At 72.3% G+C, this 57,671-nt stretch carries 44 protein-coding genes (1 of these 44 only partly in view); 16 read left to right on the top strand and 28 right to left on the bottom strand.

What is annotated here, in order from left to right; translation table 11 throughout:
* Positions 1-344, top strand: the 3' portion of a protein-coding gene (locus tag ACQEVU_RS13520; protein WP_433323224.1) for a sugar phosphate nucleotidyltransferase. 790 nt of this gene lie to the left of the window's left edge; only the last 344 of its 1,134 coding nucleotides appear in the window; the start codon falls outside the window, past its left edge; its stop codon occupies positions 342-344.
* Positions 341-1,501 carry an HAD-IIIA family hydrolase gene (locus tag ACQEVU_RS13515; protein ID WP_433323222.1) on the top strand — a complete coding sequence of 387 codons (1,161 nt, stop codon included), beginning with the start codon at positions 341-343 and terminating at the stop codon, positions 1,499-1,501. The genes ACQEVU_RS13520 and ACQEVU_RS13515 overlap by 4 nt, the downstream gene beginning before the upstream one ends.
* On the opposite strand, the gene ACQEVU_RS13510 is transcribed toward ACQEVU_RS13515, so the two are convergent.
* Positions 1,493-2,437, bottom strand: a complete 945-nt coding sequence (locus ACQEVU_RS13510) for an LLM class flavin-dependent oxidoreductase (RefSeq protein WP_433323220.1) — start codon at positions 2,435-2,437, stop codon at positions 1,493-1,495. The two genes, ACQEVU_RS13515 and ACQEVU_RS13510, sit on opposite strands and share 9 nt — an antisense overlap.
* A gap of 91 nt (positions 2,438-2,528) precedes the next feature.
* Positions 2,529-3,971 (bottom strand): hypothetical protein, encoded by a 1,443-nt coding sequence (locus ACQEVU_RS13505; RefSeq protein ID WP_433323218.1) that lies wholly within the window; start codon positions 3,969-3,971, stop codon positions 2,529-2,531.
* A gap of 77 nt (positions 3,972-4,048) precedes the next feature.
* Here ACQEVU_RS13505 and ACQEVU_RS13500 point away from each other — a divergent pair, with 77 nt between their 5' ends.
* The gene (locus ACQEVU_RS13500) at positions 4,049-4,972 is read left to right on the top strand and encodes a hypothetical protein (RefSeq protein ID WP_433323216.1); all 924 of its coding nucleotides are present in this window, start codon (positions 4,049-4,051) and stop codon (positions 4,970-4,972) included.
* A gap of 26 nt (positions 4,973-4,998) precedes the next feature.
* Here the strand turns inward: ACQEVU_RS13500 and ACQEVU_RS13495 are convergent, their stop codons facing one another.
* Positions 4,999-6,288, bottom strand: coding sequence for a type III PLP-dependent enzyme (locus tag ACQEVU_RS13495; protein WP_433323214.1), 1,290 nt, complete (start codon positions 6,286-6,288; stop codon positions 4,999-5,001).
* Positions 6,289-6,339: 51 nt separating this feature from the next.
* Here ACQEVU_RS13495 and ACQEVU_RS13490 point away from each other — a divergent pair, with 51 nt between their 5' ends.
* From ACQEVU_RS13490 to ACQEVU_RS13480, 3 genes are all read left to right on the top strand, one after another.
* Positions 6,340-6,507, top strand: coding sequence for a hypothetical protein (locus tag ACQEVU_RS13490; protein WP_433323212.1), 168 nt, complete (start codon positions 6,340-6,342; stop codon positions 6,505-6,507).
* Between the two features lies 1 nt (position 6,508).
* Positions 6,509-6,814 (top strand): acyl carrier protein, encoded by a 306-nt coding sequence (locus tag ACQEVU_RS13485; RefSeq protein WP_433323210.1) that lies wholly within the window; start codon positions 6,509-6,511, stop codon positions 6,812-6,814.
* 278 nt (positions 6,815-7,092) lie between these two features.
* Positions 7,093-7,683 carry a response regulator transcription factor gene (locus tag ACQEVU_RS13480; protein WP_433323208.1) on the top strand — a complete coding sequence of 197 codons (591 nt, stop codon included), beginning with the start codon at positions 7,093-7,095 and terminating at the stop codon, positions 7,681-7,683.
* Between the two features lie 71 nt (positions 7,684-7,754).
* On the opposite strand, the gene ACQEVU_RS13475 is transcribed toward ACQEVU_RS13480, so the two are convergent.
* The 5 genes from ACQEVU_RS13475 to ACQEVU_RS13455 are packed head-to-tail and all read right to left on the bottom strand — an operon-like array spanning position 7,755 to position 20,614.
* Positions 7,755-13,223, bottom strand: coding sequence for an SDR family NAD(P)-dependent oxidoreductase (locus ACQEVU_RS13475; protein ID WP_433323206.1), 5,469 nt, complete (start codon positions 13,221-13,223; stop codon positions 7,755-7,757).
* A complete protein-coding gene (locus tag ACQEVU_RS13470; protein WP_433323204.1) occupies positions 13,220-13,615 on the bottom strand; it encodes an acyl carrier protein in 396 nt (131 codons plus the stop codon). The genes ACQEVU_RS13475 and ACQEVU_RS13470 overlap by 4 nt, the downstream gene beginning before the upstream one ends.
* Complete coding sequence (locus ACQEVU_RS13465; protein ID WP_433323202.1) at positions 13,612-16,752, bottom strand: non-ribosomal peptide synthetase; 3,141 nt, start codon at positions 16,750-16,752, stop codon at positions 13,612-13,614. Before ACQEVU_RS13465 ends, ACQEVU_RS13470 begins: the two co-directional genes overlap by 4 nt.
* Entirely contained in the window at positions 16,749-17,495 is a 747-nt protein-coding gene (locus ACQEVU_RS13460; RefSeq protein ID WP_433323200.1) for a thioesterase II family protein, read from the bottom strand. Before ACQEVU_RS13460 ends, ACQEVU_RS13465 begins: the two co-directional genes overlap by 4 nt.
* The gene (locus tag ACQEVU_RS13455; RefSeq protein WP_433323198.1) at positions 17,492-20,614 is read right to left on the bottom strand and encodes a non-ribosomal peptide synthetase; all 3,123 of its coding nucleotides are present in this window, start codon (positions 20,612-20,614) and stop codon (positions 17,492-17,494) included. Before ACQEVU_RS13455 ends, ACQEVU_RS13460 begins: the two co-directional genes overlap by 4 nt.
* A 184-nt stretch (positions 20,615-20,798) precedes the next feature.
* On the opposite strand from ACQEVU_RS13455, the gene ACQEVU_RS13450 reads away from it, so the two are divergent.
* The 3 genes from ACQEVU_RS13450 to ACQEVU_RS13440 are packed head-to-tail and all read left to right on the top strand — an operon-like array spanning position 20,799 to position 32,791.
* Positions 20,799-26,375 (top strand): SDR family NAD(P)-dependent oxidoreductase, encoded by a 5,577-nt coding sequence (locus tag ACQEVU_RS13450; RefSeq protein WP_433323196.1) that lies wholly within the window; start codon positions 20,799-20,801, stop codon positions 26,373-26,375.
* A 13-nt stretch (positions 26,376-26,388) separates the two neighbouring features.
* On the top strand, positions 26,389-31,941 hold the full coding sequence (locus ACQEVU_RS13445; RefSeq protein WP_433323194.1) for an SDR family NAD(P)-dependent oxidoreductase: 5,553 nt from the start codon (positions 26,389-26,391) through the stop codon (positions 31,939-31,941).
* Positions 31,942-31,990: 49 nt separating this feature from the next.
* Positions 31,991-32,791, top strand: a complete 801-nt coding sequence (locus tag ACQEVU_RS13440; RefSeq protein WP_433323192.1) for an SDR family oxidoreductase — start codon at positions 31,991-31,993, stop codon at positions 32,789-32,791.
* Between the two features lie 27 nt (positions 32,792-32,818).
* Here the strand turns inward: ACQEVU_RS13440 and ACQEVU_RS13435 are convergent, their stop codons facing one another.
* The 15 genes from ACQEVU_RS13435 to ACQEVU_RS13365 form a co-directional block, all read right to left on the bottom strand.
* On the bottom strand, positions 32,819-33,973 hold the full coding sequence (locus tag ACQEVU_RS13435; RefSeq protein ID WP_433323190.1) for a 2-oxo acid dehydrogenase subunit E2: 1,155 nt from the start codon (positions 33,971-33,973) through the stop codon (positions 32,819-32,821).
* Complete coding sequence (locus ACQEVU_RS13430) at positions 33,966-34,976, bottom strand: alpha-ketoacid dehydrogenase subunit beta (protein WP_433334918.1); 1,011 nt, start codon at positions 34,974-34,976, stop codon at positions 33,966-33,968. The genes ACQEVU_RS13435 and ACQEVU_RS13430 overlap by 8 nt, the downstream gene beginning before the upstream one ends.
* The gene (locus tag ACQEVU_RS13425) at positions 34,976-35,923 is read right to left on the bottom strand and encodes a thiamine pyrophosphate-dependent dehydrogenase E1 component subunit alpha (RefSeq protein ID WP_433323188.1); all 948 of its coding nucleotides are present in this window, start codon (positions 35,921-35,923) and stop codon (positions 34,976-34,978) included. The genes ACQEVU_RS13430 and ACQEVU_RS13425 overlap by 1 nt, the downstream gene beginning before the upstream one ends.
* Positions 35,920-37,086 (bottom strand): glycosyltransferase, encoded by a 1,167-nt coding sequence (locus tag ACQEVU_RS13420; RefSeq protein ID WP_433323186.1) that lies wholly within the window; start codon positions 37,084-37,086, stop codon positions 35,920-35,922. Before ACQEVU_RS13420 ends, ACQEVU_RS13425 begins: the two co-directional genes overlap by 4 nt.
* On the bottom strand, positions 37,083-38,378 hold the full coding sequence (locus ACQEVU_RS13415; protein WP_433323184.1) for a glycosyltransferase: 1,296 nt from the start codon (positions 38,376-38,378) through the stop codon (positions 37,083-37,085). Before ACQEVU_RS13415 ends, ACQEVU_RS13420 begins: the two co-directional genes overlap by 4 nt.
* A complete protein-coding gene (locus ACQEVU_RS13410; RefSeq protein WP_433323182.1) occupies positions 38,375-38,719 on the bottom strand; it encodes a phosphopantetheine-binding protein in 345 nt (114 codons plus the stop codon). The genes ACQEVU_RS13415 and ACQEVU_RS13410 overlap by 4 nt, the downstream gene beginning before the upstream one ends.
* An 18-nt stretch (positions 38,720-38,737) precedes the next feature.
* On the bottom strand, positions 38,738-39,583 hold the full coding sequence (locus ACQEVU_RS13405) for an alpha/beta fold hydrolase (RefSeq protein WP_433323180.1): 846 nt from the start codon (positions 39,581-39,583) through the stop codon (positions 38,738-38,740).
* Positions 39,584-39,593: 10 nt separating this feature from the next.
* The gene (locus ACQEVU_RS13400; RefSeq protein WP_433323178.1) at positions 39,594-40,664 is read right to left on the bottom strand and encodes an LLM class flavin-dependent oxidoreductase; all 1,071 of its coding nucleotides are present in this window, start codon (positions 40,662-40,664) and stop codon (positions 39,594-39,596) included.
* Between the two features lie 167 nt (positions 40,665-40,831).
* On the bottom strand, positions 40,832-41,440 hold the full coding sequence (locus ACQEVU_RS13395; RefSeq protein ID WP_433334916.1) for a histidine phosphatase family protein: 609 nt from the start codon (positions 41,438-41,440) through the stop codon (positions 40,832-40,834).
* A 120-nt stretch (positions 41,441-41,560) separates the two neighbouring features.
* On the bottom strand, positions 41,561-42,391 hold the full coding sequence (locus tag ACQEVU_RS13390; RefSeq protein WP_433323176.1) for an SAM-dependent methyltransferase: 831 nt from the start codon (positions 42,389-42,391) through the stop codon (positions 41,561-41,563).
* A 27-nt stretch (positions 42,392-42,418) separates the two neighbouring features.
* Positions 42,419-43,240, bottom strand: coding sequence for an ABC transporter permease (locus ACQEVU_RS13385; protein WP_433323174.1), 822 nt, complete (start codon positions 43,238-43,240; stop codon positions 42,419-42,421).
* The gene (locus tag ACQEVU_RS13380; protein WP_433323172.1) at positions 43,200-43,994 is read right to left on the bottom strand and encodes an ABC transporter ATP-binding protein; all 795 of its coding nucleotides are present in this window, start codon (positions 43,992-43,994) and stop codon (positions 43,200-43,202) included. The genes ACQEVU_RS13385 and ACQEVU_RS13380 overlap by 41 nt, the downstream gene beginning before the upstream one ends.
* Entirely contained in the window at positions 43,975-44,658 is a 684-nt protein-coding gene (locus tag ACQEVU_RS13375) for a MarR family winged helix-turn-helix transcriptional regulator (protein ID WP_433323170.1), read from the bottom strand. The genes ACQEVU_RS13380 and ACQEVU_RS13375 overlap by 20 nt, the downstream gene beginning before the upstream one ends.
* 26 nt (positions 44,659-44,684) lie before the next feature.
* Complete coding sequence (locus tag ACQEVU_RS13370; RefSeq protein ID WP_433323168.1) at positions 44,685-45,305, bottom strand: hypothetical protein; 621 nt, start codon at positions 45,303-45,305, stop codon at positions 44,685-44,687.
* A complete protein-coding gene (locus tag ACQEVU_RS13365; protein ID WP_433323166.1) occupies positions 45,302-45,640 on the bottom strand; it encodes a MazG nucleotide pyrophosphohydrolase domain-containing protein in 339 nt (112 codons plus the stop codon). Before ACQEVU_RS13365 ends, ACQEVU_RS13370 begins: the two co-directional genes overlap by 4 nt.
* Here ACQEVU_RS13365 and ACQEVU_RS13360 point away from each other — a divergent pair.
* From ACQEVU_RS13360 to ACQEVU_RS13350, 3 genes are all read left to right on the top strand, one after another.
* Positions 45,639-46,454 (top strand): nucleotidyltransferase domain-containing protein, encoded by an 816-nt coding sequence (locus ACQEVU_RS13360; protein WP_433323164.1) that lies wholly within the window; start codon positions 45,639-45,641, stop codon positions 46,452-46,454. The two genes, ACQEVU_RS13365 and ACQEVU_RS13360, sit on opposite strands and share 2 nt — an antisense overlap.
* Positions 46,451-47,005: a DUF4291 domain-containing protein gene (locus tag ACQEVU_RS13355; protein WP_433323162.1), complete on the top strand. Its 555-nt coding sequence runs from the start codon at positions 46,451-46,453 to the stop codon at positions 47,003-47,005. Before ACQEVU_RS13360 ends, ACQEVU_RS13355 begins: the two co-directional genes overlap by 4 nt.
* Positions 47,006-47,481: 476 nt before the next feature.
* Entirely contained in the window at positions 47,482-48,591 is a 1,110-nt protein-coding gene (locus ACQEVU_RS13350; protein ID WP_433323160.1) for a ricin-type beta-trefoil lectin domain protein, read from the top strand.
* Between the two features lie 30 nt (positions 48,592-48,621).
* Here ACQEVU_RS13350 and ACQEVU_RS13345 read toward each other — a convergent pair whose 3' ends face one another.
* Complete coding sequence (locus ACQEVU_RS13345) at positions 48,622-49,281, bottom strand: copper homeostasis protein CutC (RefSeq protein ID WP_433323158.1); 660 nt, start codon at positions 49,279-49,281, stop codon at positions 48,622-48,624.
* A 114-nt stretch (positions 49,282-49,395) separates the two neighbouring features.
* Here ACQEVU_RS13345 and ACQEVU_RS13340 point away from each other — a divergent pair, with 114 nt between their 5' ends.
* Entirely contained in the window at positions 49,396-50,373 is a 978-nt protein-coding gene (locus tag ACQEVU_RS13340; RefSeq protein ID WP_433323156.1) for a fatty acid desaturase family protein, read from the top strand.
* 54 nt (positions 50,374-50,427) lie between these two features.
* Here the strand turns inward: ACQEVU_RS13340 and ACQEVU_RS13335 are convergent, their stop codons facing one another.
* From ACQEVU_RS13335 to ACQEVU_RS13325, 3 genes are all read right to left on the bottom strand, one after another.
* A complete protein-coding gene (locus ACQEVU_RS13335) occupies positions 50,428-51,039 on the bottom strand; it encodes a DUF2306 domain-containing protein (protein ID WP_433323154.1) in 612 nt (203 codons plus the stop codon).
* Between the two features lie 146 nt (positions 51,040-51,185).
* A complete protein-coding gene (locus ACQEVU_RS13330; protein ID WP_433323152.1) occupies positions 51,186-51,761 on the bottom strand; it encodes a class I SAM-dependent methyltransferase in 576 nt (191 codons plus the stop codon).
* A 29-nt stretch (positions 51,762-51,790) separates the two neighbouring features.
* On the bottom strand, positions 51,791-52,996 hold the full coding sequence (locus tag ACQEVU_RS13325) for a PucR family transcriptional regulator (RefSeq protein ID WP_433323150.1): 1,206 nt from the start codon (positions 52,994-52,996) through the stop codon (positions 51,791-51,793).
* Between the two features lie 113 nt (positions 52,997-53,109).
* Between ACQEVU_RS13325 and ACQEVU_RS13320 the strand changes: the two genes are divergently transcribed.
* Genes ACQEVU_RS13320 through ACQEVU_RS13310 form a run of 3 tightly spaced genes read left to right on the top strand, consistent with a single transcriptional unit; the run spans position 53,110 to position 55,532 of the window.
* Positions 53,110-54,588, top strand: a complete 1,479-nt coding sequence (locus tag ACQEVU_RS13320) for a flavin-containing monooxygenase (RefSeq protein WP_433323148.1) — start codon at positions 53,110-53,112, stop codon at positions 54,586-54,588.
* A complete protein-coding gene (locus ACQEVU_RS13315; RefSeq protein ID WP_433323146.1) occupies positions 54,569-54,829 on the top strand; it encodes an alpha/beta fold hydrolase in 261 nt (86 codons plus the stop codon). The genes ACQEVU_RS13320 and ACQEVU_RS13315 overlap by 20 nt, the downstream gene beginning before the upstream one ends.
* A gap of 46 nt (positions 54,830-54,875) precedes the next feature.
* Positions 54,876-55,532 carry a hypothetical protein gene (locus tag ACQEVU_RS13310; protein WP_433323144.1) on the top strand — a complete coding sequence of 219 codons (657 nt, stop codon included), beginning with the start codon at positions 54,876-54,878 and terminating at the stop codon, positions 55,530-55,532.
* Positions 55,533-55,618: 86 nt separating this feature from the next.
* Here ACQEVU_RS13310 and ACQEVU_RS13305 read toward each other — a convergent pair whose 3' ends face one another.
* Complete coding sequence (locus ACQEVU_RS13305) at positions 55,619-57,595, bottom strand: protein kinase domain-containing protein (protein WP_433323142.1); 1,977 nt, start codon at positions 57,593-57,595, stop codon at positions 55,619-55,621.
* Positions 57,596-57,671 lie beyond the last annotated feature (76 nt).

The following is a 57,671-nucleotide window of genomic DNA, read 5'->3' as shown; positions in this document are numbered from 1 at the left end:
CGCACGACGGCCGTGACGGCGTGCTACGGCTCGGCACGAGCATCGTCGAGGCCGGCGCGTCGATGGGCAACGGCACGACGGTCGGCCCGGGATGCCACATCGGGCCCGATGTCCGGCTCGACGCCTCGGTGCTGATGAGTGGCGTGCACGTGGGCGCGGGTACCACCGTCGTGCGGTCGGTGCTCGGCGCCGGATCGGTGATCGAGTGGGGCGCCGAAATCGTTGACTCCGTCGTGGCCGACGGGGCACATGTGGGCGCCGGTGCGCGGCTCGCCGCGGGCGCCCGGATCTGGCCGGGCGCGGCCGTCGCGCGCGCGGGCGTGGTCACCGGCAGGGTGACATGAACAGCTCCGACGGCGCGAACCTGGTCCGCCGGCGGCTGACCGAAAGCCTGGACACCATCGGTCGCGTCCTGGCGTCCCCATGCGTCGAGCAGGCCGTGCTGGTCGCGGACTCCATCGTCGCCGCGCTGAGTCGGGGCGGAAAGGTGCTGTTCTTCGGCAACGGCGGCTCGGCGGTCGACGCCGGCCACCTCGCCGCCGAACTGCTCGGCCGGATGGCCCACGACCGGCCGGCGCTCGCGGCGGTGAACCTGGCCGACCACACCGCTGCGGTCACGGCGATCGCCAACGACTTCGGCTATGACGAGGTCTTCGCCCGCCAGGTCGAAGCGCTCGGCCGACCGGGCGACGTCGCGGTGGGGCTCAGCACCAGTGGCGAATCGGCGAACGTCGTGCGCGCCCTTCGGCGAGCTCGCGAGCTTGGCCTCGTCACCGTGGCGATGACCGGCGCCACCGGCGGCCGCGTCGATGACGTCGCGGACATCTGCATTCGCGTGCCCTCCCGGCAGACGCCCTACGTCCAGGAGGCGTACATGCATCTCGGGCACTCGATCTGCGAGCTGGTGGAGGCGGGTATGCAGATCCCCGCGCCGCGCGGGAACCGATGGTCGCCGCGCCTCGGGCGGCCGCCGGCGACCATATTTCTGGACCGCGACGGCACGCTCAACCATAAGGCGCCCGACGGCGGATACGTGACGTCCCCGGAGGCCCTTCGGCTGTTGCCCGGCGTCGGTGCGGCCGTCGCCCGGCTCAACCGGGCCGGTGTCCGGGTGATCGTGGTCACCAACCAGCGCGGAGTCGCACGCGGCCTGATGAGCGAGGAGACGTTGGCGAGCACGCACCGGCGGCTCCAGACGATGCTGGCGGAGCACGGCGGATCGCTCGACCGCATCTACTCCTGCCCGCACGAGCTCGGCGTCTGCGGGTGCCGGAAGCCGAAGGCCGGGTTGCTGCTGCGGGCGGCCGGCGACGACCCGTCGATCGACCTGGCCGATGCCGTGATGGTCGGCGACGCCGAGTCCGACGTCATCGCCGGTATCCGGGCCGGCACGGCGACCGTCCGGCTGGCCGGGACGCCCGGCTCCAGCATCGCGGACGTGGTCCTGCCGGACCTGCCCGCCGCCGTTGCGTGGCTGCTGCCGGCCGGGTCGTCACGATGATCGGCTCGCTGCATCTGCCGACCGTTGCTCGGCGGCGATCAGCTGCGTCGCCCGATCCAATGCGACCATGGCGTGGTGAAGGTCGTCCTCCTCGCGAGGCTCGTCGAAGATGACGGTGCTCACGCCCAGGCGCAGGTATGACGACAGATGCTCGGCGACCTCGGCTTGGCTACCTACCAGGTAGGGACAATAGGTCTGGTACGCGCGAGCCGGGAAGTCCCAGTACGCGCGGCGCGTCGCGTCGTCCGGGCTTGGGCCGGACGGGAAGCGTCCCAGTGCGACGCGCCAGGCCGCGGCATCGCTGTCACGGGCGATAACCCCGAGGCGGATGCCGGCGCCGCGCAGCGAGCCGGTCCGGGCATCGTAGTCGGCCGCCGGCCGGGGAGATGTGAGCCGTGTCGCGCCGAGCGCGCGCCCGACCATGATGCACGCCGGCGAGGCGCCGGAGACGAACAGCCTGGGTGCCCGCGGCCGCGGAACGTGCAACGCAGCACGGGTCAGCCGGTAGTACCGACCGAGGTGCGTCACCGGCTCGGGCTCGGCCAGGAGCCTCGTGACGACGCTTGCGTACTCCAGCATTCGGGCGTAGCGCCGGTCGTGCCCGCGCAGCGCGTCGGCCGGACCGCGGTCGGTCCCGGCCACGAAGTTCAGGTCGACCGGCCGGCCGTACATGAACCCTATTGAGGCGACCCTTCGAGCAACGGCGCAGGGATGCAGATAGGCGGGGTCCGTTCCGACCAACGGTACGACGCCGGCAGTCACGCCGATCAGCAGCTGCGCGAGCGCCCACGGGTCGACCATGCCATTGTCGGAATAGACCAGCAGCCCGCGACACGGCGACGCGTCGGTCCATCGAGCCACCCGCGTGACACGTCGCCGAAACTCGGCGGGCGTGTTGCCGAACGATGCCGGGCATGTCGCGTACGCGTTCGTCACAGTGTCGCCTCCACGTCCTGTCGACGATGGCGCAGGCCGGGTCGGCCTGCGCAGTCCCGCAAAGAGGCGACCGACGCGACGGCCGGGCGCGTCACGCCCGAGCGCGACGTCCGGTGCGCGCAAGGGTCGTGGCCAGCGCAGCGTCGACGCGATCGGCGATCGGCGCGCCGGCCGCGACAACGATCGGGGTGATGCCGCTCGGACACCAGCGGCGCACGAACGTCGGCGACGGCGGGTCCACGAAGATCGCCGCACCGGTCACGCCGACCGCCGACGCGACGTGTTGAAAGGCGGAGTCGTAGCCCGCGTAGCCGTCGGCCGCCGCGATCACCCCGGCCACGCCGGCCACGGCGGCCCTGCGCAACAGCACAGCACAGCCCGGCGGATCTCGCCGGAACGGGGCGCTCGGCGCTTCCGCGTGATCGAGGATCCACGGTGCGCGTCCCTCGCGCGCCGCGGCGGTCCGAACCGCCTCCTCGGCGCGGCGTGCCTCCGCGTCGGTCGCTCCGGCGTCCACAACCAGCGACGCGCGGCGCCCCAGCCGTAGCAGCATGTCCACCTCATGCTCGACGGAGGTCGCCTTGGCGTCGTTGCCGCCGGTGCCGAGCGACACGACCACCACCGGGGCCGGTTGCCGGGCGCGTATCTCGCGCATGAGAGCGGCGCCCCACGCCCGGTCGGCCGCGGGCACCAGGATGCGTGGTTCGGACGGCGCGGGCCGTTGGACGCCGCACACGGTACGGGCCCAGTCGGCCGCGAGCGCGCCCAGATCGCGCAGATCAGAGTCAGCAGCGCTGCGGCCGCGAAAGACCCGCTCGGACACACGCTCGCCGGCGACGGACAACAGCCCGAGCTGGGTCATGCGGCTGTCGGGGTCCAGCACGAGAACCGTGCGCAACGGATGCTGGCGGCACCAGTCACGGATCGCCGATCGGGTGCAATGCCACACCCTGAGCCGATCCCGCACCTCGCCGTGCCGCGGATACGGCTGGTGCCAGACCTCTACGCCGGCAAGGCCACCGAACAGGGGGGCGATGTGGCGATCGTCGCCGATCAGCGCAACCGGCACGTCCGGCCAGGCTTGACGCACGGCGCCGAGTACGGCGCCCGTCACGGTGACGTCCGCACCGATCGTCACGCGCGATGGAACAATGCACATGTCGGGGCGGCGGTCGTACGGGGCGGCCGCCGAGGTCAGGCTCGCGGCCCGTTCGAGGATGCTCGCCTCGTTCGGCATCGCACCGGCTGGTTCCCCCACCACCGGATCGCGGCGCAGGGCCTCGCCGATCAGGCGGGCCATGACGCGATCGTGCCACCCTTGCAGGGCGGCGTCGAAACTGTCGCAGAGCGGCTCGACCACCTGCCGGAAGAACCAGCGGGCCCCGCCGGGATCCGCGAGCGCCCGTTCGACATAGCCGGCGAGCACTGCGTCCACGCCTGACCGGTCACCGGCGCGCGCGACAAGTCCCGAGATTGCGGTATGCCGGGGCCGAATCGACGGCGGCTCCGGCGCATCGATCGATGTTACGCTCATCCGGCCGATCCCCGCGCAGCGGCCACCTGTCGACGCCCGGCGTGCGACGGTCTGCCATCCCGAAGGGACATCTGCGAATGAGCGGCCTCCTCGAAGCGGTCATCGTCAACCACAACACGTCGGTCTTCGCCGAGATCGCGCTGCGATCGCTGCGCTGGAGCATCGACCGTTCGGACCTCGGGGACCGGGTCCGCATCACCATGGTGGACAACCACTCCACCGACGACACGGCCGCGCTGCACACCGCAATCGCCGAGTGCGGCGCCTCGTGGGAGCTGTCCCGCTGGCCGATCGGTCAGCAGAGCCTGACCACGCATGGCGACGTGCTGCGCGACTTCGTGCTCGCCCGGCCGGACGCGGCCGCATTTGCCTTCGTCGAGTCCGACATGTGCTTCTTCGAGCCGGACACGATGGCCGTCATGTCGGGCGAACTGCTGGAGGCGGCCGATGTCTGGGCGGTGCAGGCCCGGATGCTCAGTCCTGGCATCCCGCCGGACGAGTCGCTGTTCGCCACGACCGTCCGCCGCCGGCGCCGGGCACTGTCGCTGACGGCCCAGATCGCCATCCCCACCGATGACGGCGGCAGCAGCACGATGGAGCTCACCCACCAGGCGCGGAAGCTCCCGCGGTGCCATCCGGGTTGCACGCTCGTGCGCAACAGCCCCGCCTTCGAGCTCGCCGCCCGGCACCTGGGCTTCTCGGCATCCTGGAGTTGGTCCAACGACACCGCGACAGGCGGCCTGCACGACACGCTCGGCCTGGTGTCCAACGTCATGCGGACACATCACCGGCGCAGTCGCGTATCGGGCGCGTCGGTCATCCACTTCTGGCACGGATCGCGGCTCGGGGTCACAGCGCACCATCGCAGGCTGTTGGCGCTGCTGCGTGCCAATGCATTCGACGAATTCAAGTCGGCGGCGCTCACCGGCCTGAACCCGCCGGTAAGCGGCGCCGGTACGGCTGACATGAGCCAGGCGGCGCCGGAGCGGACCGTATCCTGAGTCGCGGCCACCGCCACGGGCGGGCCTCATGACGGGTCTGCCGCGGGCGCCGGGCCTGCCGCGGAGCCAACGGCACAGACGGCGCCGTGGACGGGCTCCCGGCGATACTGCACACGGCTTGCCGAGACCACCGCGCCGTCGTTCACCACGAGCTCGACGGGCGCCGGCCGGCTGAGAAAGCCGGTCAGACTGGCGGTAACGCCGTAGGCGCCCACATTCGGAAACACCAGGAGCTCGCCGACTGCCGGCCCGACCAGCTCGACCGACCGGCCGAGGACGTCGGCGGGCGTGCACAGCGGCCCGGCGACGGTGACCAGATGCCGTTCGCCCTCCGGAACCTTCGCCGACGGCGCACCCGCTCGAAGCGGCATCGCCGCCGGCAGCATCCGGCCGATGCCGGACAGGCCGCCGACGTGGTTGATACCGCTGTCGAGCAGGACGTAGGTGCGGCCGCCGTTGCGCTTCACGTCCACGACAGTGCAGATCAACCGCCCGCACTGTCCGACAACGCGCCGACCGGCCTCGAACGCGACCGCCGGGCTCCCCGACCGCCAGCCGGGCAGGTGCGCGTCGAGCGCGGCCTCCAGGCCGTCACGCAGCCGCGGATAGCGGGGCGGGGATCCGGGCTGCGCATAGGGCGCCGCGAATCCGCCGCCAAGGTCCAGGTGCGACAAACGCAGCCCCGACTCGCGCCGGAGCCGAGCAGCGGCGGCGATGCTGGCGGTGAACTCGGCGAGGAGCCCGGCTTCGTCCCGAGCGTTGCTGACCGGAAAGAAGTGCAGGCCTGTGACCCGAGCGCCTTCGACGACCTGAAAACGGTGCAGCTGGGCCGGCAGCTGCGACGGCTCGACCCCGAACTGCGACACCCCGGCCATCCGCAGGCCGGTTGCGCCGGCGGCAGCGGCGCCCACGCGGATCAAGCAGTCGACGACGCGTCCGGCAGCGGAAGCGGTTGCGGCGACCCGGCGGAAGTCGGCCGGCGACTCGACGGAGAACAGCGACACTCCCTCGCCCACGGCCGCGGCGATCTCCGCCTGCGATTTCGCCGGGCCGGTAAAAATGCAGGACGCTCCCGGATGTCCGGCGCGGCGCGCCGCGTCCAACTCACCGACGGAGCTGATTTCCGCGAGGCATCCGGCGGCCCGGACCTGGCGCACCAGATCGGGGTGCGGATTGGCCTTGAGTGAGTAGTAGAGCACGGCCGACTCGGGCAGTTCGGCGCGAAGTTGCCGTACCGCATCAGTAATACTGGAAAGATCATACACGTACAGCGGGCTACCGTATTGCCGCACGAGCGCGGCATCATCCTCCGTCAAATCATCACCGATGCCTTTGCCGCTCGACCCGCAGATTCAAGATCGACATCCATGTCGATCCCGCATCTGAATTGGTACCTGAAATGGTGCACCGAGCACTCAGAAAACGGCGTCATACATTTTTGGGACGTGCGTTACATCGCCGTCGCGCCGATGATTGGCGCCATGCGCCTCGCCGACCAGACCGGCCGCGGCCCGAGCTACCGCCGACGGCCCTAGGATGACGCGTCCCGATGACCTCGGCGCCGACCAGGACATGTGGCAGCGCATTTACGCGACCTTCGCCTCTCGCCGGCCACTGGACGTCGACACGAACTTTTTCGAGGCCGGGTTCTCTTCGCTCTCACTGGCCGAGGTGCTGACCGAGCTGCAGGCGCTCGGCCTGCCCCTGGCACTGGTCGACTTGTACCGATATCCGACGATACGAGCATTGGGTGCGGCGAAGGCCGGACCGCCCCGACCCGAGACGACCCCGCCGTGGCTGGTCGCAACGACCGAGCGCGGCGACCGCCGAACGGACGAATGAGCGGCGAGTGACGATCGATCGGATCAACCGGCCGACATTTTACAAATCGCCGGTCGCGAAGCGTCCGGTGTCCCCAGTTCACGGGTCACGGGCAACGGCGACAGGCTGTCCTCGAATCTAGGGACAAACGAAGGTCATCGCGGCCCCTTGCCTATCAGGACCTTGTCGACAATTATGGATGGACGATCGCAGCCGCTCGGCAGGCGAGGCACCAGCCGGATCCGGGCGGCGGCGGCGGGCCATTTTGGCTCACTCAGGTCCATTGCCACGGGGGTAACGTGATCCGGGTCGACATTCTGGATAGTTCGCCAGTATTTCTCGACGGTCTTGTGCACGTATTCACTCAGGCTGGAATACGCGTCCTCAACGCCAAGACTTCGCCTGAAGAATTATCCAACTGGCTGGCTGACGTCATCATTATAGATCCCGATACATTAAATCCGTCCGGCAAACTCGAATACATTGCGACGGCGGCGCGCTCAACATCGGTGGTCGTGCTGTTACCAGTTCCGTGCCGCGACGTCACGCCGTATCTGGGCGTCGGAGCCTCGGCGGTGGTCAGTAAACGTGAGCGGACGGAGACCCTGCTCAACGCCGTCCGGCTGGCGACCAGCCGGACGGGCGAACCGGAGCCGGCGACCGATTCCGACGCGGCGGGCAACCAGGTGCTGTCGACCCGGGAGTCGCAGGTCTTGCGTGGTATCTCGCGCGGGCTGACCCACGGCCAGGTCGCCACCCGGCTCGGCATCAGCCGGCACACCGTCGACACCTACGTCAAACGGATCAGGGCGAAGCTCGGCGTGGGCAACAAGGCCGAACTGACCCGGGCCGCGTTGCTGGGCGGCTCGCCGTTGGACCGCAGTTCCTGACGCGCGTGGTGTATCTGCAGCCGGCGGCCGGACCGGGCCGTCGGCTGCCAGCGATCGCACCATGGCACCGCCTACCGCCCCTCGCCGCGGCGGGCCTCAAGTTCCCGCAGCAGGTCCGTGAACGTCCGCGCCTCCAGCAGCAGCCCGATCCGAAGCTCGAAGCCGAGCGACTCCCGGAGGCGGGCCGCCAGCTCGACGGCCGTCAACGAGTTGCCCCCGGCGTCGAAGAAGTCCTGGTCGGGATCGACCTCGTCGAGTCCGAGCACCTGCAGCCACACGGCGCGCAGACGCGCTTCCAACGAGGCGTCATCCGGTGCCGGCACCGCCGCGCGGATTCCCTCGGGTGCGACCGGCCGATCGACCACCGGGCCGTCATGCCCATCGCCGACCGGCGGGGCCATCGGGTCCGGCGCCGGGCGGGCTACCGGCGGCACGACCATCGCGCCCGGCACCGCCGAGGACGGCGACGGCGTCGTGAACGGCACCGGCCGCCGCGGGAACTCGTCCAGCGCGCCGGCGTGCGCCACCAGCACCGGACCGGTGGCGCCCGCGTCGAGCAGGCGGAACAGCAGTTCCACGGCGAGACGCGGGGCCAGCGCGCCGACGGTGTCGCCCACTGGCGAATCCCCCTGCGGCGCCGAACGTGCGGTGCCGTCCCGCCGGTCCGGCGGCCTTACCCGTGCGGACCGGCGCACCCGCTCCTCGTCGGCCATCACCATGGTGAACCCCTTGACGGCAACGACGATCGTCCCGTCCTCGCCGATCACGTCGAGATCACCAGATGCCTCGCCTGCGCCGGCATCGGGCGAGCGGCGCACATGGGCGTGGAATCGCGCCGGCAGGTCCGCGTGCACGACCACACTGCGATAGTGAAACGGCACGGATGAGGCCTGTCCGGGGCCGCGCACGGCGGCGGTGACGGTGTCGAGCAACGCGGGATGCAGCGCGTGATCCGCGACCTCTGCGGTGTACGCAGCGGGGATCGCCACCTGCAGGAGCTTTTCGGCGCCCCACGTGCGGGCGTCGACGATGTTGTCCCAGTGCGGGCCCAGCGTGAAGAAGCCGCGCTCGAGGCTGGGCCGACCGGGCTCGCCGGCGGTGTTGAACCGCAGCCGCAGCGCCTGCAGGTCGACCGCGTCGGCCGGGCCTGGCGCCGCCGCGACACGGCCTTGTACATGGACGGTCCATGGCTCGTCGCCGTCACGCGGCCGGGACTCCACGACCACGTCGTGCCGCGGCCCGGCCGGGTTCATCGTGATCCGCACCAGCCGCGTGGCCTGATCGAAGTAGGGCGCCAGGAAGACGACGTCGCTGAGCTCCACCGGTCCGCCGCTGTCGGCCACCCGCTCCCGGTACATCCGCACGATCAGGTCGAGGAACGCGGTGCCGGGCAGCAGCGGGATCCGACCGACCCGGTGCTCGTCCAGCACCCAGTCGGTCGCCGGCCCCATCTCCCGCTCGAGGACGACCTTACGATCGGCCGGCTCGGGTACAGCAGCAAGATCGCGAACCGCCCGGTTGAGGGCATTGACATCGACACCGGCGCGGCCGGCCATGCCGGGCCCGCCCCACACGGGCCACGCGATGCTCAGCACCCGCCCACGCGCCAACGGCGATGACACGGCCGCGGCATCCAGGTAGGCGTTCGCAGCGGCGTAGTCCGCCCCGCCGACGAGGCCGTCGGTCGCCGCCCGGCTGGAGAAGTAGACGGCGAAGTCCAACGCGGCCCGGCCGGCGAAAACCGCCTCGAGGTTGGCGGTGCCCACGGTCTTCGGCGCCAGCACCGCGGCGGCGTCGGCCACCTCCCGGAAGGCCGCCATGCGGTCACCGGCCAGTCCAGCGAGGTGGAACAGGCCGTGCACCGGCCCGTAGGCATCGTTCACGGCGTCGACCGCCCGAGCCAGCGCCGCGCGATCCGTGACGTCGCACGCCAGCACCATCGTCTCGGCGCCCAGTGCCCGCAATGCGGCGAGGTCCGCGCCCGCCACCCGTGCCGGATCGCGGCGGGCGAGCAGAGCGATACGCGGTCGCAGACCCGTGCCGGCCAGTCCCTTCGCCACCGCCAGGCCGAGGGCGCCGCAGCCGCCGGTGATCACGTACGTGCCGTCCTCCCGGATCGCGCGCGCGGCCGGCTCGGGCGGCGCGTAGGCCTGATGGCGTGGTGCCCAGCGATGACGGCCCCGCAGCGCCACCACAGGCTCGTCGTGATCCCGGACGATCTCGCCGGCAAGCGCGGTCGCATCGACCCGGTCGCCGACATCGACGCCGACGCACCGCAGCCCAGGCGCCTCCCGCCGGACTGCGCGGATCAGGCCGAGCAGGCAGGCGCGGGCCGGGTCCACCGGTTCGGCTCCCGACACGTCCAGCGATCGGCTGGTGATCACCACCGTTCGCGGCGACACCCGCCAGTGGCCGGAGGCGACAACCAACCGGCACAGTGCCAACAGGCTCAGGACGCCGCCGCTGAGATGTTCGTCGAGCGGACCGGCCGCCGGCTGTCCGTACGTCGCGGCATGAACCACCACGTCCGGCACCTCGCCGGCCTCGGCGAGCCGATCGAGCACCCGTTCCAGGTCCTCGTGCCGGCCAGGCCGGACCTGAAACCCGCCGTCGTGTTGGAGAAATGCCTCGCCGTGCTCGACCCGGACCGGCCGCAGTCCGGCTCGCTGGACCGCGAGCACGACGGCCATGGCGTCATCGGCTCCGACGGGCAGGAGGACCAGCGCGAGCCGCCCGCCGGCGGGCATCCCCGGTGCGGCCGGCCCGGCGTCCGGCTCGACCCAACGCACGACGCCGAATGGAAGTGCCGCCCCGTCATCGGTGCCGGCTCCCACGCTTTCGGGCGCCGGCTCGCCGCCGACCGTCCGGTCGGGGGCGGCCGGGCCGGGCGTTGTACTGTGCCGCCGGTCATCCTCGGTGGCCGGTTGTACCCAGTACCGGCTGCGGTCGTAGGGGTAGCCGGGCAACGCCACACGGGTCATCGGCGCCGGCTGCCCCGCCGCCGACCAGTCCACCGCGCACCCGGCCACCCACAGCTGCGCCAGTGCCTGCAGCACGGCCCGACGATCGTCGCCCTCACCGGCGAGGCTGCGCACGGCGATCGCCGACCGGCGCAGCGGATGACGCCGGGCCAGGGAGGTGAGGACGCCATCCGGCCCCACCTCGAGCAGCACATCGGGTTCGGCCTGCACGAGCAGGTCCGTGAGCGCGGCGTTGAACCGCACCGGCCGGGTGAGCTGACCGGTCCAGAACTGGTGGTCCGTCAGCGCCTCGGCCCCGGCCAGGCCGCCCGTGCTCGCAGAGTAGAACGGCACCACCGGCGCACCGAATGCAACGCCGTCGAACGCCTCGGCCCATTGCGTGGCCGCGGCTCCCCATCCGGGATGATGGAACGCGGCGGAGACCGGAAGCCGGCGGCACGCGAGCCCACGGCGGGTCAGCCGCGCGGTGAGCGTGTCCAGGGCCGCCTCCGGGCCGGAGAGGACCGTCTGCCGATCGTCGTTGACGGCCGCCAGCGCGACGCCGTCGCCGAGGTCGCCGGCGAGCTCGTCCGCGGCGGCCGCCACGGCGAGCATGCCGCCGGTCATCGGATGGGCGGCCATCGACGCCCCGCGGGCGGCAACGAGGCGCGCGGCGTCCGGCAATGCGAACACGCCCGCCACCGTCGCGGCCGTGATCTCCCCAAGGCTGTGGCCGACGACGGCGGCGGGCGCGCCCGTCCAGGCGCGCCACGTCGCGGCGAGCGAGAAGCCGACGGAGAAGAGCAGCGGCTGAGCCGCCGCGGGATCGTCGACGGCGGTGCCGTCCCGCCAGCGCCGGTACAACGGAACGCCGACCTGCTCGAACGCCTCGAGGCATTCGTCGAATGCGATGGTGTACTCGCGTTCGAAGCCATAGAGGCCGCCGGCCGCCCGCGGTGACCGGACGCCCTGACCGGGGAACAGCAAGGCGATCGACGGTTCGTCACGGACGGTCCCGGTTGCGACGACCGCACCGGCCGGATCAGACAGATCGGCAGCGGCGGCCGCGGCGGAGTCGCAGACTACCGCGGCGCGAACCCGGTGCGCGGTGCGGCCGTGCTGCAGCGTGGCCACGGCGTCCGCGAAACGTTCCTCCCCCTGACCGGCGAGGAAGGTCGCCAGCTCGCCCCGCAGCCGCCGCTCGCCCTCGGGCTCCCGGGCGGACCACACCACCACGCGCGGGCGGTGGTCGGCGGCCCGGTGCCGCGCCGGCGGCCCTTCCGCCAGCAGGGCGTGCGCGTTGGTGCCTCCGATACCCAACGACGTCACGCCGGCGATCCGGCGCCGATCTTCGCGCCGCGGCCACGGCGTCGGCAAGCCGGTCACCCGGAACGGCGTCTCCTCGAGCTTCAGCATCGGATTGGCCTGCCGGTAATGCGCCGTGCCCGGGATCGCCTCACGCTCGAGCGCGAGCACCGCCTTGATGAAGCCGGCGATGCCCGCCACGGCGCCGAGGTGACCGATGTTCGACTTGACCGAGCCGAGGACGCAATCACCTGGTGGCACGTCGCCGGCCAGCGCACGGTATGCCTGGGCCAGGGCCGCGACCTCGATCGGATCGCCCAGCGCTGTGCCGGTCGCGTGCGCCTCGACGTACTCGACCTCGTGGGGCGCGACGCCGGCGAGCTGCATCGCCTCCATGACGACGGCGGCCTGACCGGACACGCTCGGCGCGCTGAAACTGACCTTGTCTGCGCCGTCGTTGTTGACGGCGCTGCCGAGCAGCACGGCGTGCACGCGGTCACCGTCGGCGACGGCATCGTCGAACAGCTTCAGTACGATCGCCGCCGCTCCGCTGCCCCACAGGGTTCCGTCGGCGCGGGCGTCGAAGGGGCGGCAATGCCCCTCCGCGCTCAGAACGTTGCCGGGCGTCCACAGGTACCCGCCGGTCAGCGGGACCCGGATGGCCGCACCGCCCGCGATCGCGGTCTCGCACTCGCCTGCACGCAGCGCCTGAGCGGCCATATGAATCGCGACCAGCGTGCTCGAACACGCGGTCAGCACCGTCATGGCCGGTCCACGCAGGTTCAGCCGGTACGCGGCGGTCGTGGACAGATAGTCGGTCTGGTTCAGCGTGTGCGCCAACATGCCGGCCGGTCCGACCAGGTCGGGCCGGCGGCGCAGTTCGTGGTCCTGGTAGCTGTTCGGCCCCGCGGCGCCGAACACGCCCACGCTGCCGGGCACGGCGAACGGGTCGTACCCGGCGTGTTCGAATGCCGCGTGACAGATTTCGAGGAAGACCCGGATCTGCGGATCGCACAGCTCCGCCTCGCGCGCCGTCATCCCGAACAGGCCCGCATCGAAGCGGTCGGCGTCCGGCAGGACCGGTGCGGCGGGGACGTAGTCGGTGTTGCGCAGGTCCGCCTCATCGACGCCGTGCGCACGAAGCTCGTCGGCGGTCCACCTCGTGATGGACTCCGTGCCGGACATCAGGTTACGCCAGAACTCGTCCAGGTCCGACGCGCCGGGGAAACGGCCCGCCAGGCCGACAACGGCGATCCGCGGCAGACTTTCCATCATCGTGCGGCCCCAATCGTCGACCGTATCCAGGCGCGCGTGCGCCGGCGTTCCCGGACCCCAGCGGCGCCGGGCCCACTGTCCTCCCGAGGATGCGCCGATTCCTCGGGTGACGGTCCGGTCTCGGGGTGCGGGCGGCCGATGTCCTGGCCGGCCAGGTGGCGGGCCAGCGCGCGGAGGCTCGGGTACGTGAACAGCGCCGTGATCGACAACCCGTCGTAGCCGAGGCGGGCCGTCACGGCCGCATGGACTCGCATCAGCTCGGCGGAGCCGAGGCCGGCTTCAAAGAAGTTCGTGTCCGGGTCGATGTCGGCCCCGATCTCGTCCGCGACGAGCCGCGCGAGCCGTGCCCGCAGTGCGCGTTGGGTGCCCAAGCCCCGCCCGTCGGCGCTCATGCCGCCGGTCCCGGTGCGGCGCCGTGGACCAGCGCGGCAAGCGCGGCCGGGGTCGGCGCCCGGAACACCATGCCCATCGAGACCGGCACGGCGCACCGCTCGGACACCAGCTCGGCGAGCTGGAGCGCCATGAGGGAGGTACCGCCGAGCAGAAAGAAGTTGGCGTCCCGGTTCGCCACCGGGCGGTCGAGCACGTCGTGGAAGGCGCGGATCACGTCCCGCTGCACCTGCCCGGCCCGGGCGTCTCGGGGACCAGCCGGAGGCTCAGCGCCGGGCTCGTCCGCCGCCGGGTCGGGCGCGGCGCGGCCGTCGGGGGGTTCCGCCTCGGCGGCAAGGCGCAGCGCGGCAACATCCACCTTGCCGTTCGGTGTGCGGGGCAGCTCGCCGACGACGGCGATCCGGCCGGGCAGGCTGTAGGACGGCAATCGATCACGCACGGTCAGCCAGACGTCGTCGGCCAGACCGGGCCGGTCACTGGCGACGATGTACGCGACGAGCCGGCCGTCGGGGCCGCTCGGGTCGCCGCACAGCACAACGCCGGCGGCACGCACCTCGTCGTGCTCGGTCAGGGCGTTCTCGACCTCGCCGAGCTCGATTCGATGCGCCCGCAGCTTCACCTGGCGGTCTCGCCGGCCAAGCAGCTCCAGGCGGCCGTCCGGCAGCATCCGGGCGAGGTCGCCTGTGCGGTAGTACCGGCCCGCACCGGGGAGTTGCCCGAAGCGTTCGGCGGTGAGCTCCGGCTGCCCGTGGTAGCCGTCCGCGACCCCCAGGCCGCTGATGCACAGCTCGCCGACGACGCCCGGCGCGACCGGTCGCTGTCGTTCGTCCATCACGTGTACGCCGGTGTTGGCTATCGGTCGGCCGATCGTGATGGGATCGAGCGCATCGGCGAGCAGTTCCGACGCGGTCGACCAGATCGTCGTCTCGGTCGGCCCGTAGACGTTCAACGTTCTGCACCCGGCCGTGCGGAACCGGCGGGCCAGCGCCGGTGTCATCGGCTCGCCACCGCACAGAGCGACCAGCCCGTCCAGGCGCCGCCCGGCCGCCGGCAGCACCAGCGACCAGGTGGTCGGCGTGGCCTGCACGATCGAAGCCCGGCTGTGCTCGATGAGATCGAGCAGCCGTTGGGGCGCGGCTCGTACGTCGTCCGACGCGACCACCACTCGTCCCCCGGCGATGAGCGGCAGGAACAGCTCCAATGCCGAAATGTCGAAGGCGAACGTGGTCAGCCACAGCACGCCCGTCGACCGGTCGGCGTCGAGCGTCCGGGCGAAGTGATCCACCACGTTGGCGAGGTTGCCGTGGGTGAGGCGCACCCCCTTCGGCCGCCCGGTCGACCCGGAGGTGTAGATCACGTACGCCAGCGCCTCGGGATCCGGCAGGCGGACGTCCTGGTCCGGGATCGATGCGCCGTGGTCGGCCGGCTCGGGCACGTGCAGCTCGATCCGGCCGACCAGACACTCCGTGGGCAGCCGACGTCCGTCCAGGATCACCGAACAGCCGGCGTCGTCGAGTTGCTGAAGCAACCGCCGCGGCGGGTGCTCGGCATCCAGTGGCAGATATGCCGCGCCGGCCAGCCACGTTCCCAGCACCGCGGCCGCGAGCTCGGCGCCGCGCCGGCCGGCCACGCCGACGATGTCACCGACGGACACGCCGTGTGCCCGGAGCATCTCGGCCACAGCCCGGGCAAGCCCGATCAACTCGCGATAGGTGACCGTGCGTTCCCCGTCGACGACCGCAACCGTGTCGGGATGCGAGCGGGCGGCCCGCAGGACCGAGGCGGCGACGGTGACCACCGGTCCACCCGGCACCGATGTGGCGTTCACCGATTCGGCAAGCGCCCGCTCGTGCCCGGTGCGCAGGTCCAGGTCGCCGACCGCGAGCCGCGCCTCGCGATGGGCCTGCTCGATCGCCAGCGCCATCCGGTCCAGCAGCGCCTCGGCGAATGCGCGGTCGTGGATCTCGGTGCTGTACCCGAGGCGGGCGAACAGCAGTCCGAACGCCCGCTCCATGGTGAGCTCGATCTCGAACCGGCACAGTCCGGTGTGGACGTCGCGGACCGGGGTCGCGACGTCGCCCGGCACGCCCGGCCCCGGCAGCCGGTAGTTGAACAGGTGCCGGACCAGGCCGGTGCGCCACCACAACGGATCGTCGCCGGCGTGGACCATCTCGGGGGCCAGCATCTCGAACGAGACGTCCGCGTGCTCGACGCCGTCGAGCAGCCCGGCACCGATGGCCGCAACCAGATCGGCGAAGGTCGCGGCCGGATCGATGCGCACGCGCAAGGGCAGCGTCGTCACGTGGTACCCCACGCTCCTTGCCGACACGGCGGACCGGGCGTTGACCATGACGCCGACGAGACAGTCGTCGGCGGCGCCCTGCGCACGCAGTGCCAGCAGGTAGGCGGCCAGCAGCACCGCCGCCTCGGTGCCGCGGCAACGCCGGCGCAGCTCCCTCACCGCATCGGCAAGAGGTTCTGGAAACTGGCGGACGATGTCCTCGCCCGCGAAGGTCGGCGCCGGCGGGCCGGGCGCCGCCACGGCCAGCCGCATCCCGGCCGGGTCGTAGCCGGCCAACTGCTCGCGCCAATACCGTATGGACGCCTCGGAAGGCACCGGCGGCGACAACGCCGGGGGCAACGGCATGTCGGGAGGTTCACCGACGTCGGCGAGGCGGGCATAGGCGACGCGCAGCTCGGCCAGCAGCTGCTCGAGGCTGGGGGCGTCCACGACCAAATGGTGAGCGACCAGGCAAATGCGCTGCGGAGCGCTGCCGACCTGGAAGACGCCCAGCCGGACCAGCGGCGCGGTGTCCACCGCGAAGGGCGTGGCCGCGTATTCCCGCAGCGCGGCATCGGCGTCCCCGGCCGGCACGGTGATGAGGTCGACGCCGGCATCGATGGCCTCGGCGCGCTCGACGTACTTGACCGGCGTGCCGTCCACCATCCCGAACCGGCACCGCAGGGCCGCATGCCGAGAGATCAGCCAGCGCAGCGCCTCGCGCATCGGCCACCAGCGCACCGGCGCCGGCGCCTCCACGTAGACGCCGACATTGGCCAGGCCGGTCGCCGGCGCCAACTGTTGCAGCAGCCACAGCGACCGCTCGCCCTCGCTCAGCGTCCCGCGTTCCACGCTCATCGCTCACCGGCCAGCGTGTCGCGCACGACGGTGGCGACCTCGTCGCGGGCCTGCTCCAACACCCAATGACCGCCAGGGACGCTATGCAGCTCCACGGGCATGGTCGTCTGGCGGCGCCAGCCCAGCAGGGCACCCCGCCGAACCTGGTCGTCCCGGCCCGCGCACACCACCAGACGGTGCGGCAGGGGCGGCGCGGCGGCATGCTGATACGCGGCCAGGAGCGCGAAGTCCGCCCGTACCGCCGGCTCGGCGACCCGGCGCAGGCGGTGATCGGCGGCCATTTCCGGCTGAATGCCACCGGCGGCGACGAGAGCGTCCCACAGCCGATCGCTGGGCAGCTCGGCCAGCCCATAGGGTCGCCGCGCGATGTCGGGCGCCTCGTGCGACGCCACAACCAATGCCACCGGGGGTGTATGAACGCGCGCACGCAGCGCTCGCGCTACGAGGTACGCGATGACGGCACCGGCGCAGTACCCGAACAACGCGTAGGGACGCCGATCGACCCGCTCGGCCAGCTCGTCGGCGAGCCGGTCGGTCAGGACCTGCAGGTCGTCGGGCGGGGACTCGTCCAGCCTCGCCTGCCGGCCGGGGAGGTTCGCCGCGAGCAGCCCGACGTGCGGTGCAACGGCCCGGGCCAGGTCGGCGAACTGGGCGCAGCCGGCCCCGGCATGCGGAAACGCGAAGAGCAGCGCGGGCGCCGCCGCGTCGTCGTTGAGCGATACATACCAGCCGCTCTGGCTCATCGGCCCGCCTCCCCCAGTGCGCCGGCCGGGACGCTGATCTCGGTTTCCTCGACGAGCCGCGGGTCCTGCCGCGAGAGCCAGGCGAGGAACCGCCGCGGCGACGGCGCGTCGAAGATGACGTCGAATCCCACGTCGCGGCCGAACGCGGCACCGATCCGGTCCGCGAGGGCGACGGCCAGCAGCGAATGCCCGCCGCTGAGGAAGAAGTTGGCATCGGCGTCGAGCCGGTTGTCGCCGAGGACCTCCCGCCACAGCAGCACCAGCCGGCGCAGCACGGGGTCCGGCGGCAGCTGCGCCGGCTGGTCGGCGCGGGCGACGAGTGCGGTCACCATCCGGGTGTCAACCTTGCCGTTGCCGGTCAACGGCAGCCGGTCCAGGAGCACGTACCTGCTCGGCACGGCGAACGCGGGCAGAATGTCCATCAGATAGGCGCGCAGCCCCTCGTCGTGCAGCGGCGGGCCGCCGGCCGGCACGACCGCCGCCACCAGGGCCGTGTGCTCCTCGGCCGCGGTCTCGACGACAACGGCGGCGGCGTGCACCTCGGGATGGCTGTGCAGCGCCGCCTCCACCTCGCCGAGCTCGAGGCGGTGACCGCGCACCTTGACCTGCCGGTCCGCCCGCCCCAGAAACGTCAACCCGTTCTCGTCCAGCCGCACGGTGTCGCCGGTGCGGTAGCAGCGCCCGATCTCGGGGTCCGGCACGAACCGCGCGTCGGTGAGCTCCGTGCGGTCCCGGTAGCCCAGCGCCACACCATCCCCACCGATGCGCAGTTCCCCGGGTACACCGGGAGGAACCGGCCGCCCGTCCGGGTGGCACACCCGGACACGCGTGTTGGCGATCGGCACGCCGATCGGCACGGGGTCGGTGACCGGCGAACGCAGCTCGGCCACCGTGGACCAGATCGTCGTCTCCGTCGGGCCGTACACGTTGAACAGCCGGCACCCGGCGGCGAGAAGGCGCTCCGCCAGCGACGCGGTCAACGGCTCGCCGCCGCACAGCACGCTCCGGCCGGCGAGCTGACCGTCCACCGCTGCGAGCAGGTGCCGCCACATGGTGGGCGTCGCCTGCACCACGCGGACGTCCGCCTCCGCGATCAGGTCCAGCAGCCGGCCGGCGGCGATGCGATCGTCGTCCGCCGCGACGACGAGCGTGGCCCCGGCGACCAGGGGCAGTAGCAGCTCCAGCGCGGAGATGTCGAACGAAAACGTCGTCGACCACAATGTCCGGTCGGGCGGACCGACGCCCAGCCGATCGACGAAGTCACCCACGACGTTGGCCAGGTTTGCGTGTGACACCTCGACGCCCTTCGGACGTCCGGTCGACCCGGAGGTGTAGATGACGTACGCCGTGGCGGAGCCGTCCGGAATGGTGCCGTCACTGTCCGGCGCCGGGGCTCTGCAGCTGTCCGCCAGGGACAGCACGGCACGGCCGGAGGCGAGGGAGGCGCCGAGATCGCGGTCGCTGATGATCAACCTTGCCCCGGCGTCCTCGAGCTGGCCGGCGAGCCGCGCGGACGGGTGGTGCGGGTCCAACGGCAGGTAGTGACCGCCGGCGCCCCAGACGCCGAAGACGGCCGCGGCGAGCTCCGGGCCGCGGTCGGCGAGCAGTGCGACGGTGTCGCCCGGTTGCAGGCCGCGCCGCAGCAGTGCGCCTCGCACGCCGTCGGCGGCGGCGAGAAGCTCCCGGTAGCTGACCGTCCGGTCCGCGCACCGGATCGCCGGCGCGCCGGGAGTCGCCGCGGCCCGGGCGCGTATCAGCTTCAGGACGGTCGGGGCTGCGGGCCGCGCGGTGGCATCGAGGCGGGCCTGCCGGGCTTGGTCCGCGGCGCTCCATGCGCGTACGGCGCCGATCGGCTCGTCGACCGCGGCCGCCAGTTCCGTCAGCAGTGCGTCGTACCGCTCGAACAGGGTGCGGACGTAGGCGGTGTCGTGCACCTCGGTGCTGTACACGATCGTGACATCGATGTTCGCCTCGGAGGCGTACACGATCCATTCCACGTCGAGCCGGCTCATCGCGTTATGGACCTCGAACACACGGACGGAGCTTTCCGCCATGCGCAGCTTGCTGTCCGAGGGAGGGCGGTAGTTGAACGAGTGCCGGAAGAGGGGCACCCGCCAGTCGTTCGAGCGCGTGGCCAGGACGCTCTGCACCGCCTCGAACGAGGCGTCGTCGTGTTCCAGCCCCTCCAAAAACGCCCGGCAGGTGCGGCGGACCAGCATCGCCGCGGACATCTCCTCGTCGACGTCGACCCGGACCGGCAGAGTCCTGGTGTGGAAGCCGACCACGTCACCGCCGGCGCGACGCCGGCCGGCGACCGGGATCCCCACAACCACGCGCGGGCCGACGCCATGCCGAGCCAGCAGGAGGTAGAAGGCGGCGAGGAGGACCAGATTCTGCGTGACCTTCGTGCGTTCCTGCAGCCGGGTCACGGCCGCCACTGCCGCCGGGGACAGCCGGTACTCGATCTGAGCCCCGGCGAACGTAGGGCGGCCGGCGATCGGCCGGGCGCCGGCGAGCGCCATGGTCGCCGGATCGACCCCATCGAGGTGCTCGACCCAGTAGTCGATGACCCGCTGGTCGGGGTCCGGCTCGAAATAGATCGGCGCGGCCGTGGCGAGCTCCGGCGGGGCCTCCCCGTCGGCGGCGAACCCTTCGTAGAGGCTCGGTAGCTCGGTCATCAGGATGACGGTCGACGTGTAGTCCATGACCAGGTGGTGCGTGACGAGCAGCACCACGCTCGCCTCGGGCAGCAGCACGAGGTGGGCCCGGATCAGCAGCCGGCCGTCGAGCTCGAACGGGCGGGTGACCAGCTCGGACAGCACGGCCGGAAGGTTCGGTTCGTCCGCACCCTCGGTGCTCAACGGAAAGGTGCTCTCCGGCGACACGAACCGCTTGTGCGGTACGGCGTGCTCGAAGGTCAGGACCGCTCGCAGCGCCGCGTGGCGGCGCAGCAGGTGGTTGAGCGCCTGCTGCAGGGGCCACCACCGCAGCTGCCGCTCGACGCGTACCGCGATGCCGACATTGCAGATGCCCCGGCCGGGCACCAATTGGTGCAACAGCCACTGTGCCTGCTCCTTGGCCGAGATCGCCACGTCGTCCGGTAGCAGCGGGTGCTCCATATCGCCGCCTGTTCGTGTTCGCTCGAGTGCCTGCGCCGTTTCGTCGTGTGCAGCAGTCAATCAGCACCCGTATCAGCCGACCTGTCGCGATTTTGCGGGACGTGAACGGCCCATGTACCGCCCAGACAATCACCATGCGCCAGGCTGCCGGGCCGGCGGGGTAGCGGTGGCAACGGAGGTGCGCATGGCTACAGTCGAACCGATTGCCATCATCGGCATGGCCGGCCGATTTCCGGGCGCGGACGACATCGAACAGTTCTGGCAGAATCTGACGGACGGGCGGGACTGCCTCACCGAACTCACCGACGAGGAACTGGACCGGTATTTCGAGACCTCGGACGTGATGGCGCATCCCAACTATGTGCGCCGCCGCCCGATCATCCCGGATTCCGACTCCATGGATGTCGAACTGTTCGGCATGACGCCCCGCGAAGCCGAACTGCGTGACCCCCAGTACCGAATGCTGCTGGAGGCGGTGCACGGCGCGCTGGAACACGCCGGCTACGACCCGATGGACTACGCCGGTCAGATCGGGCTGTTCGCCGCCACCAACGCCAACCGGTACCGCTACGACTACGTCGAGCGCCACGAGGAACTCGTCGAAAGCGTCGGCTACTCGGCGATCGACGTCGCCAACCACCCCGACTACATGAGCACCTTCGTGTCCTACAAGCTCGGGCTGCGTGGGCCGAGCGCGACTGTGCTCACCGCCTGCTCCAGTTCGTTGACGACCGTGCACATGGCCTGCGTTGCCATCCGGGCGGGCGACTGCGACATGGCCGTGGCGGGCGGAGTGGACATCGAGTTTCCATATCATCGCGGCTACATCCCCATCCCGGGCGGCATCCGAGCCATGGACGGAGTCGTACGGTCGTTCAGCGCCGACGCGACCGGGACGAACTTCGGCGATGGTGTAGGCGCGGTCCTGCTCAAACCGCTGTCCGCGGCGCAGGCCGACAACGACACCATCTACGCGGTCGTGCTGGGCTCCGCCTGCAACAACGACGGCGCGCGCAAGGTGGGCTACACCGCCCCCAGCGTCGCCGGGCAGAGCGAATGCGTCCGCAAGGCGCTGGCGGTCAGCGGCGTGCATCCGCGTGACATCGGCTATGTCGAGGCGCACGGCACGGCAACCCGCGTCGGCGACCCGATCGAACTGGCGGGGCTGATCGACGCCTTCCGCTCGGCGAGCCCGGATGCGCTGCCGGCACAGTACTGCGGGCTCGGATCGGTCAAGTCGAACATCGGCCACACCGGTCAGGCCGCCGGCATGGCGGCGCTGATCAAGACGGCACTGGCGCTGAGCCGGCAGCTGGTGCCGCCGAGCATCAACGCCACCACGCCGAACCCGGAGGTGAACTGGGAGGAGTCCCCGTTCTACCTCAACACCGAGCTACGGCAGTGGCCGGTCGTGCCCGGCACGAAACGCCGGGCCGGGGTCAGCTCGTTCGGCATCGGCGGCACCAACGCACACCTGGTGCTCGAAGAGGCGCCGGCCGCGTCGCCGGTATCCCAGCCGCCCTCGGGCGAGGTGCTGCTGTGGTCGGCGATGAACACTGCGGCGGAGGGCGCCCTGCGGGAGCGGCTCGCCGCGCACTTCGCGCAGCTGGATGACGCGGCCTTTCACGACGCCGCGCACACGCTGCGGGTCGGCCGCACGAAGCGGCCCGTCCGGGCGGCACTCACCGCGAGCGGATCGGCGGATGCCGCGGCCGGCCTGCGGGATCACGCTCGGGTGCGCACGTGGGACGGGGTGAGCCGCGAGATCGTCTTCGCGTTCCCCGGTCAGGGCGCGCAGTACCCGGCGATGTGTCACGCGCTCTACGACCGGGAGCCGCTGTTCCGGCAGGGCTGCGACGCCGCGTTCGAGGTGCTCGAACCGCTGCTCGGACGCGACCTGGGGGCCTTGTGGCGTGCCGGGACCGATGCCGCCCAGCTGGCCGAGACCGAGGTGACCCAGCCGCTGCTGTACGTGCTGGAGTACACCCTCGCACACTGCCTCAGGCATTGGGGTGTCGAGCCGCGTCAGCTGGTCGGGCACAGCCTCGGCGAGCTGGTCGCGGCCGCGGTCGCCGGCGTGTTCGACTTCGAGACCGGCCTGCGGGTGGTGGCCGAACGTGCCAGGTGGATCCAGCGGATGCCTCGGGGCACGATGCTGGCCGTCGCGGCAGGCCGGCACGCCGTCGACGATCTCATCGCCGGCGACGTTGCGCTGGCCGCCATCAACAGCGGCCGGGAGGTGGTCCTGTCCGGCCCGCAGGACGCGATGCAGGCCGCCGCGACACAGCTGGCCGAGCGGGGTGTGGCGAGCCGGACGCTGACCACGTCACACGCCTTCCACTCCGCGTCGATGGCCGAGGCGTCACAGGGATTTGCGGCGGTACTGCAAGACGCGGCGCTGCGTGCGCCGACGATCCCGATCGTCTCGGCCGCGACCGGGACGGTCATGAGCGAGGCCGAGGCGACGTCGGCCGGGTTCTGGGCGCGGCAGCTCGTCGAGCCGGTGAACTTTCACGCCGCCGCGGCAACGATCTTCGCCGGCGGACCCGTCACCGTGTTGGAGGTGGGCCCGGGCCGCACGCTCACCGCGCTGCTGCGCGGCCGACCCGACGCGCGCGAGACACAGAGCCGATGCATGCCCGCCGTCGGCCGCGACGACGGCGGCCTGGCGCTCGACGACTGTCTTGCCCAGCTGTGGGTGGACGGCGCGCCAGTCGGCTACTGGCGTCAGCGACAGGCGCCCGGCTCCCGGCGGGTGGCGGTGCCGGGTTACCCCTACCAGCGCCGCCGCTACTGGCTGGACCCGCCCCGCCCGCAGAAGCCGGTCGAGGCAACGATGACACCGCCCGAGGCGCCGCCGCCGGCCGAGGCACCGATGGCACCACCGCAGCGACCGGTGGCAGGCGAGATCCCGGCGTCACGGTGGCGGCTTGCCGAGCTGCAGTGGATCCGCGACACCGCCGCTGTCGTCCAGGCGCCGCCGAACGCCGTGCCGGGCGGCGCCGGCGTTGCCGTCCTGCTCGCACCGCACGAACGCCGGTCGGCCCAGGTCGCGCAGGCATGCGTCCAGCGCGCCGGCTATCGGACGCTGCGATGCGTGAGCGGGACGGGTGGATCGCACAGTGGCGCCGAGATCGACGCAACCGACGCTGATGCCTGGCTGTCGCTACTGGAGAACGCGGCGACCCGGTCCGGCGGTCCGGTCCTCGTCGCACACGCCGCTCTGCTCGATCCGCCCGCCGACATGGACCGGTCCACGCCGCAGGAGCAGGTCGCGGGCATCATCGACAGCGTCCTCGCGGCGCTCAAGGCCGCCGCCGCATTCCAGCGACGGCGCGGCGTTGCCGTGCATCTGCTCGTGCTCGGCCGAGGCCTCGTCGACGTCACCGGCGGTGAGCTGGTGAATCCCGCGAACGCCGCCGTGCTCGGCCTGCTGCGCACCGCCGAGCTCGAGAATCCGCAGGTGCGCTGCCGGGTCATCGACGTGGCATGGCGGGCGGCGGAACACACCATCAGCGCGGCCATCGCCGACAGGGACCAACCGTTGCTGGCGATACGCGGCACTACGCGCTGGCGGCCGCTGCTGGCACCGGTGCCGCCCGCACCGCAGCCTTCGAACTCGCAGTTGCGGTACCGGGGCACCTACCTCATCACCGGCGGCGCCGGCGGCATGGGCCTGGTCCTCGCCCGGGCGCTGGCCGAGACGGGCCTTCGACCGTCGATCGCACTGCTCGGGCGGACGCCCTTCGCCGAGTTGCCCGACCGCGACGAGGTCGACGCGGCGCTGGCGGCGATTGCCGACGCCGGCGCGGACGTGGCCTACCTCGCCGGTGACGTCGGCGACCCGAAGTCTTTCGACACCGTCGTCAACGAGGTGGAACAGCGTTTCGGCCCGGTCAACGGCATCGTGCACGCGGCCGGGATCGCCGGCGGCGGTCTGCTCGAACGGCGCAGACCAGCTGATGTGGGCCGGGTGCTGCATCCCAAGATCGGCGGTGTGCTGGCCATCGAGGAGACCTTCGCCCGGCGCCGGCCGCTGGACTTTCTCGTACTGTGCTCGAGCGTCGCCGGACTCACCGGCATGTTCGGTAGCGGCGACTACGCCGCGGCCAACGCCTTCCTGGACGCGCACAGCGCGGCGTGCGCCGCGGGCGAGCGGCGTACCGTCTCGGTCCAGTGGCCGGGATGGGCCGAGGTGGGCATGCTCGCCCGCTCCGCCGAGGCGGCGGTGCTGTTCGGCGGGGCCGACTCGGTCCCGGCCGGCACCAAGCCGGGTGCCGGCCGCATTTCGCGACCCGCGGCCGCCGGCGGCTCGCCGAACGCCGAGACGACGGTGGCGCTCGAGCTGGTGCGCACGCCGGGCCGGGACTGGGAATTCGACGAGCACGTCTTCGAGGGCGTGACGCTCCTGCCCGGAACGAGCCTGCTGCAACTCGCGGTCCTCGGCGCCCGCGCGGGAATGCCCGGTGATCACTGGAATCTGCAGATTCGGGACCTGGTCTTCTTGGCGCCGCTGGTTGGCGACGGGCCCCGGGAGATCCGCGTCGTGGTCTGGCCCCTCGGCGAAGGCCGGCGGCTCTCCGTGCAGTCCCGACCGCAAGGCGGCGACGGCGTCTGGAAGGACCATGCCTCCGGCATGATTCTCGACGCCGAGCCGGTCGAGGGCATCGGCCTGGACGACCTGCGTGCGAGGCTGGTGTCGCCGGCGAGCACCGGCGTCGTCGACTGGATTCGGTTCGGACCCCGCTGGGACAGCGTCACCGAGGTGCGAGGGGACGACACCGAACGACTGGCCCGGCTGGTCCTGCGCGAAGCGTTCCTGGCCGACCTCGACGAGCATCCGATCCACCCCGCCCTCGTCGACGTGGCCAGCGGCGTCCTGCACGACCTCGTCGCAGGCCGGGCGTACGCGCCCTTCATGTACCGCAAGGTGGTCGTCGCCGGCCCGCTGACCGGCGACGTGCATGTGCACATCCGCTTCAGCCGGCAGGCCCGCACCGCCGTTCGCGCCGTCGACTTCGACATCTACGACACCGAGACGGGGCGCCTGCTGCTGTCCGTCGAAGGGTTTGCCATGCGCGAGGTCGCCGAGGGCGGGCTCGCGGCCGGCAGCCGGACGAACAACCTGTCCGCGCCGCAGGCCACGGTGCCGGCGGCGAGGGAACCGATCCCGGCCGGCCCCGACGCGGCCGGCCCTGGCTCGTCCGGCGGGGCGGATCCGGCGGTGAGGGCGCCGGATCGGCCCGACGTGCTGCTCCCGGAGGAGGGCGCGACGCTGCTCCTCGAGCTGCTGTGCCGCCCGTGCCCGCCCGTCGTGTTCGTCGGCCTGGCCGACGCGGAGCGGCGGGTGCCGGGTATTGCGTGGGCGGATCAGAACACCGCCGCGATGCGGCCGCCGGACACGCCTCCGGCCGCCGGCCACGACCCCGGCGCCGAGCGGCCGCCCGCGAACCTGCCCGGACCCGCGTCCATGGGCGAGCACGTTCGCCAGGACCGGCCCGGCGGCGGTGACGACAGCACCCTGAGCGCGCTGCAACGGCTCTGGAGCATCGCGCTCGGCGTGCCGGACATCGGCCTCGACGACGACTTCTTCGAAATCGGCGGCAACTCGCTCACCGCGGTCCAGCTCACCAGCCAGATCAATGCTCATTTCAGCACCGACCTCGGCGCCGGCACGCTCTTCGACTACCCGACGCTGCGGGCGCTCGCCACAGACGTGCCCGGGCTTCGCGACGCCACGGCCCGGCTCCGGCCGGCGTAAGGAGAGTCACGCGATGCCCGAGGAACCCATCGCCGTGATCGGCATGGCCGGCCGGTTTCCGGCGGCCATGGATCTGGCCGAATTCTGGCGCAACCTGGTCGACGGCCGCGACTGCGTCTCCGATCTCGACGACGAGGACCTGTTGCGCCGCGCCGAGTATCCCGAGTACCTCGCGCACCCCGGCTACGTGCGGCGCCGCCCGTGCCTGCCCGCCGCCGACCAGTTCGACGCGCGTCGCTTCGGTATGACGCCGCGGGAGTCCGAGATCCGCGATCCGCAGCAACGGGTGCTCCTCGAGGCCGTGCACGGTGCGCTGGAGCACGCCGGATACGACCCCGCCCGCTATCCCGGTGCGATCGGCATGTACGCCGGTACCAACATCAACCGATACCGGGTCGACCACCTGGAGCAGGCACCGCAGATTCGCGACGCGGTCTCGTTTCTGGCGCTGGAGATCGCCAACGCTCCCGACTACGTGGCGACCTTCATCTCACACCGCCTGGGCCTGCGCGGGCCGAGCATGACGCTGCAGACGGCCTGCTCGACCGGGCTGACGGCGATCCGGTCCGCGTGCCTGTCGCTGGCCCACCTCGAGTGTGACATGGCGGTCGCGGGCGTGTGCAGCATCGAGATGCCACTCGACTACGGCTACCTCCACCTGGAAGGCAGCATCCTCTCGCGGGACGGCACCACGCGGCCGTTCGCCGCCGACGCCGATGGCACCAACTTCGGCAGCGGCGTCGGCGCCGTGCTGCTCAAACGGCTGGACGCGGCGCTCGCGGACCGTGACACCGTTTTCGCCGTCATCCGCGGATCGGCCCTCAACAATGACGGCAACCGAAAGTCGGGCTTCACAGCGCCGAGCCCGGACGGCCAGGCGGACTGCATCGCCGAGGCGATCCGCCGCTCCGGCGTCGAGCCCGGCGATATCTCCTATGTGGAGGCGCACGGCACCGCCACCCGGCTCGGCGATCCTATCGAGATCGCCGGACTGACCGAGGCGTTCCGCCGCACCGCCGTGCAGCCGTTGCCGTCGGGATACTGTGCGATCGGCTCCGTCAAGTCCAACGTCGGCCACGTCGGCCAGGCGGCCGGAATCTGCGGGTTCATCAAGACCGTCCTCGCGCTGACGCACGAACGGATACCGGCGAACATCAATGCAATTCCCGTCAACCCGCGCCTGCACCTGGACAACACCCCGTTCACCGTCGCGACTGAGTCCCGGCCGTGGCCACGCACGCCGGCCGCGCCGCGGCGGGCCGGCGTGAGCTCGTTCGGCATCGGCGGGACGAACGCACACGTCATCCTGGAAGAGGCCCCGGCCCCGTCGCCGGTCGCGACGGTGGCCCACGACAGCGAGCTGATCGTATGGTCCGGGGCCGAGCCGGCCGCCGCGGACGCGCTCACCGGCCGGCTGGCCGAGGAGTTCGCCGATCTCGGTGGCCGGTCGTTCCGGGACGTGACATACACGCTGCGGGTGGGGCGCACCGAGTTGAAGCACCGGCTGGCGCTGGTGGCCACCGATGCCGCCAAGGCGGCCGGTGCGCTGCGGGACGGCACCGGCATCATCCGGCCCGACGGCGTCCGACGCGACGTGGTGTTCTGCTTCCCGGGGCAGGGCGCGCAGCACGTCGGCATGGCACATCGGCTGTACCGCAGCGAGACGACGTTCCGCATGCACTGCGACGCCGTGTTCGACATGATCGCCGAGGCCGACGACCGGGATCTGCGCGGGCTCTGGCTGGCCGGTGCCGATCCCGCCGCGCTCGCCGACACGACCGTGGCCCAGCCGCTGCTGTTCGTGCTCGAGTACGCGACGGCCAGGACGCTCATGGACTGGGGAATACGGCCCGATGCGCTGGCCGGCCACAGCCTCGGCGAGATCTGCGCCGGCGCGGTCGGCGGGGTATTCACCCTCGCTGACGCCGTCCGCGCGGTCACCGCCCGGGCCACCCTCATGGGTCGGATGCCGGCCGGGGCGATGATTGCCGTGAACGCATCCGAGCAGGGCACGCATGCCGTGCTCGGCCTGCCCCTCCCCGAAGGCGTCCACCTGGCGGCCGTCAACGCCGAGGATCAGGTGGTGCTCTCCGGCACGCCCGACGCGCTGGCGCCGGCCGCCGAGCGGCTGAGTGCCGCCGGCATCGCGTCGACCCCGCTGAGCACGTCGCACGCCTTCCACTCCCCCGCGATGGCGCCGGCCGCCGCGAGCTTCGAGGCGGTGCTCGCCGACATGACGCTCGCGCCGCCGGCCATCCCGATCGTCTCCGCGGCGACCGGCCGGCCCATGAGCGACGCCGAGGCGACATCGGCGAGGTTCTGGGCCGACCAGCTCGTCACCCCGGTCAGGTTCGCCGCGGCGGCGCGGGCGCTGGTGAGCGCGACACCCGCTTTCCTTATCGAGGCCGGTCCCGGCCGGACCCTGTCCGGCCTGCTGCGCGTTCATCCGGCGGTACGCGACACCGGCTCCGTCGTGTTGCCGGTCATGGATTCGGCGCGCGGCGATGCGGGCAGCACGGAACGGCTGCTGGGCCGGCTGTGGGTCGAAGGCGTTCCGGTGGATCTGATGCGCCGTGACGCCGCCGCCCCGGCCGGGCGCGTGCCAGTGGCCGGGTACCCCTACCAGCGGCAGCGGTTCTGGGTCGACAGGCCCGCAAGCCATCGGCCGCCGCGCGACAATGCATTGGTCGCGGACGCCAACGGCACGACGGCGAGCGCTTCGGCGCACCGTCCGGGTGAGGCCCCGGCATCCGGCGTCGACGCCGCGGTACCGCCGCAACAACCGCCCGAGACCGGCTGGTCGCTCGGTGCGCTGGACTGGACACGCAGTCGCCACGGCCACAGTGCGGCACTGCGGAGCACCGAGGACGCCGGCAACGGCGTGGTCGTGCTGCCCGCCTCGGCGGACATGGCCACCGTTGTGCGGGGTGCGGTGCAACGGGCCGGCTACCACGCCGTTCGCGCCACGGTGGGCGCAGGTCACGCCGTTGCGCCGCCCATCGGTATGGCGCTGGACGTCGACTCGGACGCCGCCTGGGACGAGTTGCTGCGGCGAGGCTCGGCGTCCGGCCCGTTGCGCATGGTCACGTATGCCGTGCCGTTCGGCACGCCGGCCGACGCCGGAGCGCAGAACATCGACCGACAGCTCGGTGATGGCTTCTACGGCGTGCTGGCATGCGCACGAGCCGTCGCGCGGGCGGCCCAGGCGGCGGCGCCGGTCCGGCTGATCATCATTACCAGCTACGCGGTGAACGTCACCGGCGCCGAACTGGTCAACCCGGCCACCGCTATGGTGATCGCGCTCGCCCGCACCATCGAGCAGGAGCACCCCGCGATCCGCTGCTCGATCGTGGATGCCCCACCGGGCACCTCCGAGCAGTCGCTCGGCGCCGCCCTCGCCGACGCGGTGCAGCCGCTGGTCGCGGTGCGCGGCGCGTCCGCCTGGACGCCCTCGCTACGCCCGCTGGGCCGCGCCGGCACCCGCGGTGCGCCGCTGCGCGACCGGGGTGTCTACCTGATCACCGGCGGGCTGGGCGGACTCGGCCTGGTCATCGCCAAGGCGCTGGCCGAGACGGGCCGGCGGCCGCGCCTGGCCCTGCTGGGACGTTCTGCGCCCGCGCCGGGCGAAACCCCGGCCGACCCGCGGATCGCCGATGCGCTGGCGGATCTCAACGACGCCGGCGCCGAAACCTTGACGGTCCCCGCCGACGTCAGCAACCGCGGTTCGCTCGAGGCCGCTATCCGCACGGTCGAGCAGCAGTACGGCGTCGTGCACGGTGTCGTACACGCCGCCGGCATCGCCGGTGGCGGGCTCCTGGCCCGCCGGGCACGAGCCGACATCGACTCGGTGCTGGCGCCCAAGGTGCACGGCACGCTTGCGCTGGAGGCATGTTTCGCCGGTCGCGCCCCGCTGGACTTCCTGATGCTGTTCTCCAGCGTCGCCGGCCTGGCCGGGATGCTCGGCAGCGCCGATTATGCAGCGGCGAACGGATTCCTCAACGCCTTCGCCGAACGGCCCGACCACCGTCACGCCGCGGTGACGGCGGTGAGCTGGCCGGGATGGTCGCATGTCGGGATGTGGGCCGAATCGACTCACGCCGCGCACCAGACGCCGGCAGAGCCGCCCCGGGCCGGCACGGCCAAACCGGCCGCCGGGACCGCCGCCGGGCAACCGGCCGACTCACCGCGGCCGGACTACGTCCGGACGCTGGACAAGAACACCGACTGGCAGCTCGACGAGCACCGCTTCGACGGCGTCGCCCTGCTGCCTGGCACGGGATCGCTGGACCTCGTCATCACGGCCGCCCGCGCCAGCGGGGTCCTGCCCGCCGATGCGGCGGCGGACCTGCGGGAAACCGTCTTCGTCACGCCGGTCAACGGCACCGAGCCGGTCGACCTGGGCGTGTTCTTCACACCGATGCCCGACCATGTCAGGTTCCGTGTCCAGTCGCGACCCGCCGGAGCCCCGGGGCCGTGGACGAACCACGTCAACGGGCACCTGCTGGCCTCGGCCGACGTGCCGGAGACGATCGACATCGCGGCGCTCAAGGCCCGACTCGAGCCCAGCGACGTGCCGGAGTTCGACGGGTGGGTCGAACTCGGCCCGCGCTGGCAGTCCTGGACCGGGCTGTGGCGGGGTACCGAAGAGCACCTGGCCGAGCTGCGGCTACCGTCGCCGTACGTCGACGACCTGGCCGAGCACCCGCTGCACCCGGCATTGCTGGACCAGGCCGGGATCGCGATCCTGTCCGCCGCATTCCGCGGCGAACCGAAGCAATACATGCCCTTCCTTTACCGCCGTCTCGTCCAGTTCGCCCCCCTGCCGGATCGGATTCTCGCCCACGGCCGCCTACGGCCGCCCCAACACGGGCTGCGCAGTCTCGATCTCGACCTGTACGACGCGGGCACCGGGCGGTGCCTGGTCCGGGTCACCGCCTACACCATTCGCGAGATCCGCCATGACGACTTCGCCCGTCAGCTCACCGCGCAGCCCCGGCCGCGGCGACCCGCCGGCGCGCTACGGCCGGAGCTGCCCGCACCCGTCGCGGCGCCGAGCGCGGCGGCGCGCGACAGCGACGTCGATCCGGCCGTCCTGTCGCCCCGGGACGGCATGACCGCGTTCCTGTCGCTGCTCGGCGACGCCTACCCGCCGGTGGTCGTCGTCAACCCGGCCGGGCCGCGCCTGCAGGTTCCCGGCGTGCCCTGGCGCGACGGCCCGCCCGCCGCCACGAACGGCACCGGCCCCGGCACGCCCGCGGACGTCGCGCAACCCGGCCCGGGAGCCGGCCGCGGCGGCACCTCGGCGCCCGCCCCGCCGGCGTCGCCGAACCACCACGGCGGTGACCTCCTCGACGCGCTGCGCCGGCTCTGGGTCGAGGCGTTGGGCGTCGATGACGTCGCACTCGACGACGACTTCTTCGACATCGGCGGCGACTCGCTCACCTCGGTGCAACTCAGCGCCAGAGTGCGGCAGATGTTCGGCGTCGACGTCAGCGCGGGCCTGCTGTTCGAGGCCAGCACCATCCGCCGGCTGGCCGAGGAGCTCACCGCCCTCGGTGTGCGCTGACCGCGGCCGTACAGCCACCGAAAGGGCATCCGTGAACGACAGCTATCGAATGTTCGCCCCGACCGTACTCAAGGGTGAGGTCGCCGTGATCACCGGCGGCGGGTCCGGCCTCGGCTACGCCATCGCGCGTGACTTCGTCGCGCTCGGCGCCGATGTGATCATCACATCCCGCTCGGCGGACCGGCTGGCCGCCGCCGAGTCCCGGATGGTCGGCGAGACCGGGCGCATGTGCGGCAGCGTGCCGTGCGACGTGCGCGACGACGACGACGTTCAGCGGCTGCACGACTACGTCCTGGCCCGGTCCGGGCCGGCCACGATCGTCGTGAACAACGCGGCCGCGAACTTCTTCATGCGGGCCGAACGGATGACCCGCCGCGCACTGGACACGGTCATCGATACTGATCTCAACGGCACCTTCAACGTCACGCGCGCATTCGTGCCCGCGATGCTCAAGGACCGCAGGGGTGCCATCCTCAACATCACGCTGCCGCTGCCGGAGCTCGGCTTCCCAGGATTTGCGCACTGTGGTGCGGCCAAGGCGGCGATCGTGTCGCTGACCGCCACCTGGGCATACGAATGGGGACCGCACGGCGTGCGGGTGAACGCGATCGCCCCGGGCCCCGTGCCCACCGAGGGCGTTGCCGCGCACATGCTCGCCACCGACGCCACGACGCAGGCGTTCGTCGACACCACAGACGACGTTCCGCTGCGACGGCTGGGCAACCCGTCGGACATCTCGGCGGCGGCGGTGTTTCTATGCTCGCCGCTTGCCGGCTGGATCACCGGGCAGAACCTCGTCGTCGACGGCGGCCTGTACCTCAACGTCGGCGCAACGCCCGGTGTGCTGTGACGGGCGACGGCCCCCTCCGCGGCATGGTCACAGGTCGTCGAGGCGGGGCCGGCGCTCAAGGATCCCCTTGATGCCTATGAGCAGACGCGTCGCGTCGGCGCCGTTGACGTACCGATGGTCGTACGTGGCGCCGACGATGACGTATGAGCGTTCGCCGAGCGTGCCGGTATCGGGGCGGAGCACCGGCTCGCGCTGCACGCCGGTCAGCGAGATGGCACAGACCATGCCCGGCGGGATGATTGGATGGTTGGCGACCACCTCATCGTGACCGAGCGACAGCAGCATCGCGCCGCCGGCCAGGTCGTTCTCCCGGAACCGGCCCCTGATCGAGGTGAGGCGATGAGCCATCAGGTCTCGTGCGATCTCACCGATCCCCCGCGTGTCGCACCCGCGCACCACCGGCAGGTACAGGCCGGTGCCAACATCGACCGTCACGGCCACGTTCACCGCAGAGGCGGCTCTCAACGTATGCTCGCCCGCCGGAGCGGCAAAACACAGCGGATGTTCACGCCCGAGGCGCCCCAGCGCTGCCAGCACTACCTCAGGCAGCCCGACGAGCGTCTTCAGGCGGCGGGTCGCCGCGCGGGCGAACTCCGCGGCCTCGTCGACGGCGACCTTCACCGCCACGAAGGCGCTCGGGATCGTGGCACGCGACCGCGTGACGACCGACGCGACCCCGGCCTGGCTGCGCGGCAGCACCAGCTCGTCCGCCGCCTCCGCGCCGGCGGGTCCCGCGGCGCGGTCCATCCCGGCCAGGCGTAACACGTCCGCCCGCCGGACCACGGCCAGTCCGAGCTGTCGCAGCCGCTGCACGTCCACGCCGATCTCCGCAGCCACCTGCCGCGCCGGCTCGGTCACCAGCACTCCCGCCGCGCCGGCGGTCGAGCCGGCATCCGTGTGGCCATCGGCCGGCGCGAGACTCGGCGCTTCCGGCGTCGCTCCCGCCTCGCCCGAGGCCGAGATGCGACCGATTACGGAGCCGGGGGAGCACTGCGAACCGGAGGGCAGCAGCCGCGACAGGACGCCGGCGGTGTCAGCGACGAGCTCTTCGGTGGCCTTCGACGTTTCGACGACCGCGATCGGCCGACCCGCGTCAACCGCGTCGCCGTCCTCCACGAGCCAGTCCAGCAACAGGTAGACCACATCGTTGCTGTTGAGCGTCGGTATCCGGATGTCAACCATGCAACGCCTCCACAACAGTGCGGTGAATCCAGTCGTCCTGCACCAGCACCAGCCGTTCCAGGTGCGGCGCCGCCGGAATCACCCGGTCGAGCGAGTGGACCAGGCGTACCTCGGGCGCAGCGCCACCGACGGTGGAGCGGATCCGGTGCGCCACCTCCGCTCCCCAGGTCCCACCGGCCGTGCCCTCCTCAACCACGACGACCGCACGGGCACCCGACAGCCACGGCCACAGCGGCTCGACGTCGAACGGATACAGGCGGCCGTACACGAACAGGTCACAGCCGATCTCCTCGCGAGCCAGCAGCGAGCGCATCGCTTCGACGCACCGCTCGGCGGTGCCTCCGCCGGCGATCAGCAGGCAGTCGCCGTCGACGCCGTCGGCGTACACGTGCGCCACTGGCGGCTGCGCCGGCACAAGCCCGAATCGGAAGACCTCGTCCACCACACCGTCGCGGCGCACCGGCCTGCCATAGAGCGCCTTGTCCTCGAAGAACAGGCACGGGCCACCGGTAGCGATCGCATGGCGCAGCAACGCGCCGCAGTCGTGGAACGGGCTGATCTCGTACAGCGTCAGATTCGGGACGCCGATGAAAAACTTCTGCAGGCTCTGGCTGTGCGTCGGCCCATATCCCCGGCCGCCGCCGACCGGGCACCGAACCACCATCCGCATGGGCAGGCGCTCGCCGTACATCGACACCGACTTGCTCGCGAAGTTCACCAGCTGGTCGAACGCCAGCGCCGCGAAATCACCGAACATGACCTCGACGACCGCCACGTCGCCGGCCAGCGCCAGCCCGGCGGCCGCGCCGACGATCGCCGACTCGCTGATCGGTGTCGTCAGCGCCCGATCGGGAAACCGGGTCGTCAGGCCCTTCGTCACGTTGAACGCGCCGCCGTACGGATCCGCGATGTCCTCGCCGAGCACGTAGGCGCGCGGATCGTCGGCCAGCAGCGCATGCAGGGCACCGTTCAAGTCCTCGCCCACCGTCCGGGCCCGCGGCATCACGCCACCCACCCGGCGGGCGGCCGGGCCGCCACCTCGGCCGCGACGGCGAGCACCGTCGAGCGTTGCTCGTCGTCGAGCGTGCGGAACTGCTGCGGAAACGCCGCCCGGTACAGCTCGTACCAGTCGTACCGCTCGGCGGCACGACGCATCTGCGGCGGCCGGGTGTCCCGTCCGGTGCTGTGCGGGCCGAGCCGGTGCGTACGGAACTCCACCACAGTCGGCCTCCCCGCATTGCGTACCTGTTCGACGAACGGGCCGACGACCGAACGGATCCGGTTCACGTCGATGTCATCGACCCGCACGTGCGCCAGCCCGAACGCCCGGGCGCGACCGGCGATCGTGCCCGCCATCTGCAGCCTCGTCGGGGTCGTCTGGGCGATGCCGTTGTGCTCGACGACGACCAGCAACGGCAACCGCCACAGCGCGGCCAAATTCAGCGCCTCGTAGACCGCTCCCTCACCCCACGTACCGTCGCCGATGTACACACAGGCCAGCCCGGCTGCCCCGGACCGCTGCAGATGCAGCGCCGCGCCCACCGCGACCGGCAGCGACTGGCCCTGAACGCCGGTCGACACAAACCGGCCGCGCCGGATGTGCTGACTGCCGCCGACGCCACCGCACACCGCACCCGCCCGGCCCATCAGCTCCGCGAGCAGGCCGGCCGGATCAGCGAAACGGGCCAGGTAGTGACCATGCCCACGATGATTGCTGAAGATGAAGTCGTCCGCACGCAGCAGGGCGCTCACCGCCACGGGAACGTACTCCTGGCCCAGGCAGGTGTGGGTGGTGCCGGCCAGACGCCCCTCCTCGAACAGCGTCTGCAGCCGCCACTCGAAATGCCGGATGAGCAGCAGCCGCCGCAGATCCGCCTCCGCCGGCTGCGACAACGCCGGTGGTGCCACCACGTCCTGGTCCCAGCCATCGACCGGCAAGGACGCCGTCACAGCCGCTCCCTTCCCGGTGCCGGAGCGAGCGTGCGCAGGTACCGCTCCAGCATCCCCTCGTCCAGACCGGACACGAACGCCGCGGCGGCCCGCCGTGACGCCTCCCGTACTTGCTGGGCGTACGCCTCGTCGGACAGCAACCGCGACAACGTCTCCCGCCACGGCCCCAGATCCTGCTCCGGCACCACCGCGACCGGATGGACCGTGCCCCCCTCGTAGCGTTCGATCGGCCGCACCGGCAGCACGTGGGGCTGACCGAGCATCGCCTCCGGCAGGCCGCCGACGTCGCCGGCCAGAACCGGCACGCCGTGCAGCAGCGCCTCGACCGCGGTGTACCCGAAGGTCTCATCCCACAGCGACGGCACAAGCAGCACCCGGCAGCGCCGCAACACCTCGGTGATGTCGTCGACGGCGCCGATGACCGTCACGTTCGGCCGCCGCCGCAGCCGGCGCAGATCCTCGGGGCCTGTCCCCCAGCTCGCCACTGCCAGGAACGGGACGTCGGCGAACGCATCGGCCAGGCCGAGAAACACGTCGATGCCCTTGTACGCGCACGCGTTCACCAGCGTGATCGCCTCGCCGCCCAGCACGGGGAACGGGCCCCGGCCGTACACCGCGGGATGGATCAGTTCCGACCGCATCCCGCCCCACCGTGCCAGATACGCCTGGGCCGCGCGGCTGACCGACACGATCCCCGCCGTCCGCCGCACCAGGCGGGTCGACGCCTTGCTGGGAAAGAACGCCCGCGGGCCGAACGGCAGTTGCTGCAGCGTATGCGCCAGATAGACGACACGGGTCGGCGCCGCCGTCACCGCGGCGCCGAGCATCAGCGCGCCCGGATCGTCGGACGGCACCAGAATCCAGTCCGGCCTGAACCGCGCCGCGACCTGCAGCACCTCGCGGACCAGCCGCGGGCCGGCCGTCACCGCACGGACGGACACGCCCCGCAGGCGGTAGGTCAACGCGTGACCGTCCTCGGCAACGTCCCCCGCGCCATGCCGGACGAGGTGGGCGCGCAGCTCGTCCTCGGAGACGAGCAGCGGCGCCACGACCAGGCACTCGTGCCCGCTCGCGGCCAATTGCTCCAGCATCACGCGGTTCGAGCGGTTCGCGCCCCCATAGGCGGGCGCGTGCGGCATGTTCTGCGCCAGCAGGACCTTCACCGCCCGGCCTCGCCTGATCCCGCGGCCGGCAGCCTACGACCGAGCCGACGGCGCTGTTCGGGGGAGAGCAGGGCCAGCTGCCGGCGCAGCCGCTGGGCCGGGCCCGCGGTGGGCGGCAGCGCCTCGAGTGCCTCCGCCGCACGCCGTGGCCCCGATTCCAGCTCGAGCTCCGGCGCCGGCGACGACCGACTGCGATCCCGGCTGGACAACCTCTCCGTGAGGGCCGCGCCAATGTCCGCCGGCGACCACCGAGCCGGATCGAGCCACGACGCAAGACCTCGGGCGGCGAGCCGCCGCGCGTTGTCGGGCCGATCCGCCCCATCGGCGAGAATCACCTGCGGCGTGCCGCAGCGCAGGGCACGGACCGCGGTGCCGATGCCGCCGTGGTGGACGATCGCCGCCACGTGCGGCAACATCAGCGCAAACGGCGCCTCCGGCAGCCACGTGACGCACCCCGGCAACCGCCGCGCAAGCAGGTCCCGATGTGGCGTCACGACGATCGCCGGCCGCCCGGCCGCCGCCACCGCGTCGATCGCGCTGCTGTAGAACGCCGGATTGAGCATGCGGCCGGTGCCGCCCGTCACCAGCACCGCCGACGGATCCGGCAGCGTCACGGCCACCGTGTCTTCCGGTCGCGCCTCGCCCCCCGGCGGGCTGAGGTCGTCACCGAGCACGAACCCGGCCAGGTCGACCCCGGCCGGGGCCCGCGTCCCGGCAACGTCGAACCAGCGCGGCCACAGGCCGAGCACACCGTCGGGCGAGCCGAACCAGGCTCGCCAGTCGCTGACCGGCAGGAGGCCGACCCGTGCGCGGACCGCATTGAACCCCTCCGCCAGCGCCGTTTCGACATGGCCGACGGCGAGCGGCACCACCTGCAGCTGCGCCGGCGACACCGCCACCCAGCATGCCGTAGATCCCAGCACCTCCGCGGCAAAGAGCACCGACGCGGCCGACGTGTGCCGCCCGACGAGGACGGTCTCGTCGTGGCGGTGCAGCCGCACAAGCGCCTCGGCCTCCCGGCGAACCTGTTCGAAAAGGCCGTGACGCAGGTACACCTCCCGCAACTGCGCGGGCCGTGCCGCACCGAGCAGATCCGGCGCGGAACTGTACGCCGTCGCCGGCGATGCGTCGCTGGTCGGCACGAACGAAAGCCCGGCCCGCTCGATCACCGCACCGCACGAGCCATCGGCCAGCACCATGATCTCGTGCCCGCGCCCGGCCAGCTCCCGGCCGATGCGCAGAAACGGCAGCAGGTCACCGGCGCTGCCGTGCGTCACCATGAGGAACCTCATCCCGACTCCGGCAGCGGGTCGGCAAGCTCGGCCAGCACTGCGAGCGCCGCCTCATCCGGCAACGCAGCCAGCCGCTCGGCGAGGTCGTCCGCATCCGGGCCCTCGGCCAGCTGCCGGCTGATCGCAGACGCCGCACGAACAGCCGTGAACGCATCCGCGAACAGGTCGGTCACCGGTAGCTCCACTCCCCACTCGGCGTGGACCCGTTGCAGGAACGAGACCAGATGCAGCGACTGCCCGCCGAGATCGAAGAAGTCATCGTCGTCGGCACGCGGGGGGTTCGGCAGGATCTCGGTCCACATCCGCACGACGGCCGCCTCAATGGCCCGCACGTTCTCCATACCCACAACGCCTCCTGCTCAGCTCGACGAACCGACCGGGCGCTGCGCCGGCGCCACCGCGCCGCCCGGCGCACGGCCCGCCGACCGGCCGCCGCCCAGCAGCCCACGGACCCGGCCCGCGATCGCCGGATAACAGACCGGACTCATCACCGCGTAATGACCGGCCGGCACCACCCACATGATCACCTCTTCGGCGAACGCCTCCCACGCATCACCGAACGGCTCGGCGTTGGCGACCGCCGCGCGGATCACGTGCAGCCGCCCCGGATACGGCGCCGGTACGTGCTGCGCCGACGCGCGCTCGTTCGCCGCACACACCCGCAGCATCCGGCCGAGCCGATCGATGCTGAACCGCGCCGGGAGGCGCCCCTGCTCCGCGCCGGCGGCCCGCACCAGCCGCAGCGCGTCGGGCAGCGCCAGACCCGTGAGGATTCCGGCGGGCAGGTCGATGTCGAGGACCTGATCGAGCAGAACCCGCCACGGGTCGCTGTCCAGCTCCGTGCCGTACAAAGGATCGCAGTCGATCAGCAGCACGGCCGGCGGATACCGCACCTCGTCACGCAGGAGCCGCGCGGTCTCCAGCGCCAGCATCCCGCCCATCGAATAACCCAGAAATACCGCGGGACCGCCGTAGGCATCGATGCCGCTCCCCGCGATCTCGGCGGCGTACCGCTCGACCATCGCCTCGACGGTGCGGTCGGGCTCCCCGCCGGCCAGGCCGATCGACTGTAGCCCGAACACGAGCCGGTCCGAGCCGATGTACAGCGCCAGCGCCCCGTACACTCCGGCGCTGCCGCCCAACGGGTGAAAGCAGTAGATCGGCGGCGTAGCCGTTCCCGGCTGCAGACGCAACAGTGACGTCACGCGCGGCGGCCTATCCATCAGAGGCGGCGCCCACCGCGGACCGCTCAACGCTCGGCTCGGCCGATCCACCCGGGCCGACGCCGCAGATCGACCTGGCCCGACCGATTGCCGACAACGCGTGGTGCAGATCGTCCTCGTCCTGCGCAATGCCCATGATGAGCGACGTGACGCCCAGACGCAGGTACCGCGAAAGCATAGCTCCGACTTCCTCGTAGCTGCCGACGAGATACGGGCAGAAGTCCTTGAACGACCGGAACGGGTACAGCCAGTACGGCGAGTCCGGCGTGCTCGGCTCCTGCTGCCGCTTGGCGTCGTCGAGCAGCTTGTGATGCCAGCCGGATGCGGCGACGCGGACCGTGTAGTCATGCATCCGCTCGCCCATACGATCAGCGGGATAGCGCGCGTGAGCCACCGCCCAGGCCTTCTCGCTCGTTTCACGCGCGATGATGCCGAAACGGATGCCGCAGCCGCCCAGCGAAACCTGGCCCGATTCGTACTCCTCGATCGCGGCCGGGTATGACAGCCTCGTCACCCCAAGCGCCCGCGCCGCGGCGGCACAGGCCGGCGACGACCCGGCAACGAACGTCGTGGGGGCCAGTTCTCCAGGCAGCGACGGTTTCAGCACCGCACCGTTCAGGTCGTAGTACTTACCGTGATACGTGACCGGATCGGGCTGCGTGAGCAGCCTGTCGATCACCTGCCCGTACTCCACCAGCCGTTCGTACCGCGCATCGTGCTCGACGGTGCAGCCAATGGCGCGCAGATCATTGCGATTACCACCGGACACCAGGTTCAGGTCGACACGGCGCCCGAACATGAACCCGATCGTGCTCACCATCCGCGCCGCGGTGTACGGGTGCATATAGGCCGGCTGTGCGGCGACGAGCGGCACCAGCTTCTCAGTCCGTTCGATCATGAACTGCGCCGACGCCCAAGGGTCGATGACGCTGTTGTCGGTGTAGACAAGCAGCCCACGACACTCGGAATTGTCGACCCAGCGGGCGATGTCCGCGACACGCTGACGAAACTCCGCAGGACTCGAGGCCGAACGCGACGGAGGAAAGGTCGAGTACACGTCCATCGTGGAAAAGTCCTTCGGGCCGGGACCGTGCGCGCTGCGTCGCACATCGTCGTGTACCGACAATGGCGACGAGGACGTCGCGCCACACAGTCCCAATTAGAGGGTACTTTCGAAGCCGGGGACCCACCCGTCAGGATGCCAGGTGCTCGAGTCACGCCGTGCGGCCGCTAGGCGGCGGGCACCGGCACGTCGTTGTAGCGTTGCAGCCGCCACCGGCCCGGGTCGCCGCTGTGCATCGACCACTCCGTGATCGAACCATTGGCCGGTTTCAGCGACAGCTGCATCCGCGCCGGCAAGCCACCCAACGCCCAGAACGACAACCCGACGACACCCGAATGGGTTACCGCGACAATCGTGCTTCCCGCGTGCGTCGCCGCGAGGCGCAGCAGCTCCCGGCGTACCCGGAGGGCGAACGCCTCGAGCCGCTCGAGCCCCTCCATTGCGTCGCCGCCGACGGCCAAGCCCTTGAACTGCTCCAGCGACAAACCCTCGTACGACCCGGGATGCCGCTCGCACAGGCCACACCGCCCATCGGCCGGCGGCGAGATCTGCAGCGCCGACGCGATCAGCTCCGCCGTCTCCCGAGCCCGTCGCATCGCGCTGGCGACCAGCACCGGTTCGGCATCCGCCCCGCAAACCTCCCGCAGCCGAGCGGCGACCGACGCACAATGCCCGCGACCGGCCGACGTAAGCCCCGCACAACTGCGATGACCGGCGACCTTGCCCTCGACGTTACAGACGGCCTCCGCGTGACGAACGAGCACGATTCGTGTCATCACGACGTCAAAGCATAGACGTCCGCCGACCCGTGTCACCACGTTGCGCCCACGGCCGCCGCTCATGCATCCCGCAACTTCGGCCGCGTGAGTCGCCCACCTCGACCACCGGCAGGCCCATCAGGGGACGCGGGCGACCACGCCGTAGAGCGCCGCGTCGGCCAGCGGCGGGCGGTCCTCCTCCGGCACCTCCGGGCGCCACTCCACGATCGGCACCACGCCCGGCTCCACGATCTCCAGGCCGTCGAAGAACCTCGCGATCTCGTCCCGCGTGCGCCCGACCGCGTCCAGCTTCAGCCGGCCCGCCCGGACCTCCGCCTCGCCGTACTCCCGAAGCTCCTTCGGCAGGAAGTCCGTCGTGCCGTGCGTCATCACCACGTAGCTGCCCGGCGGCAGCGCGTCGATGAGCCGGCCGACCGTCTCATACGGCCGGTGCTCGTCGAACAGGAAGTGCACGATCGCGATCAGCATCAGCGCGATCGGCCGCTGCACGTCCAGGGTCTCGCGCAGGCTCTCGTGGCCCAGGATCGACGCCGGGTCGCGCAGGTCCGCGTCGATATACGCCGTGGCGCCCTCCGGCGTGCTCGTCAGCAGCGCCCGCGCATGCGTCAGCACGATCGGGTCATTGTCGACGTACACGATCCGGGACCGCGGGTCGATCGACTGCGCCACCTCGTGCGTGTTGTTCGCCGTCGGGATGCCGGTGCCGATGTCCAGGAACTGCCGGACCCCGGCCTCGCCGGTCAGGAACCGCACCGCCCGCTGCAGGAACGCCCGGTTTTCCAGCGCCGTCGTGCGGATCGCCGGATAGACCTTCGCGATCGCGTCCCCGGACTCCCGGTCGGCGGCGAAGTTGTCCTTCCCGCCCAGCCAGTAGTTGTAGCGCCGGGCCGGATGCGGCGTGGTGGTGTCGATCCGGTCAGTCAGGCCCTCGGCGGACGCATCCGTCATGAGTACGCATCGTAGGCCATCACGCCCTTACCGCGTGAGCCGCCCGAGCATCGCCGACGCCGCGAACACCGCCACCGCGACCGACCCGACCAGCACGCCCGCGTCCAGCAGCAGGTGCGCCGGGGTGCCGATCAGCAGCCCCCGCAGCGCGTCCACCTCGTAACTGAGCGGATTCACGTGGTTGAGCACCCGCAGCCAGCCCGGCATCGCCGACACCGGATACAGCGCGTTCGACGCGAAGAACAGCGGCATCATGATCGCCTGACCGATACCCATCATCCGGTCACGCTTCAGCACCAGGCCGGCCAGGGTGATCGACAGGCAGCAGAAGAACGCCGAACCAAGCACCAGCACCGCGGCGGTACCCAGGAGCTTGAGCGGGTTCGCCGTCAGCGACACACCCAGGATCGCGGCGAGCACGATCACGACCACGGCCTGCACCAACGCCCGCACCCCGGCCGCGAACGCCTTCCCCGTCACCAGCGCCGCCCGCGGCGTCGGCGTCACCATCAGCTTCGCCAGCACGCCCGCGTCGCGCTCCCAGATGATGTGAATGCCGTAGAAGATCGACACGAACAGCGCCGACTGGGCCAGAATCCCCGGCGCCAGGAAGTCCAGATACGGGATGCCCCCGGTCGGGATCGCCCGCAGATGCGTGAACGTCTGCCCGAAAATGATCAGCCACAGGGCCGGCTGGATCGCCCGCGTCACGACCTCGGTCCGGTCCCGCCGCAGCTTCTGCAGCTCGACCAGGCACATCGCCACGACCCGGGTCCACAAGACCCGCACCGCTCCGGCCGGCCGGGCCTCAGCCGAGCCGGCGTGCGGTGCGGCGAGCTGCACGGACATCGCTGAACCCTCCCGAATCGAGATCATCGCCGGTGTACTCCCTGAACACGTCGTCCAGGCTCTCCCCCCGCGCCGACGCGATCAGCTCCGCCGGGGTACCGAGGGCGCGGATACGGCCGCGGTGCATCAGCGCCACGCGGTCGCAGAACTCCTCCGCCTCCTCCATGTAGTGCGTCGTCACCAGCACCGTCATCCCCGTCTCGGCCCGCACCTGGGTGATGCGCTCCCACACCCCCGCGCGGGCCACGGGGTCCAGCCCGATCGTCGGCTCGTCGAGCACCAGCAGCCTCGGCGCGCTGACCAGCGCCTGGGCCAGTTCCAGGCGCCGGATCATGCCGCCGGAGTACGTCCCGGCCGGCCGGTCCGCCGCCTCCGACAGCCCCATGGCGTCGATGGCGGCCTCGGCGCGGGCCTTGCGCTCGGCCCGCGGCACGTCGAAGAGCCGCGCGAAGAGGGCGACGTTCTCGCGGCCGCTGAGCCCGGCGTCGGCGGAGAGGGCCTGCGGCACGTACCCGATGAGCCGCCGCACCGCCATCCGGTTGCGCCGCACGTCCAGCCCGAACACCGCGACGTCGCCGGCCTGCGGCGGCAGCAGCGTGGTCAGGACCCGGATCGTGGTCGTCTTGCCGGCACCGTTTGGCCCGAGCAGCCCGAAGATCTCGGCCGGCTGGACGCTCAGCGACAGGTCGTCCACGGCGAGGGTCTCTTTGAACCGATGCCGCAGCCCATTGATCTCAACGGCCGCCGCTGTCATCGACGCCCCTTTCACGGTTTTGCTCGTCTGTACGTCGTTGTTCACCACCGCGTCCGTGCTCACTGCTCGCTCCCCCACGCTCGTGCTCGTGCTCGCTGGCCGCTCGGCCGCGCTCGTGCGCGGCGCCGTTTTCCTGGTCGCTGCCTTCCCCGCCGCGTTTGTGCTCGCCGTCGCGTCGGGTTTCGCGTCCTAGGAAGCTAGGATGTGAGCCATCCGCCGAATCGTGCAGCGTCAGGGTCTCGGCCAGCTGCGACAGCGCCGGAATCGCGGCGGCCAGCGCAACGCGCTCGCCGTCATCCAGGGACGACAGGGCGCCGGCGAGCAGGGACACCCGCGCGGCGCGCCAGGCCGTCAGGCGCGACACCGCCGACGGGGTCAGGAAGAGCTGGGCCGAGCGGCGATCCGCCGGATCCCGCTCCCGCCGCAGCAGCGACGCCTCGGTCAGCTGGTTGACCAGCGTGCTCACCGAGTTGCCGGCCAGGTGCAGCTGCTGGGCCGCCGCGCTCACCCCGATCCCCGGCGCGGACTCGACCAGCCGCAGCAGCTCCACCTGGCTACCGGTCAGCGCCGGAACCCCGAGGTCGGCCCGGACGCGGCGGCGCAGCACCCGGCGCACGCCGTTGAGCTGCGCCGCCAGCGCCTCCGCGAGAGCCTCGTGATCCACTCTGCCAATATACCTCGTTAGCAGAGCTAATCAGAAGGAAGCTCCAGCGCGTACCGGTCGCCGGACGGCTGGAAGCCCAGCCGGGCGTAGTAGGGGGCGACCATGCCCGGCGGCGTGAGCACCCGGCGGAAGCCGTGGGCGGTGAGCTGGCCGCTGCGGCGGAAGACGAACTCGCCGGGGCTGAGGTCGCGGTACCGCCGGGTGACGTAGTCCAGCTCCACCTGCGCCACCGCCGGGTCGTCGGTCGGGCGCAGCATGAGCACGCCCACGACCTCGTCGCCGTTCAGGGTCAGGAACGCGAGCCGGTGCTCGTCGTCGAAGCGGAAGTCCGGGTTGAACCGCGCGATGTCGGCCCAGTGGACCCGCAGCACGTGGGCCAGGAAGTTGTCGTCGGTGGCGACCTCGACCACGGCGTACTTCCGCTCGTCGTGGCGGGTGCGCAGGATGGAGTACAACTGCCAGATGTTGATCCCGGCGAGGGTCACGTTGAGCCCGGCCATGGGCCAGACATGGGCCAGGGCGTTGTAGCCGACTAAAATGACCGAGCCGATCAGGTTGAACACCCGCAGCCGCAGCAGCTGTTTCTGCAGCAGGGACCACACCAGCAGCGCCGAGCCGGCCCACCCGACGATCTCGAGCCAGCTCATGATTCTCTCCAGCCGCGGGTGTACACCACGCCGAGCTTCGCCGCCAGCGCGCGCTCGAGGTCGATGCCCATCGTCTCGGCGGTGACGAAGGCGGTGATGACGACGTCGGCGAGCTCGGCCTCGACGTCGTCGAACGAGCCGGTACGGCGCGCCAGCCCGTAGTGCCGCCGCACGGCGCCGACGAACTCGCCGGCCTCCTCGGCGAGGGCGAGCGCCTGGCGCAGATGCGGTGCGTCGGTGAACCCGGCGGCGCTCAGCCGCGCGGCGATGTCGGCGGCCACCGCCGGCAAATCCGGAAGCGTGAAGGGGCGGGAGTTGTCCACAATGCTCAGCATGACGGAGTTCCTGGCCCCGCTGGCCGAGCAACTCGCCGCGGTGCCCGGGGTGAGCGCGGTCGCACTCGGCGGCAGCCGGGCCCGCGGCACGCACCGCCCGGACTCCGACTACGACCTGGGCCTGTACTACCGCCGCCCCCTCGACGTCGACGCCCTGCGCGGCCTGGCCGCCGCCGTCGCCGACGAGCCCGCCGAGGTCACCGCCCCCGGCGCCTGGGGCCCATGGGTCGACGGCGGCGCCTGGCTCACCGTCGGTGGCCGCCGCGTCGACTGGATCTACCGCGACCTCGACCGGGTCGAGCGCATCTGGCAGGAGTGCCGCCAGGGCCGGTACGAGATCGGCTTCCAGCCCGGCCACCCCCTCGGCTTCTACTCCCACGTCTACGCCGGCGAGACGGCCCGCGCCCGCGTCCTGTCGGACCCGACGGGCGCGCTGCGTTCCCTGTCCGAGCAGACGCGGGTGTACCCGCCGGCGCTGCGCGACGCGCTGGTCGCCGGCCTGTGGGAGGCGGACTTCGCGGTGCGCATCGCGGGCTACGGCGCGTCCGGCACCGACCCGGTGTACGCCGCGGGCTGCCTGTTCCGCGCGGCCGGCGTGCTGTGCCACGCCCTGCACGCCCACACCGGCGAGTGGCTGCTCAACGAGAAGGCCATGGTGGCCGCGACCGGCCGTCTCGCGTGCGCGCCCGCCGGGTTCGCCGAGCGCCTCAACGCCCTGCTCGGGGCGGTCGGCACCGACCGGGAGGCGATCGCCGCCGCGGTCGCCGCGATGGGTGAGCTGACCGCGGAGGTGCGGGCGGCGGTGGGCGCGTGAGCCGCGAGATCCGGGCCGTGTACAGCGCGGATACCATCACGGTCTACCAGGCGTACAACGCCTCGATCGCGCTGCCGGCCGTCGCCGCGGGCCGGTTCACGGCGGCGTTCTCGCGCGACCGGATGACGTGGATCAAGCCGTCGTTCCTGTGGATGATGTACCGCTGCGGCTGGGCCACCAAGCCGGGCCAGGAGCACGTCCTCGCCGTCGAGATCCGCCGCGCCGGCTTCGAGTGGGCCTTGGCGCGGGCCTGCCCGAGCCACTACGACCGGTCCGCGCACGCGAGCGCCGCCGAGTGGAAGCGGCAGCTGCGCGAGAGCCCGGTACGGGTGCAGTGGGATCCCGAGCGCGACCTGCACCTGCGGCCGATTCCGGGCGTGCGCTCGCTGCAGCTCGGACTGTCCGGCGAGGCCACGCGGCGCTACGCCGACGAGTGGACCGTGTCCATCACCGACGTCACCGACCTCGCGCACCGCATCCACGCCCTCGTCCAGGCCCGCGACCTGGACGCCGCCCGCGCCCTCCTGCCGCCTGAGCGCACGCTGACCTGACGAACGCGAAGCCAAGCCGGCGGCCCGCCGGGCGCGACCGCCGAGAGCAGGCGGCCGCGAGCGTGACGCGGGCCCGCGCGGACCGCGCCGTGCCTGGCGCGCGAAGCGCAGCCAGTGGCCGCGCAGCGGCCATGGGGGGTGCGGGGTGGGAACCCCCCGCCCGCGCCCGAGCGAAGCGAGCGCCAGGCTAACTTTCGGACAGCAAGGTAGCGCGCGAAGCGCAACAAGAAACCGCAACCACCGCGCGAAGCGCAACAAGAAACCCCAGCCACCGCGCGAAGCGCAACAACAGTGGCCGCGCAGCGGCCATGGGGGGTCCGGGGTGGGAACCCCCCGCCCGCGCCCGAGCGAAGCGAGCGCCAGGAAGCAAAGCATTGACAGATATCTGTCAGTCAGGTTTCCTATCTACCAACCTTCGGCGGTACCGTCCGCTCGCCGTCGGGAGACCACACCCGAGTCTTCCTAGGAGCCTGCCCGTGGAACGGTACCGTCTGCCGCTCATCGCGGTCGTCGCCGTCGCGCTGTCGTTCACCGCGTCGGCCGCGTTCGCGCTGACCCTGTCCGGCAAGGCCGCGCTCGCGGCCGGGCCGACGGCGAGCCAGCTGCTCGCCCGCACCTCGACCTGCAACCAGGTGTCCAACGGAAAGTACGCCACCGACGACGGCGGCGCGGCCACCGTGGCCATCTGCAAGAGCGGTTCGGCGTACTTCTGGACCGCCGACATGGACATCGACTGCGACGGCATCAGCACGCCGCGCTGCAACGCCGGGACCGATCCGTGGTACCAGCCGCAGACCTCGTTCACCACCAGCACCGGGGCGTACTTCACCTCGGACGTGACCCGCTACTACGTGATCCCGCTGCCCAGCTCCCGCTTCGACTACGGCGCCAGCGGCATCCGCCCCGGCGCGGTCGCGGCGGTCGTGTACAACAACCAGGTCGCCTACGCCGTCTTCGCCGACGAGGGCCCCGACAACATCATCGGCGAGGGCTCGTACGCGCTGGCCACCGCGCTCGGCATCGACTCCAACCCGGCGACCGGCGGCACGGCCGGGCCGGTGACGTTCATCGTCTTCCCGAGCTCGGTCCCGAGCCCGGTGGAGAACAACACCGCCATCGACAACACGGGCTCCGCGGCCGCCAACGCGTGGCTCGGCACCACCCCGACGGGCGGCCCGACCACCCCGACCACCGGCCCGACGGGCTCCACCGGCCAGATCGTCGGCTACGGCAACAAGTGCGTCGATGTCGCCGGCGCGAGCTCCGCCAACGGTACGGCGGTGCAGCTCTACGACTGCAACGGCACGGCGGCCCAGCGCTGGACCCGCGGCTCGGACAACACCCTGCGCGCCCTCGGCAAGTGCATGGACGTGGCCGCCGCCGGCACCGCGAACGGCACGAAGGTCCAGCTGTACGACTGCAACGGCACGAACGCCCAGAAGTGGACGCGGTCGGGCTCGACGTACGTCAACACGGGCTCCGGCAAGTGCCTCGACGCCACGGGCCCCAGCTCCGCGAACGGCACGCGCCTGCAGATCTGGACGTGCGGCGGCGGCGCCAACCAGAACTGGTCCCTGCCCTCCTGATGAGGTCCGTGGGCGCCTGGGCCGGCGGGCTCAGGCGCCCACCCGCAGCCGATCGCGGAGGCGGGCGACGAGCGCGGCGTCCACCGGCGCGGACCAGTCGGCCCCGGGCCGGGCCGCCGAGCCGGAGTGGATCGCCGTCAGGCCGGCGGCGGCGAGCGCCGGCAGGTGGTGCTCGCGCACGCCGCCGCCGGCGAGCAGGAGCCGGGCGTGGGACGCGGCCTCGGCCGTGAGCACCGGCAGGCCCTCGGTGACGCCCGCCGGTGAGCCCGCGGTCAGCACCGTGTCGAGGCCCGGGAGGTCGCGCAGGGCCGACCAGGCCGCCGGGCGGGAGGCCGCGTGGTCGATCGCCCGGTGGAACGTCCACGGCGAACCGTCCAGCAGCGCGTCGAACGGGGCCGGGTCGACCGCGCCGGAGGAGTCCAGGAAGCCCAGGACGAACTCCTCGGCGCCGGCCGCGCGCAGGTCGCGGGCCGTGCGGCGCAGCCGCGGCAGGTCGGCGGCGAAGCCGGGCCCGGTGCGCAGCATCACGCGGACCGGGATCGTGACGGCGGCGCGGACCGCGGCGACCGTGGCCGGGGACGGGCTCAGGCCGCCGGAGGCCATGGCGGAGACGAGCTCGACGCGGTCGGCGCCGCCGTCCTGCGCGGACCGGGCGTCGCGGGCGTCCAGCGCGATGACCTCCAGGAGCATGCGACCAATCCTGACGTGGCCTTCCGGCCGCAGCGGGCCGGTCGTGGGTACCGAAGAAAAGCTTTCGCAAGGATGTCACTCGGTCTTCTCCTTGGCCGCATTAGCGTGCGAACCATGCACCGCCGTCAGTCCGCGTTGGCGATCGCGCTGGTGGGAGCCGCGTTCGCCACCCTGCTGCTGCAGCTGTTCGCGCTGCCGCTCCTGCTGTTGCCGCGCGACGTGCACTGGGGCTGGCTGCTCGCGCCGATCGCGCTCACCACGGTCCCGCTGTGGTCGCTCATCCACGAGGGGATCCACGGCACCCTGCTGCGCGACCGGGGCTGGAACGACCGGCTCGGCCGGGCGCTCGCGGTCGGCTACGGCGGGCCGTTCACGCTGCTCAAGGCCGGGCACCTGCTGCACCACCGCTACAGCCGGACCCAGCGGGAGCGCACCGAGGTGTACGACCCGCAGCGCTCCTCGTGGCTGGCGACCGCGCGGACGTACTACCCGCGGCTGCTCGGCGGGCTGTACGCCGCGGAGCTGCTGTCGGTGCTGCTGGTCCTGCTCCCCCGGCCCGGCTGGCGGATGCTGGTGCGCAGGACCGACTCGCTGGACTCGGTCAGCGGGCTGCTGTTCGAGCGGGTCGCCCGCCGCGACAACCTCCGCAAGTTCCGGCTGGAGGCGATCGCGGTCATCGTGACGTACACCGGAAGCTCCGTCGCCTACGGCGGCCACGCGTGGATGCTGTGGAGCGCGGTCGGCGCCCGGGCCCTCATCGTGTCCCTGGCGGACAACGCGTACCACTACCGCACCCGCCTGGAGCGCCCGCTCGACGCCATGAACCTGGCCCTGCCGCGCGCGCTGGAGCTCTTCGTGCTCGCGTTCAACCTGCACAACGTGCACCACCGCCACCCCGGCCTGCGCTGGCACGAGCTGCGCGCCGCGTACGTCGCCGACCGGGACCGCATCCACCTCGGCTGGTTCACGGCGGTCGCCCGCCAGTTCCGCGGCCCGATCCCGCTCACCGCCGACGAGGTGCGCCCGCTGGAGCCCGGCACGGTGCCGTCCTGGACGGCGCAGATGTCGGGCGCGCCCTCGACGCGTCCCTGAGCCTGCTCGCCCCGCACGGCGCGGCCGGTGAGCTGGAGTGGCCCATGGGCCGGGTCACGCCGCCGGGCCGGCCCCGCCGCGGGTCGTGGACCGTGCGCGCCACGCCCGCCTGAGCAGCACCTCCGCGACGGCCAGGTTGACGATCCAGCCCAGCGTCTGCCCGACCGGGATCATCGCGGGCGCCCGTTCCCCGATCGATCCCGCGCCGGCCCCGCCGAAGGGGATCTGAGCGAGCAGGAGCAGCGGCACGAGGACGCGCGCCGTGACGGCGAGGAACGTCAGCGCGTAGTTGCGCATCATCCAGGCCCGGTGCGCGGCGAAGTCCCGCCGGCGGGCGGCCCGGTAGGCGAGGCCGCCGGTGACCAGCCACAGCACGGCCGCGGTGGTGAGCCCGACCTGCGTGAGGGGGTGCCCGGACCAGATCGCGACCGGGATCGCGGCCAGCGCCGAGGGCAGCACGCCGCCGAGCAGGTAGACCCGCCCGACGGTCCGGTGGACCCGCCGCTTCCGCATGAACTGCAGCGGTCCGAGCACCAGCGCCACCGCGGCGGTGAGAACGTGCACCACCAGGACCGAGTGGTGCAGGCCGCCGCTGACCTGGATCAGGTACGGGTACGCGAGCCCCGCCCCGAACCCGACCGCGACGACGAGGAGCAGCCACCTCACCGGGCCCACCGGCCGGCGACCATCGCGAGTGCTCCCGTGCATGCCCCGATCATCGATGGCCGGCCCGGGTCTCGGCGTCAGCCCACGAGGGGCCCGGCCGTACGCAAATCTTCGTAGCGGGCGTACCGTCGGGCCGCGCGGCGTCGTCAGGTTGAGGCGGCCGTCGCGGTGCAGGCCGTCAGGTGGCGCAGGTCGTGGCGCTCGGCGTTGCCGAACTCGGCGCGGACCTCGGCCAGCAGTGCTTCCCACCACGCCGCGGGCTTCGACAGGGCGCGGTTCAGCGGGCTCGGGGCGGCCGCGGAGTGCCAGGCCAGCAGGAGCGTGCCGCCGGGGCGCAGGACGCGGCGGGCCTCGGCCAGGCCGGCCGGGCGGTCCGGCCACAGGGCGACGTTGTTGATCGCGGCCACGTGGTCGGCGCTGCCGTCGTAGAACGGCAGCTCGTCGGCGGTGCCCCGGCGCAGGTCGGCGGCGGGGCAGCGGGCGCGGGCCTGGGCCAGCATGACCTCGGACGGGTCGGCGCCGCACAGCTGCAGGGAGGGGTCGCGCCCGGCGAGGACGGCGAGGAACTGGCCGGGGCCGAAGCCGACCTCGCAGACGGTCGCGCCGGCGGCCGGGGCGAGCAGGTCGGCGGCCTCGCGGTGCGCCCGGTCGCTGCGGGCCATGACCCAGCCGGCGAGCCGGCCGGGCGTCCCGGTGGGCAACGCGAACGGGTTGCGGGCCATGGCATCAATCTCGCACGGGCGTCAAGGGCTCAGGGGCGGCCGCTCCAGCGCAGGATCTCCAGCGCCACGCCGACGTTCAGGCCGTTGGCGGACAAGGGGCGGGGCAGCAGCGCGTCGGCGCGGGAGAGGCGGCGCAGCAACGTGTTGCGGTGCGTGAAGAGGCGGGCCGCGGCGCGGGTGGCGTTGCCCTGCTCGGCGAGGAAGGCGCGTACCGCATCCGTGATCTCCGGCGGCGCCGAGCGCAGCTCGCCGAGGGTGCGGGCGACGAACTCCTCGGCCCGCGAGAGGTCCTGGGTCGCCAGGGCGACCAGCTCGACCTCGTCGTGCGTGGCGACCTGCTGCGTGGAGGCGAGCCGGGCCAGCATCCGCTGCGTGGTGATCGCATCGAGGTGGCTGCGGCGGAACCCGTCGACGTCCGGCGCCGTCGAGCCGATCGCGATCCGCACGCCGGGCGCCGGGCGCAGCGCCGCCAGGTCGGGCCGGCCGTGCACCCACACCCAGCGGGTGGCGGCGCTGGCGATGACGGTCAGCGGGCGCGGCTCGCCCGCCGCGGCGGCCAGGGCGTCGGCCGCCCGGTCGAGCTCGGCCAGGTCCTGACCGGCCTCGTCGCTCCAGATGACGGCCGCCGTGTGGGTGCGGTTCAGCCGGTACCCCAGCCTCGCCTCGGCGTGCGTCCGCCCGATCGGGGCGCCGTCGAGCAGCAGGGCGACCACCTCGCGGCGCTCCGCGTGCGTCCCGCGCAGCAGCTCGGCCCGCTCGGCCCGCATCTGCGCCGAGATCGCGGCGACGGTGTCGTCGACGAACGTCGAGATCGACCGGCACGACACCTCGACCAGCTCGCGCAGCTCGTCCGGGTCGGCGGTCAGGCTGAACGCGACCCGCAGCCACAGCCGCAGCGCGACACCCTGGCCGATGCGGTACGCGTCCAGCGCCGACTCGTCCAGGCCCCGGCGCACCAGATCGCGCGCGGTCGCCAGGGGCGCCTCGCCGAGGTTGGGCTGGACCCGCGCGCCCGGCTCGCGGACGTTCGCCGCGGCCCAGAAGAGCAGGTTCGATCGGTTGGTACGCCGGGTGCCGGCCGCCAGCACCGGATCGTCCGCGATCGCCTGCATGTTGGCGCCGCCCAGGGTCGCCTCGTCGAGCTCGGCCAGCCACTGCGGCGGCGGGTGGAGCGCGACCTCGGCCCCGGCGCGGATCAGCTCCCGCACCCGGGGCGACGGCGGCTCCCACAGCACCCCGCCAGCCTAGGGCAGAATGCACCGCCATGGGGTGAACCTGGTGCGTTTCGCCCTAGGCCGTCGCCTGCGCACCGGCGAACCTGATAGGTAACCCGTACTGGAGGTCGCCCATGCCCGGGGTCGAACACCTCGACGTCGTCATCGTCGGCGCCGGCCTGTCCGGCATCGGCGCCGCCTACTACCTGCAGCGCTCGCACCCGCGCCGCTCGTACACCGTCCTCGAGGCCCGCGGGGCCAGCGGCGGCACCTGGGACCTGTTCCGCTACCCCGGCATCCGCTCCGACTCCGACCTGCACACGTTCGGGTACGAGTTCCGGCCCTGGCGCGAGGAGCGGTCCATCGCCGACGGGCCGTCGATCCTGGCGTACCTGCGCGAGACCGCGGCCGAGCACGGCATCGACAAGGCGGTGCGCTACCACCACCGGGTCGTCTCCGCCGCCTGGTCGACGCCCGAGGCGCGCTGGCGGCTGGAGATCGAGCGCACCGACACGGGCGAGCGCACCGCGCTGACGTGCACCTGGCTGTTCTGCGCGGGCGGGTACTACCGCTACGACGAGGGCTTCACGCCCGAGTTCCCGGGGCGGGAACGCTTCCGCGGTACCGTCATCCACCCTCAGGCCTGGCCCGAGGACCTCGACCACACCGGGAAGCGGGTCGTCGTCATCGGCAGCGGCGCCACCGCGGTCACGATCCTGCCCGCGATGGCGGCCACGGCCGCACACGTCACGATGCTGCAGCGCACCCCGAGCTACGTCCTGCCGGTGCCCTCGCGCGACGCGATGGCCGCCCGGCTGCGCCGCCTGCTCGGCGAGGAGCGCGCGTTCCGGGCCGTGCGCCGGCTCAACATCGGGCGGCAGCGGGCCGTGTGGCGGCTCTGCCAGAAGTACCCGCGCGCCGCCCGGCGGCTGATCCGCTGGGTCAACACCAAGGCGCTGCCCGAGGGCTATCCGGTCGACGAGCACTTCAACCCGCCGTACAACCCCTGGGACCAGCGCCTGTGCATCGTGCCCGACGGCGACCTGTTCCGAGCCATCAGCACGGGCCGCGCGTCCGTGGCCACGGGCCGGATCCGGACCTTCACGGAGTCGGGTGTACTGCTGGAGTCGGGCGAGGAGCTGCCGGCCGACATCATCGTGACGGCGACCGGCCTCAACGTGCAGGCGTTCGGCGGCGTCACGGTGAGCGTCGACGGCGCGCCGGTCAGCCTGCCCGGGACCATCGCCTACAAGGGCGTGATGCTGTCCGGGGTGCCCAACCTGGCGTACGCGATCGGCTACACCAACTCGTCCTGGACGCTGAAGGTCGGGCTGCTGTGCGAGTACTTCTGCCGCCTGCTGTCCTATATGGACGAACACGGCTACGACGTCTGCCGCCCGTCCCCGGCCGACCCGGACATGCCGACGCGGCCGCTGCTGGACTTCGGCGCCGGGTACATCCAGCGCGCCATCGGCGAGCTGCCCCGCCAGGGCGACCGGGTCCCGTGGCGGACGTCGATGGACTACCAGTCCGACGTACGCCTGCTGCGCCGCGGCCCGGTCGCCGACCCGGAGCTGCACATGACGTCGAGCCGTGCGACGGTGTCCGCGTGAGCGGTACGGAGCCGGCGTCGAGCGCGCCCACGTGGTCGGCATGTCGATGGGCGGCATGATCGCGCAGGCCCTGGTCATCCACGGCGACGTCGACCGGATGGTGCACCCGAGCGGCGGGCGCGCCACGGCGGCCGCGATCCCCGGCGCCCGCCACGTGGGGATCCCCGGCGTGTCCCATCATCTGTCCCCCGGCATCATCGCCCGTCTGGTCGAGCTGATCGGCACGCCCGCAGTCGCCTGAGCGCCCGCTTCCCGGCCCGCCTGTTCCGGGCGTAGCATCGCTACATATGAGCGCGGACGAGGCGATCGCGGCGTACGTGGACGCGGTGACCGGCGCGCTGCCCGCCGGCCGGCGCACGCGCGCCGCCATCCGCGCGGAACTCGCCGACGGCCTGGCGTGCGCGGTGGAGGCAGCCGCCGACCGCGGCGAGGACCCTTCGGCGGCCGCCGCCGCGGCGATCGCGGAGTCGGGCCCGCCCGCCGTGGTGGCCCGCGCCTTCGCCCGTGAGCTGCTCGCCGAGTCCGCCCACCGCATCGGGCTCGGGCTGCTGCTGGCGGGCCCGCTCATCGGCCTGCTGTGGGTGGCGTCGGCCCCGTCCGCACCGGACTCGTCCTGGCCTTCGCGCATCGGCGCGGCGCTGACGTCCGCCCCGATGTACCCGTACCTGCTGGTCCTGCTCATCCCGGCCGCCCTGCTGGCGTGCGCCGCGGCCGGCCCCCTGGCCACGCGCCTGGAGCGCTTCGCGGCACCGGCGGTCCGGGTCGCGCTGTGGGGCTGCATGCTGGGCGACACGCATCTGCTCCTGACCGGCCTGCTGACGCACGCGGCCGGCTGGCCCCTGCTGTTCGCGTCGTCGGCCAGCCTCGCCCGCCTGGCGACGACCGCCGTGGCCGCCTACCGCTTCGCCCGCCTCCGCATCGCCGCAGCGCGGCCGATCGTTTGAGCGTTGATGGTGGCTTGAGCTCGTCGCCGGCGTCACGGTCCTCGTCGCCCGGCTCACCGCGATGATCGTGAACGGCTTCCGCGGCCTCAGGCGGCCGGGGTGGTGGTGCAGGCCCAGGCGTCCTGGGACGGTGGGGCGTAGGCCGAGACGCCCGACGGGTTGAAGGCGCGGACCTTGAAGCACATGTACGTCCCCGGGCTCAGGCCGTCCCAGGTGTACGACGTCGCGTTGGGGCTGGTGTTGCGCGATGCCGAGCCGTTGATGACGGTGAAGCCCGTCTCGTCGCTCGAGTTGTCCGTCCACTGTAGACGGATCGAGGTGGGCCCGGCCGGGGTGGCCGACAGGTTCGTGGGGGGTGTCGGGCCCGTGCCGGCCAGCGTTGTGGCGCAGGTCCAGGCGTCCTGGGCCGTCGGGTAGTAGGCCGACGCGCCGGCGGCGTTGAAGGCGCGCACCTTGAAGCACATGTAGGTGTCCGGGGCCAGGCCGTCCCAGTTGTACGTCGTGGCGTTCGCGGCGGCGTTTCTCGACACGGCGCCGTTGAGGATCGAGAAGCCCGTCTCGTTGGCGGAGTTGTCCGTCCACTGCAGGCGGATCGTCGTCGCGCCGACCGGGGTCGCCGTCAGGGTGGTCGGCGCGGCGGGCGCGCCGGCGGGGGCGGGGCGCAGCGAGACCGGCAGGGTGGGTGCCGCGGGCGGGCGGCTGGCGGGCGTCGACGCCGCCGGGCTCGGGGACGCCGACGTCGCCGGGGCGCCGTTGATGCCGCCGACCGCGGCGGCGTCCGTTCCGCCGGGTTCGACGCCGGCCGCCTGGTCGGTCGCCTGCGGGGGCGGGCCGCTGCTCAACAGCACCACGGCCGCCACGGCGACCGCGACGACCACGGTGGCGGCGCCGGCCACGAGCAGCCGCCGGCCGCGCTTCGGGCCCGGCCCGGCGGGCGGAACGGGATCGGCGAGCGGGGCCGGCCCAGCGGACGGGGCGGCCTGGGCGAATGGGGCCGACCCGGCGGACGGGGCCGCCTCGGCGAATGGGGCCGACCCGGCGGACGGGGCCGCCTCGGCGAATGGGGCCGACCCGGCGGACGGGGCCGCCTCGGCGAATGGGGCCGACCCGGCGGACGGGGCCGCCTCGGCGAATGGGGCCGACCCGGCGGACGGGGCCGCCTCGGCGAATGGGGCCGACCCGGCGGACGGGGCCGCCTCGGCGTATGGGGCCGACCCGGCGGACGGGGCGGCCTCGGCGCGGGTCGGGGCGGCGGCCATGGCGTGGCGGGCCGCGGCGGTCAGGGCGGCGCCGGACGGCCAGCGATCGGCTGGGTCCTTGGCCAGGCAGCGGGCGACGACCTCGCGGGCGGCGGGCGGCACGTCGGGCGGCAGCGGCGGCGGCTCGTCGTTGGCGTGGCGCAGCGCGATCTGCAGCAGGCTCTCGCCCTCGAACGGCAGGCGACCGGCGAGGCACTGGTAGGCGACGACGCCGAGTGAGTAGAGGTCGGACTGGGCCGTGGCGGGCAGGCCGCCGGCGCGCTCCGGGGCGATGTACGACGCGGTGCCCAGCAGCAGGCCGGTCGACGTACGGTGGGTGGCGGTGGCGGCGCGGGCGATGCCGAAGTCGGTGAGGACCGTGGTGCCGTCGGGGCGGATCAGCAGGTTGCCGGGCTTGACGTCGCGGTGCATCACGCCCTTGTCGTGGGCCGCGTGCAGGGCTTCGGCGGCCTCGGCGACGAGGCGCATCGTGGTGCCGGCGTCGAGGCGGCCCTCGCGCTCGAGGGTGCGGGCCAGGGACTCGCCGTCGATGTACTTCATGACGAGGTACACCCCGGCGGCCGGATCGTCGCCGAAGTCGTACACGTCGACGACGCCGGGGTGGCTGATGGTGGCCATGGTGCGGGCCTCGGCGCGGAAGCGCTCGACGAACTCCGGCTCGCCGGTCGGGGTGCGCAGCAGCTTGACCGCGACGGTGCGCCCCAGGACTTGGTCCTGCCCCTGCCACACGTCACCCATGCCGCCGCTGGCGATGTGCCGCGCGATCTCGTACCGCCCGGCGAGCACCGTTCCCGCGCCGATCAACGCGAACCCCCTCCGCCGGCCGGACCTTGTGGCACTCTACGTCCTCGGCGGCGATCTCCCGTCGGCCTGCCGGTCG

It is taken from the genome of Dactylosporangium sp. CA-139066 (assembly GCF_050936175.1).
Classification (GTDB): Bacteria; Actinomycetota; Actinomycetes; order Mycobacteriales; family Micromonosporaceae; genus Dactylosporangium.
Note: the sequence above shows the minus strand (reverse complement) of the source record. Positions and strands in the feature narration are given on the sequence as shown.

Excerpts from the sequence above, each read along its gene's own strand:
- ACQEVU_RS13400 (WP_433323178.1), bottom strand. The coding sequence starts at position 40,664 with ATGGACGTGTACTCGACCTTTCCTCCGTCGCGTTCGGCCTCGAGTCCT.
- ACQEVU_RS13505 (WP_433323218.1), bottom strand. The coding sequence starts at position 3,971 with ATGAGCGTAACATCGATCGATGCGCCGGAGCCGCCGTCGATTCGGCCC.
- ACQEVU_RS13370 (WP_433323168.1), bottom strand. The coding sequence starts at position 45,305 with ATGAGCTGGCTCGAGATCGTCGGGTGGGCCGGCTCGGCGCTGCTGGTG.
- ACQEVU_RS13450 (WP_433323196.1), top strand. The coding sequence starts at position 20,799 with ATGGCTACAGTCGAACCGATTGCCATCATCGGCATGGCCGGCCGATTT.
- ACQEVU_RS13385 (WP_433323174.1), bottom strand. The coding sequence starts at position 43,240 with ATGTCCGTGCAGCTCGCCGCACCGCACGCCGGCTCGGCTGAGGCCCGG.
- ACQEVU_RS13430 (WP_433334918.1), bottom strand. The coding sequence starts at position 34,976 with ATGCCGCGGGCCCGGACGGTGGGCGAGGACTTGAACGGTGCCCTGCAT.
- ACQEVU_RS13470 (WP_433323204.1), bottom strand. The coding sequence starts at position 13,615 with ATGAGCGCCGACGGGCGGGGCTTGGGCACCCAACGCGCACTGCGGGCA.
- ACQEVU_RS13380 (WP_433323172.1), bottom strand. The coding sequence starts at position 43,994 with ATGACAGCGGCGGCCGTTGAGATCAATGGGCTGCGGCATCGGTTCAAA.
- ACQEVU_RS13390 (WP_433323176.1), bottom strand. The coding sequence starts at position 42,391 with ATGACGGATGCGTCCGCCGAGGGCCTGACTGACCGGATCGACACCACC.
- ACQEVU_RS13365 (WP_433323166.1), bottom strand. The coding sequence starts at position 45,640 with ATGCTGAGCATTGTGGACAACTCCCGCCCCTTCACGCTTCCGGATTTG.
- ACQEVU_RS13340 (WP_433323156.1), top strand. The coding sequence starts at position 49,396 with ATGCACCGCCGTCAGTCCGCGTTGGCGATCGCGCTGGTGGGAGCCGCG.
- ACQEVU_RS13395 (WP_433334916.1), bottom strand. The coding sequence starts at position 41,440 with ATGACACGAATCGTGCTCGTTCGTCACGCGGAGGCCGTCTGTAACGTC.
- ACQEVU_RS13445 (WP_433323194.1), top strand. The coding sequence starts at position 26,389 with ATGCCCGAGGAACCCATCGCCGTGATCGGCATGGCCGGCCGGTTTCCG.
- ACQEVU_RS13515 (WP_433323222.1), top strand. The coding sequence starts at position 341 with ATGAACAGCTCCGACGGCGCGAACCTGGTCCGCCGGCGGCTGACCGAA.
- ACQEVU_RS13415 (WP_433323184.1), bottom strand. The coding sequence starts at position 38,378 with ATGAGGTTCCTCATGGTGACGCACGGCAGCGCCGGTGACCTGCTGCCG.
- ACQEVU_RS13490 (WP_433323212.1), top strand. The coding sequence starts at position 6,340 with ATGTCGATCCCGCATCTGAATTGGTACCTGAAATGGTGCACCGAGCAC.
- ACQEVU_RS13485 (WP_433323210.1), top strand. The coding sequence starts at position 6,509 with ATGACGCGTCCCGATGACCTCGGCGCCGACCAGGACATGTGGCAGCGC.
- ACQEVU_RS13455 (WP_433323198.1), bottom strand. The coding sequence starts at position 20,614 with ATGGAGCACCCGCTGCTACCGGACGACGTGGCGATCTCGGCCAAGGAG.
- ACQEVU_RS13440 (WP_433323192.1), top strand. The coding sequence starts at position 31,991 with ATGTTCGCCCCGACCGTACTCAAGGGTGAGGTCGCCGTGATCACCGGC.
- ACQEVU_RS13410 (WP_433323182.1), bottom strand. The coding sequence starts at position 38,719 with ATGGAGAACGTGCGGGCCATTGAGGCGGCCGTCGTGCGGATGTGGACC.
- ACQEVU_RS13460 (WP_433323200.1), bottom strand. The coding sequence starts at position 17,495 with ATGAGCCAGAGCGGCTGGTATGTATCGCTCAACGACGACGCGGCGGCG.
- ACQEVU_RS13475 (WP_433323206.1), bottom strand. The coding sequence starts at position 13,223 with ATGATGGAAAGTCTGCCGCGGATCGCCGTTGTCGGCCTGGCGGGCCGT.
- ACQEVU_RS13465 (WP_433323202.1), bottom strand. The coding sequence starts at position 16,752 with ATGAGCGTGGAACGCGGGACGCTGAGCGAGGGCGAGCGGTCGCTGTGG.
- ACQEVU_RS13320 (WP_433323148.1), top strand. The coding sequence starts at position 53,110 with ATGCCCGGGGTCGAACACCTCGACGTCGTCATCGTCGGCGCCGGCCTG.
- ACQEVU_RS13330 (WP_433323152.1), bottom strand. The coding sequence starts at position 51,761 with ATGGCCCGCAACCCGTTCGCGTTGCCCACCGGGACGCCCGGCCGGCTC.
- ACQEVU_RS13500 (WP_433323216.1), top strand. The coding sequence starts at position 4,049 with ATGAGCGGCCTCCTCGAAGCGGTCATCGTCAACCACAACACGTCGGTC.
- ACQEVU_RS13310 (WP_433323144.1), top strand. The coding sequence starts at position 54,876 with ATGAGCGCGGACGAGGCGATCGCGGCGTACGTGGACGCGGTGACCGGC.
- ACQEVU_RS13435 (WP_433323190.1), bottom strand. The coding sequence starts at position 33,973 with ATGGTTGACATCCGGATACCGACGCTCAACAGCAACGATGTGGTCTAC.
- ACQEVU_RS13360 (WP_433323164.1), top strand. The coding sequence starts at position 45,639 with ATGACGGAGTTCCTGGCCCCGCTGGCCGAGCAACTCGCCGCGGTGCCC.
- ACQEVU_RS13345 (WP_433323158.1), bottom strand. The coding sequence starts at position 49,281 with ATGCTCCTGGAGGTCATCGCGCTGGACGCCCGCGACGCCCGGTCCGCG.